Source organism: Mammaliicoccus lentus (assembly GCF_947036595.1).
Classification (GTDB): domain Bacteria; phylum Bacillota; class Bacilli; order Staphylococcales; family Staphylococcaceae; genus Mammaliicoccus; species Mammaliicoccus lentus.
In genome coordinates this window covers 346,030-403,700 of sequence record NZ_OX344834.1, presented here as the reverse complement: position 1 = coordinate 403,700, position 57,671 = coordinate 346,030, and the positions used below count along the sequence as shown (strand labels likewise).

57 protein-coding genes (2 of these 57 only partly in view) are annotated in these 57,671 nt (G+C 30.7%); 24 read left to right on the top strand and 33 right to left on the bottom strand.

The features are described 5' to 3' along the window. The 4 genes from ACNMOQ_RS01810 to ACNMOQ_RS01795 form a co-directional block, all read right to left on the bottom strand. On the bottom strand, positions 1-199 hold the start of the coding sequence (locus ACNMOQ_RS01810; RefSeq protein WP_070045182.1) for an epoxyqueuosine reductase QueH. Its footprint begins 521 nt before the window's first position; 199 of the gene's 720 nt are visible here — the first part of the coding sequence; the start codon lies at positions 197-199; its stop codon lies beyond the left edge, outside the window. Positions 200-351: 152 nt separating this feature from the next. Further along, positions 352-2,268 (bottom strand): PTS beta-glucoside transporter subunit IIBCA, encoded by a 1,917-nt coding sequence (locus ACNMOQ_RS01805; protein WP_416350183.1) that lies wholly within the window; start codon positions 2,266-2,268, stop codon positions 352-354. Positions 2,269-2,296: 28 nt separating this feature from the next. Continuing rightward, the gene (locus ACNMOQ_RS01800; RefSeq protein ID WP_369964416.1) at positions 2,297-3,976 is read right to left on the bottom strand and encodes an alpha-glucosidase; all 1,680 of its coding nucleotides are present in this window, start codon (positions 3,974-3,976) and stop codon (positions 2,297-2,299) included. 75 nt (positions 3,977-4,051) lie between these two features. Continuing rightward, a complete protein-coding gene (locus tag ACNMOQ_RS01795) occupies positions 4,052-5,053 on the bottom strand; it encodes a LacI family DNA-binding transcriptional regulator (protein ID WP_416350182.1) in 1,002 nt (333 codons plus the stop codon). Between the two features lie 380 nt (positions 5,054-5,433). On the opposite strand from ACNMOQ_RS01795, the gene ACNMOQ_RS01790 reads away from it, so the two are divergent. Both ACNMOQ_RS01790 and ACNMOQ_RS01785 read left to right on the top strand, forming a co-directional pair. Continuing rightward, positions 5,434-5,646 carry an EamA family transporter gene (locus ACNMOQ_RS01790; RefSeq protein ID WP_416350181.1) on the top strand — a complete coding sequence of 71 codons (213 nt, stop codon included), beginning with the start codon at positions 5,434-5,436 and terminating at the stop codon, positions 5,644-5,646. Further along, a complete protein-coding gene (locus ACNMOQ_RS01785) occupies positions 5,633-6,289 on the top strand; it encodes a DMT family transporter (RefSeq protein WP_416350180.1) in 657 nt (218 codons plus the stop codon). Before ACNMOQ_RS01790 ends, ACNMOQ_RS01785 begins: the two co-directional genes overlap by 14 nt. A gap of 68 nt (positions 6,290-6,357) precedes the next feature. Here the strand turns inward: ACNMOQ_RS01785 and ACNMOQ_RS01780 are convergent, their stop codons facing one another. The 8 genes from ACNMOQ_RS01780 to ACNMOQ_RS01745 form a co-directional block, all read right to left on the bottom strand. Beyond that, positions 6,358-6,717 carry a DUF2200 domain-containing protein gene (locus tag ACNMOQ_RS01780; protein ID WP_323710909.1) on the bottom strand — a complete coding sequence of 120 codons (360 nt, stop codon included), beginning with the start codon at positions 6,715-6,717 and terminating at the stop codon, positions 6,358-6,360. 19 nt (positions 6,718-6,736) lie between these two features. Further along, complete coding sequence (locus ACNMOQ_RS01775) at positions 6,737-7,909, bottom strand: YbfB/YjiJ family MFS transporter (protein WP_218688723.1); 1,173 nt, start codon at positions 7,907-7,909, stop codon at positions 6,737-6,739. A 150-nt stretch (positions 7,910-8,059) separates the two neighbouring features. Then, positions 8,060-10,648, bottom strand: a complete 2,589-nt coding sequence (locus ACNMOQ_RS01770; protein WP_416350179.1) for an NEAT domain-containing protein — start codon at positions 10,646-10,648, stop codon at positions 8,060-8,062. A 181-nt stretch (positions 10,649-10,829) separates the two neighbouring features. Continuing rightward, positions 10,830-11,903, bottom strand: coding sequence for a YkvI family membrane protein (locus ACNMOQ_RS01765; protein ID WP_064204622.1), 1,074 nt, complete (start codon positions 11,901-11,903; stop codon positions 10,830-10,832). 182 nt (positions 11,904-12,085) lie between these two features. Beyond that, entirely contained in the window at positions 12,086-13,405 is a 1,320-nt protein-coding gene (locus tag ACNMOQ_RS01760; RefSeq protein ID WP_070045187.1) for an Nramp family divalent metal transporter, read from the bottom strand. Between the two features lie 208 nt (positions 13,406-13,613). Beyond that, a complete protein-coding gene (locus ACNMOQ_RS01755; protein ID WP_064211778.1) occupies positions 13,614-14,882 on the bottom strand; it encodes an MFS transporter in 1,269 nt (422 codons plus the stop codon). Between the two features lie 247 nt (positions 14,883-15,129). Then, complete coding sequence (locus ACNMOQ_RS01750; protein ID WP_064211777.1) at positions 15,130-15,837, bottom strand: MerR family transcriptional regulator; 708 nt, start codon at positions 15,835-15,837, stop codon at positions 15,130-15,132. Between the two features lie 114 nt (positions 15,838-15,951). Next, complete coding sequence (locus ACNMOQ_RS01745; protein WP_017000192.1) at positions 15,952-16,635, bottom strand: RluA family pseudouridine synthase; 684 nt, start codon at positions 16,633-16,635, stop codon at positions 15,952-15,954. A gap of 308 nt (positions 16,636-16,943) precedes the next feature. Between ACNMOQ_RS01745 and ACNMOQ_RS01740 the strand changes: the two genes are divergently transcribed. From ACNMOQ_RS01740 to ACNMOQ_RS01710, 7 genes are all read left to right on the top strand, one after another. Then, positions 16,944-18,971 carry a BglG family transcription antiterminator gene (locus tag ACNMOQ_RS01740; RefSeq protein ID WP_017000191.1) on the top strand — a complete coding sequence of 676 codons (2,028 nt, stop codon included), beginning with the start codon at positions 16,944-16,946 and terminating at the stop codon, positions 18,969-18,971. Between the two features lie 19 nt (positions 18,972-18,990). Beyond that, complete coding sequence (locus ACNMOQ_RS01735) at positions 18,991-19,458, top strand: PTS sugar transporter subunit IIA (RefSeq protein WP_070045189.1); 468 nt, start codon at positions 18,991-18,993, stop codon at positions 19,456-19,458. A 64-nt stretch (positions 19,459-19,522) separates the two neighbouring features. Continuing rightward, a complete protein-coding gene (locus tag ACNMOQ_RS01730; protein ID WP_239724034.1) occupies positions 19,523-19,801 on the top strand; it encodes a PTS sugar transporter subunit IIB in 279 nt (92 codons plus the stop codon). A gap of 94 nt (positions 19,802-19,895) precedes the next feature. Continuing rightward, positions 19,896-21,155: a PTS galactitol transporter subunit IIC gene (locus ACNMOQ_RS01725; RefSeq protein WP_017000188.1), complete on the top strand. Its 1,260-nt coding sequence runs from the start codon at positions 19,896-19,898 to the stop codon at positions 21,153-21,155. 20 nt (positions 21,156-21,175) lie between these two features. Continuing rightward, positions 21,176-22,207, top strand: coding sequence for a zinc-binding dehydrogenase (locus ACNMOQ_RS01720; protein ID WP_017000187.1), 1,032 nt, complete (start codon positions 21,176-21,178; stop codon positions 22,205-22,207). Positions 22,208-22,230: 23 nt separating this feature from the next. Then, on the top strand, positions 22,231-22,386 hold the full coding sequence (locus tag ACNMOQ_RS01715) for a hypothetical protein (protein WP_017000186.1): 156 nt from the start codon (positions 22,231-22,233) through the stop codon (positions 22,384-22,386). Positions 22,387-22,415: 29 nt separating this feature from the next. Further along, entirely contained in the window at positions 22,416-23,453 is a 1,038-nt protein-coding gene (locus tag ACNMOQ_RS01710; RefSeq protein ID WP_017000185.1) for a galactitol-1-phosphate 5-dehydrogenase, read from the top strand. Between the two features lie 435 nt (positions 23,454-23,888). Here ACNMOQ_RS01710 and ACNMOQ_RS01705 read toward each other — a convergent pair whose 3' ends face one another. Beyond that, a complete protein-coding gene (locus ACNMOQ_RS01705; RefSeq protein WP_369917078.1) occupies positions 23,889-24,446 on the bottom strand; it encodes a helix-turn-helix domain-containing protein in 558 nt (185 codons plus the stop codon). 107 nt (positions 24,447-24,553) lie between these two features. Here ACNMOQ_RS01705 and ACNMOQ_RS01700 point away from each other — a divergent pair, with 107 nt between their 5' ends. Continuing rightward, on the top strand, positions 24,554-25,138 hold the full coding sequence (locus ACNMOQ_RS01700) for a LysE family transporter (RefSeq protein WP_416350178.1): 585 nt from the start codon (positions 24,554-24,556) through the stop codon (positions 25,136-25,138). A 39-nt stretch (positions 25,139-25,177) separates the two neighbouring features. Here ACNMOQ_RS01700 and ACNMOQ_RS01695 read toward each other — a convergent pair whose 3' ends face one another. After that, complete coding sequence (locus ACNMOQ_RS01695) at positions 25,178-26,821, bottom strand: alpha-keto acid decarboxylase family protein (RefSeq protein ID WP_231051432.1); 1,644 nt, start codon at positions 26,819-26,821, stop codon at positions 25,178-25,180. A 213-nt stretch (positions 26,822-27,034) separates the two neighbouring features. On the opposite strand from ACNMOQ_RS01695, the gene ACNMOQ_RS01690 reads away from it, so the two are divergent. Then, positions 27,035-27,484, top strand: coding sequence for a MarR family winged helix-turn-helix transcriptional regulator (locus ACNMOQ_RS01690; RefSeq protein ID WP_016999873.1), 450 nt, complete (start codon positions 27,035-27,037; stop codon positions 27,482-27,484). A gap of 99 nt (positions 27,485-27,583) precedes the next feature. Here ACNMOQ_RS01690 and ACNMOQ_RS01685 read toward each other — a convergent pair whose 3' ends face one another. Together ACNMOQ_RS01685 and ACNMOQ_RS01680 are read right to left on the bottom strand one after the other, a co-directional pair. Continuing rightward, complete coding sequence (locus ACNMOQ_RS01685) at positions 27,584-27,814, bottom strand: hypothetical protein (RefSeq protein ID WP_282862015.1); 231 nt, start codon at positions 27,812-27,814, stop codon at positions 27,584-27,586. 7 nt (positions 27,815-27,821) lie between these two features. Further along, positions 27,822-28,997 carry a DUF418 domain-containing protein gene (locus ACNMOQ_RS01680; protein WP_282862016.1) on the bottom strand — a complete coding sequence of 392 codons (1,176 nt, stop codon included), beginning with the start codon at positions 28,995-28,997 and terminating at the stop codon, positions 27,822-27,824. A gap of 140 nt (positions 28,998-29,137) precedes the next feature. Between ACNMOQ_RS01680 and ACNMOQ_RS01675 the strand changes: the two genes are divergently transcribed. The 3 genes from ACNMOQ_RS01675 to ACNMOQ_RS01665 are packed head-to-tail and all read left to right on the top strand — an operon-like array spanning position 29,138 to position 31,624. After that, positions 29,138-29,809: a response regulator transcription factor gene (locus tag ACNMOQ_RS01675; RefSeq protein ID WP_103269128.1), complete on the top strand. Its 672-nt coding sequence runs from the start codon at positions 29,138-29,140 to the stop codon at positions 29,807-29,809. Then, positions 29,802-31,265: a sensor histidine kinase gene (locus ACNMOQ_RS01670; RefSeq protein WP_416350177.1), complete on the top strand. Its 1,464-nt coding sequence runs from the start codon at positions 29,802-29,804 to the stop codon at positions 31,263-31,265. Before ACNMOQ_RS01675 ends, ACNMOQ_RS01670 begins: the two co-directional genes overlap by 8 nt. Positions 31,266-31,276: 11 nt before the next feature. Next, entirely contained in the window at positions 31,277-31,624 is a 348-nt protein-coding gene (locus tag ACNMOQ_RS01665; protein WP_416350176.1) for a hypothetical protein, read from the top strand. A 59-nt stretch (positions 31,625-31,683) separates the two neighbouring features. Here the strand turns inward: ACNMOQ_RS01665 and yidC are convergent, their stop codons facing one another. After that, positions 31,684-32,451 (bottom strand): membrane protein insertase YidC, encoded by a 768-nt coding sequence (yidC, locus tag ACNMOQ_RS01660; protein WP_070045193.1) that lies wholly within the window; start codon positions 32,449-32,451, stop codon positions 31,684-31,686. A gap of 35 nt (positions 32,452-32,486) precedes the next feature. Further along, complete coding sequence (locus ACNMOQ_RS01655; RefSeq protein ID WP_016999860.1) at positions 32,487-32,756, bottom strand: hypothetical protein; 270 nt, start codon at positions 32,754-32,756, stop codon at positions 32,487-32,489. Positions 32,757-32,920: 164 nt separating this feature from the next. Between ACNMOQ_RS01655 and ACNMOQ_RS01650 the strand changes: the two genes are divergently transcribed. Further along, positions 32,921-33,844 (top strand): ABC transporter substrate-binding protein, encoded by a 924-nt coding sequence (locus tag ACNMOQ_RS01650; protein WP_325890360.1) that lies wholly within the window; start codon positions 32,921-32,923, stop codon positions 33,842-33,844. A gap of 124 nt (positions 33,845-33,968) precedes the next feature. Here the strand turns inward: ACNMOQ_RS01650 and ACNMOQ_RS01645 are convergent, their stop codons facing one another. From ACNMOQ_RS01645 to ACNMOQ_RS01620, 6 genes are all read right to left on the bottom strand, one after another. Beyond that, positions 33,969-34,934 (bottom strand): FecCD family ABC transporter permease, encoded by a 966-nt coding sequence (locus ACNMOQ_RS01645; protein WP_369917073.1) that lies wholly within the window; start codon positions 34,932-34,934, stop codon positions 33,969-33,971. Next, entirely contained in the window at positions 34,934-35,917 is a 984-nt protein-coding gene (locus ACNMOQ_RS01640; protein ID WP_416350394.1) for a FecCD family ABC transporter permease, read from the bottom strand. Before ACNMOQ_RS01640 ends, ACNMOQ_RS01645 begins: the two co-directional genes overlap by 1 nt. 72 nt (positions 35,918-35,989) lie before the next feature. Beyond that, positions 35,990-36,946: an ABC transporter substrate-binding protein gene (locus tag ACNMOQ_RS01635; protein ID WP_416350175.1), complete on the bottom strand. Its 957-nt coding sequence runs from the start codon at positions 36,944-36,946 to the stop codon at positions 35,990-35,992. Positions 36,947-37,167: 221 nt separating this feature from the next. Further along, complete coding sequence (locus ACNMOQ_RS01630) at positions 37,168-37,551, bottom strand: hypothetical protein (protein WP_064205043.1); 384 nt, start codon at positions 37,549-37,551, stop codon at positions 37,168-37,170. Continuing rightward, positions 37,544-37,933, bottom strand: a complete 390-nt coding sequence (locus tag ACNMOQ_RS01625) for a hypothetical protein (protein ID WP_218708141.1) — start codon at positions 37,931-37,933, stop codon at positions 37,544-37,546. Before ACNMOQ_RS01625 ends, ACNMOQ_RS01630 begins: the two co-directional genes overlap by 8 nt. An 11-nt stretch (positions 37,934-37,944) precedes the next feature. Beyond that, positions 37,945-38,580, bottom strand: a complete 636-nt coding sequence (locus tag ACNMOQ_RS01620) for an NDxxF motif lipoprotein (RefSeq protein WP_416350174.1) — start codon at positions 38,578-38,580, stop codon at positions 37,945-37,947. A gap of 262 nt (positions 38,581-38,842) precedes the next feature. Here ACNMOQ_RS01620 and ACNMOQ_RS01615 point away from each other — a divergent pair, with 262 nt between their 5' ends. Next, on the top strand, positions 38,843-40,204 hold the full coding sequence (locus ACNMOQ_RS01615; RefSeq protein ID WP_070045196.1) for a CitMHS family transporter: 1,362 nt from the start codon (positions 38,843-38,845) through the stop codon (positions 40,202-40,204). Positions 40,205-40,423: 219 nt separating this feature from the next. Here ACNMOQ_RS01615 and ACNMOQ_RS01610 read toward each other — a convergent pair whose 3' ends face one another. The 3 genes from ACNMOQ_RS01610 to ACNMOQ_RS01600 all read right to left on the bottom strand — a co-directional run bounded on the left by ACNMOQ_RS01610 (position 40,424) and on the right by ACNMOQ_RS01600 (position 42,787). Next, positions 40,424-41,359 carry a mechanosensitive ion channel gene (locus ACNMOQ_RS01610; protein ID WP_016999842.1) on the bottom strand — a complete coding sequence of 312 codons (936 nt, stop codon included), beginning with the start codon at positions 41,357-41,359 and terminating at the stop codon, positions 40,424-40,426. 209 nt (positions 41,360-41,568) lie between these two features. Further along, positions 41,569-42,054 (bottom strand): GNAT family N-acetyltransferase, encoded by a 486-nt coding sequence (locus ACNMOQ_RS01605; protein ID WP_064205047.1) that lies wholly within the window; start codon positions 42,052-42,054, stop codon positions 41,569-41,571. A 19-nt stretch (positions 42,055-42,073) separates the two neighbouring features. After that, positions 42,074-42,787 (bottom strand): GntR family transcriptional regulator, encoded by a 714-nt coding sequence (locus ACNMOQ_RS01600; RefSeq protein WP_416350173.1) that lies wholly within the window; start codon positions 42,785-42,787, stop codon positions 42,074-42,076. Positions 42,788-42,921: 134 nt separating this feature from the next. On the opposite strand from ACNMOQ_RS01600, the gene ACNMOQ_RS01595 reads away from it, so the two are divergent. Genes ACNMOQ_RS01595 through ACNMOQ_RS01585 form a run of 3 tightly spaced genes read left to right on the top strand, consistent with a single transcriptional unit; the run spans position 42,922 to position 46,418 of the window. After that, complete coding sequence (locus tag ACNMOQ_RS01595) at positions 42,922-44,265, top strand: family 4 glycosyl hydrolase (RefSeq protein ID WP_416350172.1); 1,344 nt, start codon at positions 42,922-42,924, stop codon at positions 44,263-44,265. Beyond that, positions 44,262-44,993 (top strand): chitin disaccharide deacetylase, encoded by a 732-nt coding sequence (chbG, locus tag ACNMOQ_RS01590; protein WP_016999838.1) that lies wholly within the window; start codon positions 44,262-44,264, stop codon positions 44,991-44,993. Before ACNMOQ_RS01595 ends, chbG begins: the two co-directional genes overlap by 4 nt. 21 nt (positions 44,994-45,014) lie before the next feature. Further along, entirely contained in the window at positions 45,015-46,418 is a 1,404-nt protein-coding gene (locus tag ACNMOQ_RS01585; RefSeq protein WP_016999837.1) for a PTS transporter subunit EIIC, read from the top strand. Between the two features lie 53 nt (positions 46,419-46,471). Here the strand turns inward: ACNMOQ_RS01585 and ACNMOQ_RS01580 are convergent, their stop codons facing one another. Beyond that, positions 46,472-46,813 (bottom strand): DUF4889 domain-containing protein, encoded by a 342-nt coding sequence (locus ACNMOQ_RS01580; RefSeq protein WP_070045197.1) that lies wholly within the window; start codon positions 46,811-46,813, stop codon positions 46,472-46,474. A 193-nt stretch (positions 46,814-47,006) separates the two neighbouring features. Here ACNMOQ_RS01580 and ACNMOQ_RS01575 point away from each other — a divergent pair, with 193 nt between their 5' ends. From ACNMOQ_RS01575 to ACNMOQ_RS01560, 4 genes are all read left to right on the top strand, one after another. Beyond that, positions 47,007-47,897 (top strand): fructose bisphosphate aldolase, encoded by an 891-nt coding sequence (locus tag ACNMOQ_RS01575; RefSeq protein WP_064205050.1) that lies wholly within the window; start codon positions 47,007-47,009, stop codon positions 47,895-47,897. Positions 47,898-48,068: 171 nt separating this feature from the next. Continuing rightward, entirely contained in the window at positions 48,069-49,358 is a 1,290-nt protein-coding gene (locus ACNMOQ_RS01570) for an MFS transporter (protein ID WP_064205070.1), read from the top strand. A 5-nt stretch (positions 49,359-49,363) separates the two neighbouring features. Beyond that, positions 49,364-50,791: a glycoside hydrolase family 32 protein gene (locus ACNMOQ_RS01565; RefSeq protein WP_016999833.1), complete on the top strand. Its 1,428-nt coding sequence runs from the start codon at positions 49,364-49,366 to the stop codon at positions 50,789-50,791. Positions 50,792-50,977: 186 nt separating this feature from the next. Further along, positions 50,978-51,955, top strand: a complete 978-nt coding sequence (locus ACNMOQ_RS01560) for a LacI family DNA-binding transcriptional regulator (protein ID WP_103269111.1) — start codon at positions 50,978-50,980, stop codon at positions 51,953-51,955. A 73-nt stretch (positions 51,956-52,028) separates the two neighbouring features. Here ACNMOQ_RS01560 and ACNMOQ_RS01555 read toward each other — a convergent pair whose 3' ends face one another. The 4 genes from ACNMOQ_RS01555 to ACNMOQ_RS01540 form a co-directional block, all read right to left on the bottom strand. Beyond that, a complete protein-coding gene (locus ACNMOQ_RS01555) occupies positions 52,029-53,342 on the bottom strand; it encodes a YSIRK-type signal peptide-containing protein (protein WP_416350171.1) in 1,314 nt (437 codons plus the stop codon). 98 nt (positions 53,343-53,440) lie between these two features. Then, positions 53,441-53,875, bottom strand: a complete 435-nt coding sequence (locus ACNMOQ_RS01550; RefSeq protein ID WP_017000094.1) for a hypothetical protein — start codon at positions 53,873-53,875, stop codon at positions 53,441-53,443. Positions 53,876-54,000: 125 nt separating this feature from the next. Further along, positions 54,001-54,405, bottom strand: a complete 405-nt coding sequence (locus ACNMOQ_RS01545) for a universal stress protein (RefSeq protein WP_416350170.1) — start codon at positions 54,403-54,405, stop codon at positions 54,001-54,003. A 20-nt stretch (positions 54,406-54,425) separates the two neighbouring features. Further along, entirely contained in the window at positions 54,426-55,877 is a 1,452-nt protein-coding gene (locus tag ACNMOQ_RS01540) for a SulP family inorganic anion transporter (RefSeq protein ID WP_416350169.1), read from the bottom strand. A gap of 93 nt (positions 55,878-55,970) precedes the next feature. On the opposite strand from ACNMOQ_RS01540, the gene ACNMOQ_RS01535 reads away from it, so the two are divergent. Further along, positions 55,971-56,513 carry a recombinase family protein gene (locus tag ACNMOQ_RS01535; protein WP_416350168.1) on the top strand — a complete coding sequence of 181 codons (543 nt, stop codon included), beginning with the start codon at positions 55,971-55,973 and terminating at the stop codon, positions 56,511-56,513. A gap of 112 nt (positions 56,514-56,625) precedes the next feature. Here ACNMOQ_RS01535 and betA read toward each other — a convergent pair whose 3' ends face one another. Next, positions 56,626-57,671 carry the 3' portion of a choline dehydrogenase gene (gene betA / locus ACNMOQ_RS01530; protein ID WP_017000091.1) on the bottom strand. It continues 637 nt past the right edge of the window, so 1,046 of the gene's 1,683 nt are visible here — the last part of the coding sequence; the start codon falls outside the window, past its right edge — the gene reads right to left on this strand; its stop codon occupies positions 56,626-56,628.

The following is a 57,671-nucleotide window of genomic DNA, read 5'->3' as shown; positions in this document are numbered from 1 at the left end:
TCGCAAAATAAATCGCAACATCAGCATACTCCGTTAACAACTCTAACGTATAAGTACTACAAGGTGCACAACAACTATGAATTAAAATACTAGGTCTTTCCTCTTGACGCTCCCAATCACTTATCATTTTTCTCATTACTCTATCGTAATTAATCTTTTGATTTTTCATCTTATCAATAATGTTATTCGCAGCAATCAACCTCAACACTCCTTATGTTAAAAATTGTAAAATATATTTTATTTTATAACAATCAGTGATGAGAGGCAATTGTGTTAAGGTTGGATATGCGTGGGTATTAGCCGCAAAAAAGAGATTCTTTTATTATCTCAAGAACCTCTTTTTAAATATATTTATTTTAAATTAAGTTCTGCTATTCGCTCGTTATTATAGACCAATCCTTGTTTAAGTAATTTTAAATGGTTAACTTTATCAACACTATTAGTAACAACTGTGATAATAGTCGTTTCTTTATTTAATTCTATGATTCGATTTCTATCCATTTTAGCAATTAATTGACCTGGTTTAACAACTTGTCCTTCTTTAACATTAAGCTCGAATACATCTTCTTTAATTTCAACTGTGTCTATTCCCATGTGCACTAAAATTTCTAGTCCTTCTTCTGTTTCAAAGCCAATGGCATGTTTAGAATCTGAAATTAAAGTAACTCTACCTTTTATTGGACTGTATATCTCATCAATTTCTGGTATTGTACCAAAACCTTCACCCATCATTCGTTGAGAAAATACCGGGTCATTTACATCTGCTAAGGATATTATTTTTCCTTGTGTAACACTGTTTAACATTTCAGGAATTTTATTCTTGGTTTCTAACTCTTCATCATCTAATTCTGATTGATTTGTACTTTCAGTTACTACATTGGTAACTTTTGATACGCCAAATACATTTGTAATAATGAATCCTAATACAAATGTAGCAATACCAACAATTACATAAGTTAATAATTGGCTAAAATCATATATATACATAAGTGGTGATAGTATAACAGCTAATCCATAAGAGTTTGCTTGTATATTTAATAAAGCGAGAACTCCACCACCTAAAGCCGAACAAAGTAGCATAATACTTAATGGTCTAATTCCACTACGAAGTACAACACCAAACAACGCAGGCTCGCTTACACCTAATAATTGTGTAATTGTTGCACTTATACCTGCAGTTTTAAATGATGCTTTTTTACTTCTTAATGATAATGCAAGACATACACCAGCATTAGAAAAACCATACATAGCTGCCAAAGTGATAAGTGGATTAAATCCAGTTGAAGCTAATAACGAAGTTTCTACAATAATAAACATATGGTGCAATCCAGTCATAACAGCTAAAGGATATAAAAAGCCAATCAATAATCCACCAAATCCAAATGGTAAATGAATAAATGATTTAACTACTGTAATACCAAGTGATTCTATACCATGTACAATCGGTCCCATAATAAATAGTGAGAAAATCATCATTAATAATATAACGAAAAATGGTGTGAATATTAAATCTAATGCATTTGGCATTATCTTTCTTAGTCTTTTCTCAAGCTTTGCACCAATTATTCCTGAAAACAATGCAGTTAAAATACTTCCTTGATATCCTACGATAGGAATAAATCCACCAACCATTATAGGATCAGTATCTCCACTTGCTACATCATAAGCGTTTGGTAATGCCGGCGATACAAGCATAAGACCTATTAAGAAACCAATAATTGGGGTCCCACCAAAGGTCCTAAACGCACTCCAAGCTATAAATGCAGGCAGGAATGCAAATGCTGTATCAGTCAAAACAGTTATTAATGTTTGTATATAGTTGGGTATCATTTCAGGGCTGGCACCGAAAAACCCTAAAACTGACTCATTAAAGACGACTCCTTTAAGACCTAGGAATAAACCTGTAGCTCCCAACACTGGTATAATTGGTATGAATACATCCGCTAATAATCTAATTGCACGTTGAATACTTCCTTGATTCTCATTCTTCATTTCATCCTTCGATGTTTCCTCAAAATGGTTTGCTTTTGATATTTCTTCATACACATTATTAACTATACCTGTGCCTAAAATAATTTGATATTGACCACCAGTATAAAAAACACCTTTTACTTCTTCTATCTCTTCAATTGCTTCATCGTTTATACTTTTTCTATCTTTAACTGATAAGCGTAATCTTGTAGCACAATGTGTAACACTTTCAATATTATCTTCCCCAATTTCATTTACGATGCTATGAGCGATATTTTCATATTTATTGTTACTCATAATTTTCACCTCTTTCATAAATTTTTATTCACATGAGTTCTAAAGTTATTGCTTCATAAGGTTTAAGTGAAATTTCATTTAACTTAGTATTTACATCCTCATAGTTATTTAAAATAATTTTATATTTATCTGTACCTAACTTAATATGAGAATTTTCATTTGATAAGTTAACAATAACTTGAATAGTTTTACTATCTTTTTGTCGGTAATAACTAATAATGTTCTCATTAATATCATGAGTTATAGGTTGAAATTCTCCATTTATGAATACGTCTTTATATTCAGAGTTATTTCTTAAATCTATAAGTTTTTTATAAAAGTTAAATAAAGATTTATTACTATTTAATTGTTCCGCAGCATTAATTTGAGGGTATTCTTCAGTTAAAGGTAACCAAGGTAAGCCTTTTGTAAAGCCCCCATTTTTTGAATTATCCCATGGGAAAGGTGTGCGTGTATTATCTCTGCTACGCAAATTCACAAAATTTAATGCTTCCTCTTTACTAAATCCTTCATCAATGGAACGATAATAATTGTCTATGCTTGAAATATCATTAAATTCATCGATTGATTGTCTATTAAAATTAGTCATACCAAGTTCTTGCCCCTGATATATAAAAGGTGTACCTCTTAAGAAGAAATACATCATCGCCAAAGCACTTCCTCCAAAGAAGTTCTGATATTTTTCGTCTTTGATATATTTTGAAAGTGCTCTAGGTTGGTCATGATTTTCTATAAAGTTAGCACCCCATCCTACTTTTTGAATTGCGAGTTGACTATTGTATATTAATTTTTTAAATTCTTCCGTAGTCCAATTAGTTCGTTTAAACCAGTCACTTCCGGATTCAACATCTATGTCAGCGTATTTAAAGTCAAAAATCATAGAAAAATATCCATCTTCTCCTATAAAGTCAGATAGTTCGTCATATTTTACGCCCGGTGCTTCTCCTACAGTTACACAATCATATTTATCAAAAGTTTCACGTTTTAATTCATGTAAAAACTTTTCTATTCCAGGTTGATTTCTTGTTTTATATTTACAAGTAACTAAATTATCATTACCGTCAGCAGGTAAACTCTCAAAACCTTGATCTTTTTTTAAAAATGTAATGGAATCTATTCTAAACCCTGCAAGACCTTTATCTAGCCAAGTGGTAATCATTTTATAAATTGCTTGTCTAAGTTCTGGATTCTCAAAATTTAAATCAGGTTGCTTTTTATCGAATACATGTAAATAATATTTATCTTCATTTGGAAGTTTCGTCCACACGCTACCACCAAATATAGAGCGCCAATTATTCGGTGGGTTTCCATTTATCCCCTCTTTTATGATGTAATAATCTCTATAAGTGCTACTTGGATTTTTTAAAGCTTCTTGGAACCAATAATGCTCATCTGATGTATGATTGATAACAAGATCTAATATAACTTTAATACCTATTTCTTTCGCTTTACTTAATAATTCATTTAAATCCTCCATCGAGCCAAACTCATTGTTAACATCTAAGTAATCAGAAATATCATAACCGTTATCTACCATAGGTGATTTATAAATCGGACAAATCCAAATCATTGTTATGCCTAACTCTTTTAAATAATCTAGTTTTTGAGTTATACCCTTGATATCTCCAATTCCATCATTATTACTATCGTAAAAACTTCTAGGATAAATTTGATAAATTATTTCTTTTTGCCACCATTTTTGTTTCATTTTGTCTCTCTCCTTTATGGTATCGATACCATATTTATGTTTTAATCAAGCAACTTATATAAAGTTGCTTGTTTTTTATGTAGAACTTCTTACAATAATATCTAATTCTAGTGCTTCTTTATTTACAATATATTCACATTCGTTTAAATAACTCATTAATAAGTTTGTCGTTTCAATCCCTATTTCGTCTATAGGTTGAGAAACTGTGGATAGAGGGATACTGAGCATTTCAGATAAGGGTTGATTATCATATCCCATTATTGCTATCTCCTCTGGGATGTTTACCTCATTTTGGATAAATGTCTTAATCATACCTGCTGCTACTTCATCACTTCCAGCAAATATAGCTCTTGGCCATTTTTCTTTATCAAGATTCAAGATACTTTTAGCGATTTCTTCCCCATCATTAATAGTATGTATATTTTTATATATACGGTCAAAATTTAAAGGAATATTGTTGTCTTGCAATGCCTTAATATATCCTCTATTTCGTGAAGAACCATGTTTGGTTTCTTTAAACTCCCCACCCGTACAATATGCTATATCTGTATAACCTTTTTCTATTAGATATAAAATAGCTCTGTAAGTAGCGTTTTCTTGATTTGTTCCAACTACTGGTAACGTAGAAGACGATAAAGAGATATCACCGGTAATTACTATTGGTCCATATTGTTCATATTGTTCAATTACAGATAAATCATTTTCAATAGAAGCCATAATGATACCATCTATATGCTTTTGTTTTAGCATATTTAATAACCTTAATTCTTCATCTTTATTATCATATGTTTGCATTATTAATGTATGATAATTTGTTTTTTTCACAACTTTTTCGATAGAATCAATAAGGTATGCAAAAAAAGGATTCGTAATTCTTGAAACGATAATACCGATAGTAAAAGACTTATTTGATCTTAATTGAGTTGCAGCTGAGTTTGGAGAATAGTCTAATTCTTTCATAGCAAGCTTAATCTTTTCTTTCTTTTCCTCAGTTATATAAGGATGATGATTTAAATAACGAGACACAGTTGTGACCGATAGACCTGCATGCTTAGCTACATCCTTAATAGTTGCCATTTTTATACCGCCTTTATATGAAATCGATTTCATATAAAGGTTAAAACATTTAATAATATTTGTCAATCTATAATTACATAAATCCACCAAGTGTATCTTTCATATCATTACCCCTTACCATTTTATTTTCAAGCAGTTGTCTATCTTTATCATATAAGTCCCATATTTCCATATTGTTTCCCCCTTCTTTTGTAAATTATGAATTTCATTTTATTTTATAACAATCAGTGATGAGAGGCAATTGTGTTAAGGTTGGATTAAGTATGAAGTTCGTTAATTATATAAAAACTAAATTCACTTTGTTTAAATTCTTATATTTCTTCTGTAACATCATAATTGGAGTTTAATTTTAGTATAACTTTTAAGTAAGGAGGTTAATTATGAGAAAGTACACTTTATTATTTACTTTAAGTTTAATTTGGGGCTCTCAATTTTTATTCATTGCTCTGATTACACATGATGCTTCTTCTATTACGATTTCTTTTTATAAAGCATTACTTGCTACTTTATTTTTATTTATAATGACATTATTTATGCGCAAAACGCCCTATAAAAAACAATGGGGTCTTTACATATTAATTGCTATTTTTTGAAGTTGTTATTCCATTTATATTTATTGTGCAAGGTCAGCGTTATATTTCTAGTGGTATGGCTTCTATTATTATTGCATTAACACCTGTGTTCACATTGTTTATTTTAATTTTAATTAGACAACGTAAATTTAATTTAGTTGAGATTTTCGCTTTAATATTAGGTATTTTTGGTATTGTAATACTTTCTTGGAATCCTGAAAAGTTAGGTTTAGTAGAATATGTTTCACTAGGTCTATTATTAATTGCTTCATTAAGTTTTGCTATATCTTTAGTTCTTATGCAAAATTTACAAGATGACGTTCCAATCCATCATATGAGAAACGTTTTATCGATTGCGACCATTATTTTAATACCAATTACTATATTTTCTTCTAATACATTTACTTTACACTTTGATTCTTTACAGTGGTCTTCCTTGATCATACTTGGTTTAGTCCATTCTGCTTTAGCTTATGTTATTTATAACATTCTCGTTAGACAATACGATGCTGTGTTTGCTTCGTTATCAAATTATATTGTACCTGTCGTTGGGGTATTATTAGGCGTTTTAATATTACATGAGCATTTAACGCTTAACATTATAATTGGTAGCGCAGTTGTTTTATTATCATTGATTATTTCTCAACAAGTTAAAAGCGGCTAAAATATTTAAATTTCATAATAAAAAGTCTTGTTCTTAAATCAGAACAAGACTTTTTATACGTTATAATATTATTGTTTTTCTTTTCTAAATATATTCTCTTTCTTTTTTCCTTTTGCTAGTTCATCTATAAGCTTATCTAAGTATCTAATCTCTTGCATGATTGGTTCTTCTATATCTTCAACACGAATACCACAAATGACACCTTTAATTAATTTTCTATTTGGATTTAAATTTGGTGCTTCGTTAAAGAATGTTTCGAAGTCAGTTCCTACATCTAATATTTGTTCTAATTCCTTCTCATCATATCCTGTTAACCAAGTAATAGCTTCATCTACATCTTCTTTTGTTCTGCCTTTTTTCTCTACTTTTTTCACATAATGAGGATATACACTTGATACGCTCATTGAATATATTTTATGTTTTTCCATAATATCTCTCCTTTAAATTCTATATTCTTGTTTTCATTTTCACTTGGCTTAAACTACTTGCTATTAAACCTAATATAAGAAGTATAGATGCAAAAATTAAAGCATGGTTATAATTGTTCGTATCTCCAATTAATATACCGGCAAAGTAAGGTGCGATAACTTGTCCTAAACTATATATAAATGTAAGTATAGCTACAAAATTCATACCTTGAACAGCGCTTATAACTTGCCCTTTTGACATAAATAAAGTCGTTAAACCTAAAAATGTAGAACCAAATAAACAAGAACTAATAATAAGACTTATTACACTATGAGAAAATACAGGTAAAATTACGCCAATGATTTGTAACATAAACGCTAAATTGACAGCCTTTGCGTTTCCAATCTTATTACCTAATATCGACCATAATACACATGACGGGATTGCAGCTAAACCTACAAACATCCAACTTAAAGCAGCATATTCATGTAAATTTGGGATAGATTCCACGATTGCTACTAAAAATGTACCGGTAACAATATATCCAGCGCCTTCTAGTAAATATGCAATTGAGAAGAATACGAAAAACCATTTCGTATATGTCTCTTTATGAGGTACTTTTAAATCTTTCTGTTGCGTCTTTATAGGATCTTCAATCTCTTTCATTGAAAACACTACAATTGAGCCAATTATAAGTGATGAAACACCTAGTATTATCCAGGTTCCCGACCAATTTTGTGCACTGGTATAAAAATGTACAAATATACTGCTCGTAAAAATACCAATACCCACTCCACTATATAAGAAACCTGATAAATGTGATTTATTCCCTTTATTTAACGATTCTAATACTACATTTGAAGCCAATACAAAAACTGTACCACTCGTAATACCTGCTATAAATCTCAGTATATTCCATGTAATAAACTCACTTGTAAAGCCCATAAATAGTACGGAAATAATATTGATTAATAAATATAATTTTAAATCGATTACTTTACTTTTAAATATGTAAAACGTAGGTATCATTGCTCCTAATAAATATCCCAAATAATTAATTGTAGCTAATAATCCCGCATCTTGATTACTTAAATTCGTCGCTTTTTGCATAAATGGCAAAATAGGTGTATATGAAAAGCGACCTATCGCCATCACGATAAAAAGAGACAACATTCCGAGTAATAGTTGTTTATATGTTTTATTTACCGACAAAGTTGTACACCTCTTTCTAACTACTTAATATTATTATCTACTTCTTATCTATCATAAACAATATCAAATCTCATAAAATTCAATACAAAAACAGAGACAACTCTTGTCATTTTAAGAATCGCCTCTGTTTTTCATTTTATATTTTAATTATTATTTTTCTTCTTTTCTTTTTCTTTTACCAAATAAGAAGAACGCTCCAAATGCTGCTAGTAAAGATCCAAATAATGTTGTATTTACAATTTCTGATTCCCCAGTTTTAGGTAAAGCTTTTTTATTTTCTTTTTGTTTAGATTTCTCTTCTGCTTTTCCTTTATTATCTTTTTTCATCATTTCTTTACTATTTGTTTGTTTCATTGCCGACATATTAGATTGTTTTTCTGGCATACTTGATGACATACCAGTTGTGTTTTTAGCGTCTTTCATCGGCACGTCTTTCATTTTGTTAGTACATTCTTTTTCATCAGACTTCTCTTCTGATTTTGTCGCCATTGGTTTCTCTTCTGCTTTCATTGCTGGTTTTGTTGCCATCGGTTTCTCTTCTGCTTTCATTGCCGGTTTTGTTGCCATCGGTTTCTCTTCTGCTTTCATTGCTGGTTCTGATGGCATTGGTTTCTCTTCTGGCTTCATTACTGGTTTTGTTGCCATCGGTTTCTCTTCTGGCTTCGTTGCTGGTTCTGATGGCATCGGTTTCTCTTCTGGCTTCGTTGCTGGTTCTGATGGCATCGGTTTCTCTTCTGGCTTCGTTGCTGGTTCTGATGGCATCGGTTTCTCTTCTGGCTTCATCGCTGGTTTATCCATGTTTGTTCCTGAATCAACAACATCACCTAAATCATTAATTCTAACGTGATAAGAACCTTCATATTCAACTTCAGGTGTAACTAAATGTATTTTGATAATTGTGTTATAAATATCTTTACCTTCTTCTAGAGGGAACATAATTGTTCTTTCATCTTTTTCTTTATCTCTATTTATAGTAAGTGGTCGTTTATATCCATCTTTACCTTCAACTTGGAAATCTTTCCACATAGAATCATGAGATAATGTCACAAGAAGCATCTTTTTACCATTTTGTTCGATCACTTGTACCGGTCGTTTCACTTCAAAATCCATATGTGATTGTTCTGGTTTCGAGCTGTGTAAGATTGTGATTTTTCTTTCATTTGGATTATTTATATCAACTTTTGTAATCGGTGCATTCTCAAACTCAGTTACAGCAGATTTTAATTCTTTATCTAATTTATTTTCTAGATCTTGTAATTCTTTTGTATAACTTTCTTTTTCTTTGTCTTGTACTTTATTGATTAATTTTTTAAGTTCGCGTATTTTATCTTCTAAAGTTTTAGCATTATCATATTTTTCTCTATCTTTTTTCTTTTTATAATCAGATTGGCTATCATAATTATTTTTCTCATTTACGATTGGTTTTTCGAATACAATTTTACCTAATGGATATTCATTAACCATACCCAATGCTTTACCAGTACCTTTAATTTTAATTTCTTTTGTATTTTCTTTTACTTTAACCCTTACTGTTGCAACTTCATTTTCAGTATCGTAAGAAACAACTTCATAATCTAATTTATCTGTTCCATCAAATAAATCAAACTCTAACCATGTAGAAGGTCCATCCACCTTAAATTCTACAATTGGTTGCTTACCATCAAAAATAATATGAGCTGGATTTTTAATCATTAAACTGTAATAAGTTAATTTTTCATTTGTTTCATTATTGAAAATCGCATAATTAATTGGTCTCATTTCATCATTTAATTTTTTATCATGAATAGAAGGATTTTTAACATCTTCTCTTAATTTCGAAGTCTGTTCTTCTTTATTTGCTGACATATTATCATTTTTAGGTTCTTCTGCTGGTGTAGCTGGCTCTTTAACTGGTGGTGCTGGTACTTCATTATCGAAAAATAAACGAGTTGTATATTTATTATCATAGTTTATAAATGGCACAACAATATGTACTTTTGATGTTAATTCTTTTACACCAGGGTTTACTTCAGCTTGAACAGTACACTTGTCTTTGTCTTCTGATAAAGTTTCTATGTTTAATTTATTTGTTCCGTCATATAATTCGAACATTTTCCACCATGAAGGGTTTTTTAGAGTGAATTGTACATATGATTTATCATTCTCATGTTTAACTTTTGAAGGATGTTCTAAATAGTCATCCATAACTGATTTATCTTCCGTTTTTTCTTTTTTAACAACAAATCCTAAATCTTGTAATTGATTGTTTGCATTAGCTTTTTCATTAACGTTACTATTATCTGCCTGTGAAGGTTGAGTAGTTGGCTTATTTACTTCTGGTTGTACTTGTTCATTTGAGTTTTCAGCAGCTTTATCCGCTACTCGTGGTTGTTCTGCTGTATTCGTGTTGGGTTGAGCATTTCCATTCTGATTATTTTCTACTGTGCTATTTTCTTTATTTGGTTGAACTGTAGATGCTTCAGACCCTGTAGGTTCTTTATCTGTTTTCTTCTCAACTGTTGTGGCATCTGCAGGTTTACTGTTATCTGCAATATTTTGTGGCGCTTCTGTTCTTGCACTATTAAGGTCATTTACTGGAGTAGCTTGATCATCCATTGCATGAGCTTCATGGTTAATACCTAAAAATAAAGTAGCTCCTATCGCTATGGATGCCGCGCCGCATGTGAATTTTCTAATTGAGTAGTGGTGTCTTGTCTTTGGTTCAGTTTGCTTCGTGATGTGATTTCGATGTTTTGACATGCTTAATCTCTCCTTAAATAAATTACAATGATAATGATAATCGTTATCATTAATTGCTTGAAAATATTATAGCATCTCAATTCCAGTTTTGAAATAATTTTTTGGATAATTTTGTAAATTATTATTCAGTTAAAAAAAGACCGCTTCTTTTTACAAGAAACGATCTACTATAAATATATATTTAAACTAGTTTTTTCTTAGTGAATTTATTCATAATCCATCTAATAAATAGCGCAATTGATATGACTATACCTATATAACCAAATATCGGATAGAAGAAATTAACTAAGTCTACGAAACCTACGAAGCTTAATCCGTAGCCAAATAATAATCCGACAATGAGTAACATGAGATATTTTTTTGAATATGCTTTTGTAAAACGTGTTAAGAATGGATACATTAAACCAACAATTGTATTATATATTACAAGCATCATAATAATAGCCATACAAAATCCTAAAATAGGATGAATTTGTTCTGCCAGTAGTAATGTTGGCAAGCCATATTCGTTAGATTCTTTTAAGTTAACAAGCATACCAACGTTTATTAGAAGCATCAATACAATAATAATGATACCTCCTATTAAAGGACCTCTTCTTGCTACTTTATGCGAACTAGCGCCCGATCCTACGATTGTTAAAAAACTAAACACTGTTGCCATATCTAGCCCAGCATATGTAATTGCGTCCCACCACCATAATCCTGTTGGAGTACGATCTATTTGTCTATACTCATTCACTTCAGAAAAAGGAATCGTTGGATTGATAATATGGTACCCTGCAATAATTAAAACTAAAACAATTAAAAATGGTGTAATCGACCCTAATGCTTTCATAATGTTATCAAAGTTAAGCAATAAAGTTATAAATACTGCAATAGTCATAATCAAGGAACCTAGCCACGGCTCAATACCAAAACCATCTTGAAAGGCCGAACCCGCACCTGCAATCATAATGACAGAAAGACCGTACAAGAAGAAAATTAATATGTAATCAATTATGGTGCCTAGTTTGTTACCAAATATATTTACTAAGGAAACTTCATACGACTCTGTATCTAATCTGTATCCAACTTTTGAAACTTGTCGACCTACAAATATTACAATAATCGCAGTTAGTATAACGCCAGGGATGCTCCATAAGCCAAAATTCGTAAAGAATTGTAGAAGCTCTTGTCCTGTTGAAAAACCCGCACCTACAATTACGCCTGTATAAGCGAATGCTATTCCTATCGATTCTTTGTTGTGTGCTTTCACTTTAAAACTCTCCTTTAAATTTTCGCTATACAATTTTATCTTCCCTAATAAAATAAAATTATTCTAAAATTGTAAAATTATTTTGCACAACAGAAATAGTTGCTCATACTTCTTATAATCTCATCATATATAAAAAGCTGATAAAACACGTTTAGTTACGCATTCTATCAGCTTAATAAGTTTTATAAAAATTCTTGTATCGTTTCTATGATTAAATATATGTTTAAGATACTTAATACAACAGCTAAAATCCAAGATATGATGTTAATCCAAGTTTTATTAGTAAATTGTTCCCCCATTATTTTAGGATTATTCGTCGCCATAATTAACGGAATAATACTAAAAGGTAATGCTAAACTTAAAAATACTTGTGTAAATATTAACATATCTTCTATTTTTGATTCACTTGAACCATATAACCATAAACAAATGAACACTGGAATAACAGCTATCACACGAGTTACTAATCTACGTACCCATGGTTTTAATTTAATATTTAAGAATCCTTCCATAACAATTTGCCCAGATAATGTACCTGTGATGGTAGAATTCTGTCCAGATGCTAGTAATGCGATTGCGAATAATGTACTCATCACAGCGCCACCTACAGCACCGCCAACGTTTGAATGGCTTAGAGCATGGTATAAATCAAAGAATCTACCTAATGCTTCGTTACTGCCATAGAATAATGCGGCACCTAGTACTAATAATAAACAATTAATCACAAATGCAATTGTTAATTGAATATTAGAATCTATAATAGCGTATTTTATAGCACTTTTTTTACCTTGATTATTTCTTTTATAATTTCTAGATTGAACGATAGATGAATGTAAATATAAGTTGTGTGGCATAATCGTCGCGCCAATTATACCTAAAGCTATATATAACACACCCTTATTCGTTACAATTTCAGAACTAGGGATAAATCCAGCAAATAATGAACTCGCATCAGGGGATGATAAATATACTTCAAATACGAATATTACGAGAACTGTAAATATTAATACACCAACAATTGCTTCTATTTTTCTGAAACCTAATTTTATAATCATCAGTAATAAAAAGACATCTAACACTGTAATTGTGACGCCTAATGCTAAAGGAATATTAAATAATAAATTAAGAGCTATGGCACTACCGATTACTTCGGCGATATCTGTTGCCATAATAGCTAATTCTGCTAACACCCATGAAAAAATGCCAAGTGGTTTATTCGACATATACTTTGTAACTTGTGCTAAATCCATACCACTCGCAACACCTAAACGAGCACTCATACTTTGTAATAACATCGCTGCTAAACTTGATAATAAAATAATAAATAATAATATATATCCAAATTGTGCCCCGCCAGCCATAGATGTAATCCAGTTACCTGGATCCATGTATCCGACTGCTACTAGTAAGCCGGGTCCTAAATACATGAGAAATTTTCTAAAAGCATTTGCCTCAGAGTCAAAGGACACTGTACTATTAATTTCTTCTAAACTTCTGCCCATATCTAACACCTCTATATGAAGAGGATAAACCTATTAACTTGTTTTGTAAATATTTTTGTTAGGTATACCTAAACTTTTATACTAGTTTGAAATTGCATATATAATTAAAAACTCCTAATCCATTAGTTAAATATACTAGGATTAGGAGCTTTATTTTGATTTTGGGATTTACATCCCAAGATCATCTTTATAAATCATTAAACTAAACTTAAACGTTAGAATCTTTTACTAAAGGATTATCTGGTTTAATAAAGAACCACATAATGATTGCAAATACTACTGGTACCATCATTAATTGTAATGTCATTGTCCAACCAATTCTATCAGCTAGGAAACCTGCTAATAATGGACTGAGTAATGCACCGATGTTACCCCACAAGTTCATCCAACCTGAAACTGTACCTGCAAAGTTACGACCTAAATCAGTAGCTGTAGCCCAACTCATACCCATTGATAAACCTACACCACCTAAACAAAGTGATAACCAGAATATGTTCATAGCTAAACTATCTGTCGATAATGCAAAGTAAAGTGAGATACAGAATACAACAAATCCAGATATTGCGATTACGCCACGTGCCATAAATTTAGATTTACCGCTTGATAAAATTTTATCTGAAATAGTACCACCTAGCATAATCAATATAAACATTGCTAACCAAGGTGCACCTGCAATGAATCCCATTTTATTAAATTCTACATGATGTGTTTCGTGTATGTATGTAGGTAACCAAATTAAGAATAACGTGATAACAAACTGTACAACAAAGTATTGTGCTGCAATTGCGTAAAAACTGAATCTACTGAAAAATACTTTCCATGGAGCAGTAGTCTTATCAGTTTCTACTACATCACGCGTTTCCATAATATATCTTTGTTCAGCTTCGTTAACCATTTTATGTTGTTCAGGTAAGTCTTTCGCAATAATTGCCCAAAGTATAGCAATTACGATACCAACTAGACCGAATATATAAAACACTGCTTGCCAGCCAAAAGCGTTCATAATAGCAATTGTCACTATTGGTGCAATAACAGGTCCAAAATACGACCCTGCTAATAATGCAGAAGATGCTCTACCTTTTTCATTTTTATTAAACCAATAACTGTTAAATACTGCGTTAGAAGGGTACATTGGCGCTTCACCGACACCGAATAAGAAACGTACAAGATATAATAATCCGTGATTCTTAATAATACCTGTTAAAATTGTGAAAGCACTCCACCAAAGTAGTGCAATTGTTAACATTTTCTTAGGACCAAATTTCTCCGCTAAAACCCCTGAAGGTACTTGCATTAAAGCGTAACCTAATGAGAAGAATGACGCTAATAAACCAAATTGCGTCTTGTTCATATTTAAATCTTCCATCATTGGTCCTGCAATTATAGAAATATTCGAACGGTCCATATATGCGATTATACCGATAATGAAAAATGCAATTGCAAAAAACCATCTAATATTAGTTCTTTTTTCCTTCATATTTATCCAACTTTCATAATTAATTTATCCATAAATTCATGTGGTCATATGATGACTTATTTAATAAATTGAATATAGCATAATAAGGAAACGCTTACAACATAAATTTTTATATTTTAAATTAAATATAGTTTGTGATTAATTGCACATAAATTAGATTAACTAAAAATTCCTTTTATTTTTAATACTAAAAAAGCCACCCCATTGAATTTATTATCAATGGCTCGGCTTTTTATAATCTATTATTTTATTTATATGTCTCAAGACAATAACTCTCTACACCACATTTTGGACACTTTAATTTTCTAGTTTGATACGTATGATTTGAAGTAAACCACTCTGAAAATTTTGGTTTAAAATCCCTTTGACAATTTGGGCACACATATTGAACGACCTCATAATAACGCTTTGAAGCTATTACTGCATATAATATGATAAATGGATAAACAAGAATAATTGGTTTCCATTTCTTTTTTAATATAGCCATCAATATACTACTGTATTGTATAACTCCTACGCCTATTGATATTCCCATAAACTTTTTTCGAAAGTTTTGCATCTTTTGATGTTCTTCAGACTTATTTCTTAAATTTAAAATATTAGATACAGGATAATTACTTTCTTTACTAATACTCTCTTTTACAAACTTAATTTGTTTATGCTTTTGCTTATTATGCTCTATATTATCATCAAGTTGCAGTAACTTTTCATCTAACAACATATTGAGCGTTTTAATAGATTGCGTTGAATAAAGTAATTCTTTAATTTCTTTCAATGAAAAATTCATATCTTTCAATGTTGTAACAATTCGTAGTTGATTGAGTTCTTCTTCAGTATAAAATCTTCTATTATTTAAAATTACGCTCGGCTTAACTAAACCTTTCTTATCATAATACTGTACAGTTCTAACTGTGATATCACATAATTCTGCTACTTCACCTGTAGTCCACTTCATATTTTGCCTCCTCATTTTTATAACGATCACTATATTAGTGTTAGTTTAATTGTATCTTGTGACCTTACGTTATAAGCAAGAAGAAAATACTTTTTCCTTAATATTATGTACAGGTTAGACTGACGTATGTGTAAATTCAGCCCATGGATATTCTTTTGGTGGTTCTGATTCAACCGTAATCATTTCATCTTTAGTCGGGTGCTTAACACTTAAGCTAGATGCCCAAAGCGCAATTTGTTGCCCATGTTTATTTACGTGCTCCCCATATTTTTGATCACCATAAAGGGGTGTACCTTGATTAGCTAATTGAACTCTAATTTGATGAGATCTACCAGTTTTTAATTCTACTTCTAACATACTCAAATTATCTTTTTTACTTAACACTTTATATTCAAGTATCGCTTTTTTACCATCTTTATTCTTAGAACTAACGACACTCACAAGATTCTTCTTACGATCTTTGTATAAGTAATCCACTAATTCCCCTTGTTTATTAGGTAATGTTCCACGAATAATCGCTTTATATTTTCGATATATTTGTTGTTTCCTCAATTCATTAGACAAACGAGACGCTGCTTTAGATGTACGCGCAAATACCATCACGCCTCCTACTGGTCTATCAAGTCTATGTACAAGTCCTAGGTATACATCACCAGGCTTATTATATTTTTCTTTAATATAACTTTTTAGCATGTTCAATAAATCCATATCTTTTGATGCATCTTCTTGAACTGCAATATTGACTGGCTTCTCCACTATGAGTAAATGATTATCCTCATATAGTACATTAATATGCACTAAAATCACTCCTATATAAATAATTAAAAATTCTTATCAACTTTAAAATTTTTGGGTTTATAAAAATTTAATAACATTCAATATAACATTGAAATATAAAAAATCAATAATAGATAAATGGAATAAAAATACATCATTTATAAAAAATAAATACGCTTATTATGTACATAATCACAATGGTGTACATAAATATAAATAACATTTGTGATTAAAGGTTGTACAACTCTTTGATGTGCTGTGATAAATTGGATTTAACAACAAAGGAGGGAATCAATATACAGAAGGAAAACTTTAATATCATAACTGAAATGATCAAAAATCCAAAAATAAAAGGTAAAGATTTAGAATCGATGTTTAACATATCTCGCAGACAACTAGGATACAGAATTCAAAAGTTAAATGATTGGTTGAAAGAACAAGACTATCCACAAATAGAAAGAACTAGTCAAGGTTTCTTTATAGTTGATGATTCAATTAAAGATTTTCTTAATATTCCTAGTGAAACTCTCCATCAAGAAAGTGAGCAGGTTTATACAGCCTATCAGCGCGCGCACCTCATTTTGTTGATGTTGTTTAGAGAAGATGAAGTACTATCTTTGAATCACTTCTCAATCGATTTAGAAGTAAGTAAGAATACTGTGCTCAATGACATTAAACAATTAAAGGAATTAATAAGCTCGTACAATGTATCAATTAATTATTCACGCCAACAAGGATATTACTTATCTGGTAATGAGTTTGAAGTAAGACGCTTATTGATGAGATTAATTGATAAAGTATTCACTTTAAATATTTCAGAAAATGACGTAATCAATAGTTTAAATATAGAAGAAGACAAAATAATATTGATTAACAAACACATTAATAAAGTGGAACAATATTTAAATAATATGTTCATTGACGAAAGTACACTTACATTACCTTATAAACTTTACTTGATATTAAGGCGAATTAATCACGATAAGATAGTCGCACCATTTTCTATTGGTTATGATGATCTTTCAGATACTCAAGAATATCAAGCAACTGAAATTTTAACTTCAAATTATCAAGAAATACCTATGCAAGAAAAGTTGTTTATAACTTTGCAATTATTATCAACGAGTGTTCAATGGTCAGAATTACATGATGTTCAACATCTGCCAGAACTTCAATATGCACTTGAAGAAATGATTGAGCAATTTGAAAAACTAACATTTATTACTTTTAAAGATAAAGAATCGTTAATTCATCAGCTTATGCATCATATGAAGCCTGCATTTTATCGTATTCGTTATCAATTATCTGATGTTGATAGCTTAACAAATTCACTAAAAGAAGATTATAAAGAGCTCTTTCACTTAGTTAAATTATCTTCTAAACCTTTAGAAAAGTTTCTTAACCAAGAATTACCGGATAAAGAAACAGTTTATTTAACAATGTTAATAGGCGGAAGTTTACGGAGGCAAGATGAAGATATCGATCAAAAAGTAAAAGCCGTTGTTGTTTGTACACAAGGAACTTCTATTTCGAAATTAATGTTGCAAGAATTAAGAAGTGTATTTCCAGAATTTATTTTTCTAGATGCTTTGTCACTTCGCGAATTTAATCAATACGATTTAGATTTTGATATCGTATTTTCGCCAATGCACATTATGACGAATAAAAAATTGTACATTACAAAAACGATTTTGACTGCTCAAGAGAAACACGAGCTAAGGCAACATGTTTTTGGTCAATTAAATAACACTTTAGAAACAGATATCCAAGCCGAAAAAATGCTTTCAATTATACGTGAACATGCCACGGTTCATAACGAAGCTGAACTGTTCAATCAAATTAAAGATCAATTTGAAGATACGTATGCATATTCATCCATTAAAGCATCTACTTTGTCTATAAATAGCAATTTAGATTTACAAGATTTATTGCCTGTAAACCATATTCATTTCACAAAAAATGTTATGAATATCGAGGAAGCTATTCAATTAGCAGCTGAACCCCTTGTCAAAATGCGGTATATCGATAATCAGTATATAGACTTGATGAACAATGCTTTTGACGATACTTATATGGTAATCAATCAAAATATAGCGATACCTCATGCTGATGGCGAGGACACTGTTAACCGTACTTCAATGAGTATGTTGGTACTAGAAGAACCTCTTAAATTAAGTACAGGGTTAGACGTTTATATCTTTGTAGTCATTGCTGCAGCTGATAAATTTAAACATTTACGTCCCCTACTACAATTAAGAGATTTGTCTCAAGATACTCAAAATATTCAACGTATTTCACAAACTCAATCTAAAAGAGAAGTTTATGAAATTATTAAGCATTACTCAAAAATAGATTAAAACAAAGGGGTTGCGTTATATGCAAGATTTGAAAATCGATATCTCGAATGTCCTTATAGATTTAGAGGCATCGACAAATGAAGAAGCATTAAGTAAGTTATCTGACCAGATGTATCAAAACGGATATGTTAAAGAATCTTATAAAGATGCTGTAATAGAAAGAGAACGTTCATTTGCAACAGGTTTACCAACTGTGTATTGTTCTGTGGCAATCCCGCATACCGACATTCAGCACGTACAATCTAAAGCAATCGGTATCGCTACGCTCAAAGAAACAGTTCCATTTGTCATTATGGGAGAAGAAAAAGAAACAACAGATGTGAAGTTAATTTTTATGCTAGCAATGGATAAAGAGGAGGCTCAACTTTCATTACTTCAAAAATTAATGGGCATATTCCAAAATGATGAAATTTTAGAAACTATTGCAAACGCAACTGACAAAGAAACAATTGTAGAAACGATAGATAAAGAATTAAGCGAAGTTTAAAAAATTAAAATATAACAGGAAAAGAATTTAAATATTAAATTCTTAAAATTAGGAGGAAATAATTATGAAACAAGTATTAGTAGCATGTGGAGCAGGTATCGCAACATCAACAGTGGTAAATAACGCAATCGAGGAAATGGCTAAAGAACACAATATTAAAGTAGATTTAAAACAAATTAAAATTTCAGAAGTTGGCGCATATACGGATACAGCAGACCTTCTCGTTACAACAGCTATGACTCAAAAAGAATATGACTTCCCAGTAATTAATGCACGAAACTTCTTAACTGGTATTGGTGTAGAAGATACTAAAAAAGAAATCTTAGACGCTTTACAAAAATAATAAGTTTTTAAAATCAAAATAACTAGCATGTGGTTGAAATTCACAACTTTGATATTTCAACCTCATTCTTCTAAAAAAGAGGATGGTGTAGGGTATGAGTGGTTTCGTAGATTTTATTCAAGCTTTTCTAGACTTAGGTGCAACGGTTATTCTACCGATTGTTATATTTTTACTAGGTTTATTCTTTAGACAAAAAGTCGGTGCAGCATTCCGTTCAGGTTTAACAATCGGTGTTGCATTCGTAGGTATATTTTTAGTTATTGATTTACTTGTAAATAACTTAGGACCAGCAGCACAAGCAATGGTTAAAAACTTAGGTGTAAGTTTAAATGTTATTGATGTAGGTTGGCCAGCAACTTCTTCAATCGCTTGGGCTTCAGTTATTGCAGCTTTTATCATTCCATTAGGTATCGTTATTAACGTCATTATGTTATTAACAAAGACTACAAAAACAATGAACGTAGATATATGGAACTTCTGGCATTACACATTCATGGGTGCCATGGTTTATGCAATTTCAGGTAGTATTTGGCAAGCTTTAGTCGCTGCTGCACTATTCCAAATTGTTTGTCTGAAAGTAGCAGACTGGACAGCTCCAATGATGAGCGAGTTCTATGATCTACCAGGTGTTTCAATTGCAACTGGTAGTACAATTTCATATGTTCCTGGGATTTTCTTAGTAAAAGGACTTCAAAAAATTCCTGGCATTAACAAATTAAACGCTGATCCAGAAACAATTCAAAAACGTTTCGGCGCATTTGGTGAATCTATATTTGTTGGTTTAGTTCTAGGTTTGATTATCGGTATATTAGCAGGTTATAACGCTGGAGATGTTATTAATTTAGGTATGTCGATGGCAGCAGTAATGGTATTAATGCCTCGTATGGTTAAGATTTTAATGGAAGGTTTAATGCCAGTTTCTGAATCTGCACGTACTTGGTTAAATAAACGATTCGGTGATCGTGAAATTTACATTGGTCTAGACGCAGCAGTTGCACTTGGCCACCCAGCAGTTATTTCAACTGCATTAATTTTAGTACCAATTACAGTTTTATTAGCAGTTATTTTACCTGGTAACCAAGTCTTACCATTTGGTGACTTAGCAACAATACCATTTATTGTTGCATTTATAGTAGGTGCCGCACGTGGTAACATCATACATTCTGTAATTGTCGGTACAATTATGGTTGCTATTTCTTTATACATCGCAACAGATGTAGCACCTATCTTTACTAGTATGGCAGATGGAACAAACGTCAAAATGCCATCAGGCTCATCACAAATCTCAAGTCTTGACCAAGGTGGTAACATCTTAAACTATATTATCTTCAAGTTCTTTAGTTTGTTTAATTAATAATAAGGGGATGAAAGTTCATGAAAGCATTAGTAAAAACTGAACCTGGATTTGGTAATTTAGAAATATTAGAAAAGGAAATTCCCACACCTTCTGAAAATGAAGTGAAAATAAAAGTTCATTATGCTGGTATTTGCGGTACTGATGTACACACGTATGAGGGTCACTATAAAGTAAACTACCCTGTTACATTAGGTCATGAATTTTCAGGAGAAATTGTCGAAGTAGGCTCAAATGTTAATGATTTTAAAGTTGGCGACCGTGTGACTTCAGAAACAACTTATTATATATGTGGTGAATGTGAATATTGTAAAACTGGTGACTACAACCTTTGTAACCATAGAAAAGGTCTAGGAACACAGCAAAATGGTGGATTTACTAATTATTTAGTTGCTCGTGCTGCAAGCGTTCATAAATTACCTGATAACGTATCTTATAAAGCCGCTTCTATGACAGAACCATTAGCTTGTGCTTACCATGCTGTTTCTAAAATCGATATTTATCAAGACGACACGGTTGTAGTTATGGGGCCAGGTCCTATAGGATTATTAGTCGCTCAAGTTGTGAAAAGTAAAGGTGGAAAAGTCATTATTACTGGCTTAGACAACGATAAAGCACGTTTAAAAAAAGCAGAAGAACTGAACTTAGATCACGTTGTTAACATCCAACATACTGATTTGAAAGAATACGTTAATGGTTTAACAGATGGTTATGGCGCTGATGTAGTATTAGAATGTTCAGGTGCTGTACCAGCTGCAAAACAAGGTCTTGATTTATTACGTAAAAAAGGCCGATATGTTCAAGTTGGTATTTTTAAAGACCCTGAAATTCCTTTTGATTTAGAAAAAATCGTACAAAAAGAAATTAGAGTTGTTGGTAGTAGAAGTCAAAAACCTGCAGATTGGGAACCTTCATTACAACTATTAAGCACTGGAGAAGTTAACGCTGAGGCGCTCGTTACTACTGAATTAGATATAACACAATGGGACGAAGGATATAACCACATTAAAGGTGGAGAAGGTATTAAAGTATTACTCCGCCCTATCCAATAAATTATTAAAGGAGATTATTGAATATGGTAGAACCAATGTTAGATTTTATGCTTGGACCAATGAGAGGTATTACTGATTTTTACATGAATAACTTACTCGTTTGTAATAGTGCTGTTTTCTTAAGTTACTTTGGAGCAAAGTTATTCAAGAAGAAAGAAGTTTCTGCTGACCAGTCATAACAATTTATAATCAAGGGAGGGTGAAACATTTGAAATCATTAAATTTATACGGTGTTGAAGATTTGAGATTTGAAGATACATTAAATCCTACTATCCAAACACCTACTGATGTCATTATTAAAGTAAAAGCAACTGGCATATGTGGATCAGACACTTCACGCTATAAGAAACTTGGTCCTTACCGAGAAGGGATGACTTTCGGTCATGAATTCTCTGGTATAGTTGAAGAAATCGGAGATGAAGTTACACATGTTAAAGTCGGGGACTCGGTAACGGGTTGCCCTGCAATTGCATGTCACACTTGTCAGTATTGTGAAAAAGGTGAATACTCAAGATGTGAAAAACTCTATGTTATAGGTTCATATGTACCAGGTTGCTTTGCTGAATATGTCAAATTACCCTCACATAATGTGTTAAAATTACCTGATAACGTCGACTTTGATACAGCAGCTATGGTTGAGCCATCTGCTGTTGTATCACACGGTTTTTATCGTACCAATATGAAACCCGGTGCTACTGTAGCAGTGATGGGATGTGGTAGTATTGGCTTACTAGCTATCCAATGGGCAAAAATATTTGGCGCTACAACAATTATTGCTATCGATATAGATAGTCATAAATTAGAAATAGCTAAAGAACTCGGTGCAGACTATATCATTAACTCAAAAGATAAATCACTCGAAGACGCAATATCAGAAATCAATTGTAAAATAGATGTCGCTGTAGAATCTGCTGGATCACCTTTTACTATCGGACAAGTACTAACACTCCCTACTAAAGGTGGAGAGGTATTACTATTAGGCATACCTTATGCAGATATCGAATTAGAACGCACACATTTTGAAAAAATATTACGGAACGAATTAAACGTTTTAGGTTCATGGAATGGTCTATCTGCCCCATTTCCTGGGAAAGAATGGACTGCAACATTACATTATATGGCTACTGGAGAAATCCAAGTTGAACCTATCATTTCAGATAAGTTACCATTAAGTGAAGGTCCAGATACATTTTATAACTTAGTTAATAAGAAGAAACATTACGACAAAGTTATATTCCATCCATAATTTCAACATTGCCATATATCAATAATAAACAAAGGTAGCGGGATTGGGATTGAAAAAAGTTTGATAAATAATTCCTAACTCAAAATAAATAACATCTCATTGTACTGATTTATTCAGTTAGAAATGAGATGTTATTTTTATATAATCTACTACGATTTTGTTCGTGCATGCTTGTTTAGGTTATGAGTCTAGGATTCAATATCTCAGGCCTTTTGTTATATTGGCAGTAGCTGACTGGATTAGGACTATTCCCTAAAGCGTCAGTGCTTTACAAAATCGTGGGAAGTAATGTGCTAACGGGCTTGTTCACAACCACTTGCTCGTTAGAAAATGTAACGGGCTTGTCTTATATTTCTTGCACGTTAGAAGCTACTCACGCTGACACAACAAAAGTCCAAGACAATTGTTATGCCCCGGACCCGGTTTCATTGTTGTTTACAATGAAGCGTAATGTATTGTCATATTTATTTTAGTTGTATCATTACCTTTATTGCGGTAACTGTGCTGACAGTTTGCTTTGAATTTAATTGAATCATTCTTTTCTAGATAATAAGTTTGATTATTAACTACTAGTTCTAGTTCTCCTTCATATACAGTTAAATATTCTGTTGCACCGTTTGTATGTCGTTCACTTTCTAAAAATCCACCCGGTTCAATTTCAACCATATAGATTTCAAATTGTTTATCTTGTTCAAATGAGAAATATGGATAAACTTTATATTTATCACTATCCATCGTTATTTCGTGTAACTCTGATTTTTTAATGACTTCAATCTCTTCAGTTTGCTCTTCTATTAAAGAAGTAAAAGACAATTTTAATCCGTTAGATATTTTCCAAATAGTTGAGATGGATGGTATTGAATCCAATCTTTCAATTTGTCCAAGCATTGTTTTGCTAACGCCTGTCATTGTTGCTACTTTATCTAAAGTTAGCCCTTCATTTTTTCGATATTTTTTAAGATTTTCTGCTATTATTTCATGAATCTCTCTCATACAATTTCACCTTCTTATTTACAATATAACGCACTAAAGTTATAATATAAAGCACAACAACTATAACGAATATAAAAACGTTATAGCATATTTAGGGAGGTTTTTAAATGCTCGTTCTGTCTATGACCATTTACGCTGTAGTTTCTAGTTTCACGCCTGGCCCTAACAATATAATGTCTCTTTTTTATTCCAAACATAACGGCATGATTGGTTCTTTAAGATTTTGTATCGGTGTCGGTTTAGGTTTCTTTTTATTATTACTTATTTCAAACTTTTTTAGTTCATTTTTATATCAAGTATTCCCTAAAGTTCAATTATTTATGAAGATTTTTGGTGCTGTGTATTTATTATATTTAGCTTATAAAATTGCTACAAGTAAAAGTACAGATGAAAATGGTTTTAGCGAAAAATATAATAACATTAAATTTGGAATGGCTCTTCAATTCATCAATCCTAAAGGTACAATTTATGCATTGAGTGTTGTCGCAGCTTTTGTTACACCTAATTTTGAAGATCCATTATTGCAATTTATAATGCTTATTTATTTAGCTTTAATTGGTTTCTTAGGAACATTTAGTTGGAGCGTTTTTGGTAGCATCTTCAAAAAATTTATAAACCAATATGAATTAATGTTTAATCTTATAATGGCATTACTACTCGTTTATACTGCTATAAGCATCCTATATGTATAAAAAGAGGCATTATTTAAAAACAATGCCTCTTTTTTAATATTAACTATTTTGTTTAGAAAATGCTTTACCAATTGCGTCTAATTTTACTGGTGCGTCTGAAGCTGCCATTTTCACTTCGACAAAATGCATTTGATTTGGTTTTGAATTAATGTTTAATAATGTTTTTTCTAAGTCTTCAGATGTTTCTACATCATGTATAGCGACTTTATCTTTCCCACCGAACACTGCTGGTAGTAGTTTATAATCCCACATTTGAATGTCATTATATGGTTGGTTTTCACCATGAATTTTACGTTCAACAGTATAACCATCATTATTTATCACGAATATAACAGGTTTTAAATCTTCTCTAATCATCGTTGAAAGATCTTGTGCTGTTAATTGTAATGAACCATCACCTATTAATAAAATATTTCTTCTATATAAATCAGCAAGTTGTGTACCTAAAGTTGCTGGTAAAGTATATCCGATTGAACCCCATAAAGGTTGTCCTATAAATGTATTATCTTTGTATAAATTTAAGTCATAAGCGCCGAAGAATGACGTTCCTTGTTCAGCTAACACAACATCATCAATACCTATAAACTCTTGCATCATTTTAAAGTATGTTTCTTGCGTTAACGGTTCGTTATTCACTGTATAGTTGCCTTTTGCTGCACGTTTAAGCTTTGGATATGATGCTTTATTTTCATAATTCACATCAAGTAAACCATTTATAAGATTTGGCAATGTGATATCAAATATTTTTGTTTCATTTAATTTGAAATTGTAATGATTAATCATTACGACATCATCAATATCAAAACCAAATGAATACCCTGCCGTAGCTGAGTCTGTTAATTTTGCACCGATATTTAATATTGCATCACTATTATCTACATAATTTCTAATGTTTTCTTCAGCGATACTACCATCATAAATTCCCATATATAACGGACTTTCTTCATTAAATGCACCTTTACCTAAAGATAATTGTGCTACTGGTATTTGCGTTAATTGTGCAAATTCGTTTAATTGTTCATGCAGTTTAAAACTATTTATTTCATGTCCTGCGATAATAACAGGTTGTTTAGCAGATTGAAGTTTTTCTTGAACCATCTTAACAATATTAGAAACATCTTGTTGTTCCGGTTCAGCTAATTTAAATCCTTCTGTAATTTCAATTTCAGATTGTGCTACATCAATAGGTAAATGTATGTGTACTGGTCTCTTTTCAGATAGTGCAGCATTAATCAAGCGTGGAATTTCTTGTTGCGCATTCTCTGTTGTAATATACCCTTGAGCTGTTGTAATTTCTTCATACATTTTTCTATAGTTGTCGAATTGTCCTTCTCCTAAAGAATGGTGTACATATTTTCCTGCATTTTCAACTACAGTACTAGGTGCTCCAGTAATTTGAATGACAGGTACACGTTCAGCATATGAGCCTGCAATCCCGTTTACAGCACTTAATTCACCTACTCCAAAAGTCGTTACCATTGCAGCAATTCCATTCAATCTTGCATAACCGTCAGCTGCATAGCTTGCATTCAATTCATTCGTATTACCAACCCAATCTAAATTTTCATGGCTTATAATATCATCTAAAAATGCTAAGTTAAAATCACCAGGAACACCAAAAACTTTGTTTACCCCAGCTTCACTTAAACAATCCATTAAATATTCCCCAACACGTTTTTTCATGTCCATTCCACCTTTATATATATTGAATAACTATTTAGGTCAATTATATTGACCTATTAGTGTAAAAAAATATCTTTGGATATTTCTTATAGTTTCTTTAATCTATCTAACAATTACTATTGTATGCCTTTATACTAATTAAGTCAATTAACTTGACCTATAAATGCGTTTTATTCTTTTTTCTATTATAATGAACAAAAAGGAGACGACACTATGGATAATAAAAATAATTATGATCATATGCTTTTTTACTTCGCATACAAAACATTTATAAATACAGCAGACGACATCATTAAAGATCACGGAATGAGTAGACAACATCATAGATTTTTATTCTTTATTGATCAGCTACCTGGCATTACGATTAAAGACTTACTCGAAACATTAGAAATATCTAAACAAGCTTCGCATGCATCATTGAAAATGCTTAAAGAAAAAGGACTTATAAGAGATGCCGACTCACCAAACGATAAACGTGTAAAATGTCTATACCCAACTGAAGAAGGCAGTGCACTAGTAAACAAATTAAACCGTGCCCAAAATGAATTACTACAAGAAACATTTGGAGAAGCAGGAACAGACTGGCATGAAGTAATGGAGCAACTTGCGGACCATCGTTCAGGATTCAAAAATATAAAGTCACTTAAACCAAAAGATAAATAATCAATATAGGAATGTTGTATGTGGGCCCCGTCTTACAACATTCGGAAAAATATTAAAACAGGTTGGACAAAGAATTGTCTCAACCTGTTTTTATGTGAATTATCTATTCTTTTCTTTTTGTACATTTTCTTCTATAACACTATGAAAAACTGTACATATTATAAAAAGTACTGTTACAACTACAAAGCTATATGGGAGCTTCTCTAAATAAAACCAACTTATATGTGTATTGAATAAATTATTAGATGAATAAATAATAAATCTCGATAATAATAGTAGTAACAGTATGGAAGCTGTAGATTGTAGGACGTTGTCTATTAGTTTGATCATATTATAATCATCCTTTTGCCCTCACTTTAAATTTAAAGTAAGTAAACATTCTTAAAATATATTCTAAAGGTCCGTATCTCAAATTTTTTTGATACCAAGTTGCAAGTAACATTTGGCAGATATACACAATAATAAAAATTATTATAGTAAAAATTAAGATATCCTTACCAAATAACCCTAAACCATAACTATAAAAAATTAATGTTCCAATTACACTCTGTAATATATACATTGTCAAAGACATTTTTCCTAAATTTTTAAAACCTTGAAGTACAATATTTTCAGATTTTTTCTGATATAAATATTTAAATAAACACATCATACCAAACGCTAATGTCATACTAAATATACCGTGTAAACTTTCTGAGATATTCTCATTATCTATCCATAAATATGAACTTTTACCTAAAATAGATATAGGTATTAAATATATAAATAGTTTAGATGACCAGAAAAGCCGAGCATCTTTTTCAAACCATTTCGCTTTCGACAAATAAATTCCGAATACAAAAAATATTGCTTCCATTATAAATGCAAATAAAAATATTAATCCTACCGCATCACCGAGCTCATCTTTCATATATGCTAACGATGGATCTTTAATTGTCGAATCACTATTATGTATTTCTGTATACGTACCGTTACTAAACACATGTTGAACTTTTTCTACATAAGTCTCTTTCTCTTTATCACTAATATTTACCTCTTCATCATCTAATAGTCCTAAAACATTCATTGAAAATAATAGCACTAAACCAATAATTGCTATCCACTTAAAAAATCTTTTCCCTAATGATATAAATGGAATAATAATTAGCATTGATAATGAATAACCAAATAAGATATCGCCTTCCCAAATATATATTGAATGCACTAAACCAATAATCAATAAAAATATAGCTCGTCTAAATAATTTTAGTCTTGGCCTTTTTAATTCTTTTAATTTCATTGATTGATATAGTTTATCTAGTGAAAAACCAAACAATATTGCAAATATCGGCATAAAACTGTTTTCAAATATTGTTTTTATAAAATCATATACACCTTGATTTACTGAATTTAAGTGATAAAATTCTATAAATGTTTGTCCAGTTAAACCAAACTGGAATATTAATAAGTTTGCTATAAATATTCCAAATAAACTAAAACCTCTTAAGGCATCTGCCACTTCTATTCTCTTCATTTCTTTCACCTCAGTTATCATCCTAACAACTAAAGCTAAATTCTATCTTATCCTTTCCTTAAAAGTAACTTAATTTTACAATAATAGGTAGATGTATCTAGCAGAGACCTTTAAAATTAAAGATATCGAGGTGTATAGAAATGGCTGCAAAGATATTAATAGTGGAAGATGATATTGATATTCAATCTTTAATCAGAATTACGCTCTCCAACAAGCAATTAGGAGACCTTTATACAGCAAATGATATAAATGAAGCAACTAACTTACTTAAAAGTCATGTATTTGATGTCATGTTATTGGATTTAAACTTAAAGTCTGAAAACGGCTATGAACTTCTAAAATACATAAAAAATCAAAACACTAAATTATTAATTGTTACTGCCAAAGATTCTGAGATAGATACATATAGAGGATTTGAACTTGGTGCAGTTGATTACATTAAAAAACCGTTTGATCCAATTGAACTTGCTTATCGCGTTGGCGTGCATATAGACAAATCAAACGTTCATACAAATAATAGACTTGAAGTAAATTTAGACACGGCAGATGTTTCTTTTAAAAATAAGATTATTAACTTAACAACTAGAGAATACGATTTATTAATATATTTTATAAAAAATCAAAACCGAATTTTAACGAAGGATCAAATTTATGATAATGTATGGGGCTATTCAATAAGCGTAGATGATAATACTTTGATGGTTCATATTAGAACGTTACGCAAGAAAATAGAAGAAAATCCTAATAAACCTGAGCTAATACAAACAGTTAGAGGCAAAGGATATATCTATAGGAGCAATAATAATGAATAAACGCTTTACTTTAAAATTTATAAAATATATCTCAATATTCTTTATAGTCACAATGATACTAACGTGTATAGGTTTATATGTATTTTTTTCAAAAGCGATTAATTTAATGTATACAGACTTAGAAAACATTGATGAAACTTATATAGATTCTGCTATTTCAAAAAGTAAAAACACCTATGAGCTGAATAAAGATTTAACTCAAAAATTAAAAGAAAATAATGCTAAGCTGTATATTATCGATGATAAGGCAAATGTTTCTTATCCTAAAAATCATGAGAATTTAAAAAAGAAACTTATCGGAAATATAAATAATACTATGACTGTCCCTTATAGGAAACATTTACATGTCGCAATTGTATTCCCATCTAACTCAAATTTAACGATTAAAAACCAAGGCGACATTAATACAAAAAAACTAATCAATAGTAACTTTATAGAAGGATATAACCGTTATAATATAAAAATTGAAAATAATAATTTAAAGTTTATCGAAAAACCATTTCATAAAAAAGTTAGTTATGTTTCAGAATTCGGGGAAGCAGATAAAAAATTATTTATAAGCTCCCTACTCGTTACCTTATTATTATTCGCAATAAACTTAATATTTGTTATACTACTTGCTTTAATAATTTCTAAACGAATATCAAATCCATTATTTTTCTACACAGAATGGATTGAAAATCTTTCAAAAGGAAAATTATTTAAACCAAGTTCTAAACATCACAACAAGAAAAATAAAAAGTTATTTAAAGAATTAAATGATTCTGTTGAAACTCTGTCTGACCAATTAATGCAAAACAAAATTTATCATAACCAAATCAATTACTACAAAGAAAAATGGCTTAGTCAAATTTCTCATGATTTAAAATCACCATTAACAACTATATATGGATACTCAAGACTCCTTTCAAACGAATCAAATGAATCTACAAAGTATGCCATATTAATATCAGAAAAAGCAGCATATATGACAGAGTTAATTAACAGTTTAAATCAAAACTTCAAATATGAAACTGAACAAATGGGTATTAATAAAGAAGCTTTTGATGTTATTGAAACTACGAATCAACTCATCAATTCTTTCCAATATGATAAATTAACAATCATTAATAATCTTGAAAACCCGACGTTCTACGGGAACAAATTATACTTTGAAAGGATGATCATGAATTTAATCGATAACAGCATCGATCATAACAAAATTAATCCAAATATCGAGATTACAATTTCATATAAAAATGAAGTTCTCATCATTGATTATAGGGACGACGGAGTGGGAATAAGTAAGGCAATAGAAGAAAAAGCATTGCATTCAACACATACTAAGAAAGACAACGAAAAAGAACATGGTATAGGTTTTACCATTATAATGGACTCAATACACTTTCATAATGGAACATTCCAATCATTACCAACAGAAAAAGGTGTTCATTTCAGAATAAAACTGTACGAATAGGAGAACACACTATGTTAAGCAAAATCAAATATCTTATCTCATTAACACTTTTCATTATGTTTTGTGGCTGGGTAATATCAGATTCTATAGATTGGTTAGCTCTCATTTTTATAATATTCTTTATGACGATTTTCCTTTTTGTATTCCAAATACGGGATGAATCGTTTAGAACATTTAAAGTAAAAGATGCGTTAATTTATATACTTCCATTTATAATAGTATCTACAGTTATACACTTTTTAGTACCTATAGGCGCAACGAGGAATATCTTACTTGTTTCATTAGCGGTTATATTAGTAATAATACAACTGGTAATAAAAAAGCGTAAAAAGAATGCAACTTCAAAACCGACTAAATAAAAAGACCCCTCCAATCCTCTAGATTTAATCTCGGATTGGAAGGGTCTTTTTGTTTTATATTATGACGTACTTGTTTGTACTTCAATTTCTTCTTCGTGATAATTAAAGTATTTATTTGATATATACTGCTGAATAATTAAGACGATTGCACTAGCGCTCCAATATAATGGTAATGCTGCTGGCATATTCAAGCTCACAATAAATATCATAATTGGACTTATATACATAATATATTTCATTTGGTTATTAGATTCATCTGGTAAATAACGTGTTGATAAATATGCTTGTAATAAATATAATCCACCTGCAATCAGAGCCATGTATATATCTGGTGTGCCTAGATTAAACCAAGCAAAGTTATGACTTGCTAATGCATCATTATTATATATTGCAAAGTATAATGCCATTAATATTGGCATTTGTATCAACATCGGTAAACATCCCATATTTAAAGGATTTACATCATTATCTTTATATAAAGCCATCATTTCTTGACTGTATTGTGCTTTTTCAGTTTCATCTTTAGCTGATTTCATTTTCTTATTAATTTCGTCTATTTGTGGTTTAAGTTGTTTCATTTTAAATTGCATTTTCTTCTGCCCTTTAAAAGAACGTAACATGAAAGGCATTACAATCAATCGTACACATAGCGTTACAATGATGATACCTATTCCGTAACTATTACCGAAAAATGATGCAAAGAATTTAATAAGATGAACAAATGGTTCAACAAATGTTGAATGGAACATGCCACCTTCTTGTGGTGCACACCCTCCTAGTATTAATGATATTGCTAAAAATGCGATTACTGTGTATAGTTTTTTCAAAAAATTTTCCTCCAATATATTAAATAAAATATGATTTAATATATTGGCAACGCGTCTTCTTCATCGACTGTTTTCGACAGGCATTTTATTCTCCATCTTAATATAGGTACCATCCATACAAAGATATACTGATCTTGTACTTCAGTAGATGGTTGTACATGCCATGTCTCGTTCAATTTGATACTTGCTTGCATTTCTAAGTATACAAATAGAAGCGTTAATAATATTGGAATGAAGTAATGTATACTAAACGTTAAATAATTAAATAATATATCTTCTCCTAGTAACCCTATGAGCCATTCCATTATTATCTCACTCCTTTCAAGTATCGATTCTTTTTTAATTCTACTTGTTTTTACCTAATTCTTCAAATGTTTCCTACTTTAATTTTCCAAAAATTTATTGTAATGGTTTTAAAATTTGGTATAATTGAGAAGAATTATCATTTACAAAAAATAGGAGGACTATGATGAAAAAATTATCCATTTTTATGCTTGTTTTAGTTATGCTTTTAGCAGCTTGTGGGAATAGTAGCACTAAAGAAAATAGTAAAGAATCAGACGTCAGTAAATCTGATACCAAATCATTTACGAACGATTCTGGAGAAAAAGTTGAAGTTCCAAAAGACCCTAAACGTATCGTTGTATTACATCCAACATACGTGGGCGCATTAGTAAAATTTGGACATAAGCCAGTAGCTGTACCAGAATTTGTTAAGCAGAATAAAGTATTAAATGATGTTACAAAAGATGCTAAGAAGATTGATAACACAAACGTTGAACAAATTGCCAAAGCAAAACCGGATTTAATTATCGCAACATCTCAAGACAAAAATTTAAATAAACTTAAAAAAATAGCACCTACTGTTACTTTCGATAACATGAAATCTACATATGAAGACAATACAAAACTGCTAGCTGAATTAGTTGGAGAACAAGACAAAGCAGATAAATGGCTTAAAGAATGGAAAGCACAACTATCTAAAGATAAAAAAGAACTGGAACCATTAATAAAAGGAAAAACAGCCACTATTTTACAGCAAACACCTAAAGGGCTCATTGCATTTAACGATAAGATGGGCAGAGGTGGAGAAATTATATTTGATGGTTGGGGATTAAAATTACCTGATGAATTAAAATCAGCAACTAAAAAGACAAGCACACTCACTATCACTCCAGAACAATTTGATCAATATTTAGGAGACTATGTTATTATAGCTGCCAATGGCGACCAAAAAGCGCAATTTGAAGAAACAAATGTATGGAAAAATACAGATGCTATGAAGAACAATCATGTGGTGAAATTTGACGTTACAGAAACACAATATAATGACCCAATCTCATTAGAGAAACAAAGAGAAATATTCTACAAAGCATTTAAAGAAATGAAATAACTTTATAAAAAGACCTTTCCATCATATTTAGATAATGGAAAGGTCTTTTTGTAACTTTCGATTTATTTTTAGACTTCCTTCTGTCTGAAGCAAGACAACCCTCACACTCACCTTCTCTACATACTCATTTCTCTTTTTTAAGTAAGAATAAAAAGTATGGTGCACCAATTATTGAAGTAATAACCCCAGCTGGGATTTCTACAGGTGGTGCAATACCTTTACCAATAGCATCCGCTAAAAGTAAAAATATAGCCCCTATAATAGATGATACTGGTAAAAGTCTTATAGCTTTTCTTCCTACTAATAACCTTGCAATATGAGGAGATATTAAGCCGATAAAACCAATTGTACCTGTAACAGATACGACGGAACCAATACATATTGCTGACATGAATAAATAAGCACTTCTAATAATACTTACCTTTTCTCCTAAACTTATGGCCGCTTCATCACCTAAACTTAAAATATCCAATTTATTTGCGAATATAAATATCAATGGTAATATACATACACTCGGTATAAAATTCCACAAGTCATCAAAATCTCTACTCCATACACTACCCGACAGCCAAAGCAATGTAGTATTGATATTATCTGGATAGCGTATCATAAAGTACTGAATACCAGCTTGGCATATAGCACTTAAAGCTACACCAATTAAAGCTATCGTATAAGTTGTCGCTTGAAAAATCCTCCCCAAGAACATAATGATTATAATCATTATAACCGCACCTAGAAATGAAGAAATACCAAGATAATAGAATGGCAACGCTGGTAATAGTAATGACTGCGCAACGGCAAATAATCCTGCCCCTTTAGTAACACCTATAATATCAGGTGAAGCCAATGGATTTCTAAGTAATGTTTGTACAATAGCACCTGCTAATCCTAATAGTAAACCTGAAATTAAAGAAATGACCATTCTTGGTATTCTATATGTATATAATACAAATGCATAATCATCAGTTGTTCCAGCAACCGTGTTTAATGTATCTTTAAATGAAATAAATTGTGATCCGACTTGTACATGTAGCAAGATACTTATAATCAGAACAACTATCACAATGATAAGCTTCCATTTATACTTCATTATTTAAGACCACTCCTTCCATTTTTACAAAGATATAAGAAGAATGGTCCCCCGATTAGTGCTGTTACAATTCCAACTGGAGATTCATATGGGTAAGCAATGATATGTGATAACGTATCTGCATATACGAGAATAGCTGCGCCTGTTAATGCGGTGAAGTATAAGTTCTTCTCATACCCTCCACCTATTAATCTTCTTGAAATATGAGGTGCAATTAGACCTATAAATGCAATTGGTCCTGCTACAGCTACAGACGAACCAGCTAATATAATCACAATAAAACTAAAAATTAAATATTTTAGTTTCTTATGAAGACCTAAACTCGTTACAAACATATCCCCTAATGATAAAACGGTTAAGTCTTTAGCTAAAAATAAAGCAACAGATACACCTATTACAAACCAGGGTAATAAGATTTGTACACCATCCCAATCCTTACCATTTAATGAACCCGTTAACCAATACAAAACATCAGTAGAATTCTCATTAAGTATTATCAACACTTCAGTTATGGAAGATAATAATAAATGGATTGTCATACCTGCTAATGCTAATCGTACATGATTATTCTCGTGTCCATAAATAAACGTATATACTATCAACCCACCTACAATTGCACCTAAAAAAGCAATATAAGGATTAATTGTATCTGAATGGCCTGGTAAATATACAATTGAAGCAACAAGTAACAATGCTGCTCCTGCATTAATTCCAAATGTTTGAGGCGATGCCAAAGCATTTTTAGTCAAAGCTTGCATAATAGCACCACCTACAGCTAAACTTATTCCTACCATTATAGCAACGAATAATCTTGGCAAACGAATCGTATTAATAATCAGCGCATCTTTAGAGTGATCATCTGCTACAATGGCATTAAATATCGTCTTTAAACTCATAAACGTTGAACCTATGCTCAAATTCAATATCATACCTATCACTAATATGATAATCATGACCATTGTTATAATAGACTTTCTCTGCATCATTTCACCAACTAAATATTGAAATGATGGAACAATGAATGCATAAAACTACACACTCATTGTTCCATTCAATTATTTATTATTTTTCTCTACATCTTTCATGATGTATTCATTTGCTTTGAAACCTCTAAATCTAGTCCAATAATCTCTATCCACTTCTTGAATTTGACCCTTTTTATAAGCACTTAACTCTTTCCAAAGTTCTTTGTTTTTCCATTCATCAGTAATCGGTTTATCTTTATCAGAAGTAATAATTAATTTATCCGGATTTACTTTAGATAATGTTTCTAAGTTTACTTCTTCATACGCTTTATTAGATTCAATCGCATTTTTCATGCCCATTTTCTCTAATAGTTGGCCTACATAAGAATGCGAGGTATGTGCTTGGAATGCATCTTCACGCGCAACAGCAATCATAACTTTTTCATCTTTATTAGAAGCTTTTTCATTTTTTGATTTAGCTTCTTTTAATTTATCTTCTAAATCATCCAACATCTTTTTGCCTTCATCTTCTTTGCCCATTGCAGTTGCTACTTTTTCAAATGAAGCATTTACATCGTCAAAGCTCGCTTCTCTACTCTTTAATATCATCGTTGGTGCGATTTTCTTAAGATCTTCATAAATGCCTTTATGTCTTTGAACATCTGCAATAATTAAATCTGGTTTTAATGAACTAATCGATTCTAAGTTAGGTTGTTTACGTGTACCTACAGAAGTATATTTCACTTCTTCTCCATATAACTTCTTAATAATTTCTTTTTTATTGTCATCAGCGATACCAACAGGTGTCGAACCTAAATTTTTAACAGCATCAGCAAATGAATATTCTAATACAACTATATTTTTAGGTTTATCTTTAAGTTGAACCGTACCCAATTCATCTTTAATTTCTATTGATTTTTCTTGTTTAGGTTCCTCACCTTTCGCCTCTTTATCTTTATCATTTGATTTATTACTATCACTACAAGCTGTTAAAAATAACGTACTACCAACAAGTAACATAACTAATAACCTCTTAAAATCATTCATATTTTTCCTCCTTTTATAATTGATAACCGTTATCAATTATAAAATATATGGAAATAAATGTCTATATGTTTTGATATAAAATTCTGAAAATACTATCGTTTCAATTAAATATCAATATTTTTATTCAACAACATTACAAGAAGTTTATTTTTTCTATATAAAAATAAATAAAAAATACGCCTGCGTATGTATTACAAGCGTATTTTTATACAATTTATCTCTTATGAATTTGTTTCATTATTAGTATTTTTAATTAAATATTTCTTTTCAATATAACTGTGAACGAATCCAATGATAGTGTAAATAATAATATAAAAAATACTCAAATTACTATTAGACTTCCAAAATAGAATAAAATATGATAATGCGATACACATTATTATGATAGCTAGTCCCATTTTAAATAACATAAATTTTTTAATATTTTTAGCTACCTTTTTAGCTCTTAACCATTCGAAGAATAAATACGAAATTGTAGCGATAAAAATAATAATATAAGTACCTTTATCTAAACCAAATATTTTTATTACGCCTAGACTTATAAATATTACTATAAATATTGTAACTACCCTCATTAAATCTATATTATTTAGCATTCTATTCATTAACATACTCAAAACCTTGTATTTTATATATTTTTTTATTGAACATTATAAATATAACTAGTGCTACAATCCCATATATGAGAACACCAATAAAACTTTCCCAATAATTACTATAGTATACAATCACACCTAGTAATAAGAATATTATTGATTGAAATATTCTATATTTTACGGAAACCAATGGTTTACGTTGATATCTAGCCATCCTATAATCAGAAGCGATAAAAAATAATGGATATAAACATGTAAATAGCGTAATAACAATTGAATAAGCAAATTGTATATCAAACTTCGAACTTAAAATAAAATAAGTTAATAGAATGATAAATCCTAATACATGTCTACAGTCATCTATAAAAATTGCTAACTTCATTTTGTTCATTGGTAATTCATTCACCTTTCAAATGCTTTTGTTTTAATATCAATGCTTTTAAGAAACTTTTCTATTTTCTGTTGTTGTTTACCACTAACTTTATTGCTATCTGGTATTACATCTTTCACTTCTTTAATTGGTATTTCACCGTCATTAGCCTTTTTTTCCATTTGTTGAATACTATTATCAAGTTTACTTAAAGTATCATTATAAGCTGTAAAGTACTCACTTATTCTATATGTATCTTTTTTGTATTCGCTTGGTAATTCATTATTCTTTAAATAATTAGAGAAGTTTTGATCATTCTCGTCTAACAATTTACGAGCTTGTTCTAATTGCTTAGTTTCTTCATTTGTTAAATTTTGTTCATCCCATACTTTTTCTTCAATTTTTGAAGTCACATTATATACTGATTCATTTGTATTAAGATATTTTTGAATACTTTTCTTCACATCATCTTTAGTTAATGATTGATTGTTTTCATCTGATTGAAATACATCTTTAGGCAATTTTGCTTTTTCTTCTTGTTTTGATTTTACAATTTTACCTGAATCACTTTTCTCTGATGAATCCGTCTCTTTGTTGCTATCATTTGAGCATCCTATAAGCGTTAGAGTAATCATGATGCTAAATAATGCTATTATGTATTTATTCATTTTATATACCTCTTCAATATATTATTATATAATTAAAAACTTTATATATTTCTTTAATTACTTAAATTATAACATAATGTGAAAAATATCAAACCATGATTAAAAATTTTATAATATAAAAAACTAAAAATTCTTAAAATTCAGTACATTTTTACTTTCTATAATGATATACTAATTAAAGCTTTCTATAAGAGTTCATTTTGTATAGAAAGTTTTTGTTTAACATTATTTGTAAGCGCTTAATTAAAGAGGGGGATCATTCATGGAAGAAGCAAATACAATGTTAACAATTGTGGGGCTTATTATTATAATATCCATTGTCACAATGTTAATTTTTAAAAAGGTCAGTCCAGTAGTCGGTATGACAATAATACCTATTATTGGCGCATTAGTTCTTGGACATGGTTTCGGAGATATACGAAAATATGTAGATTCTGGTTTTGATCAAGTATTTAATGTAGCAGTAATGTTTATTTTCGCGATTATATACTTTGGAATTATTTCAGATAGCGGCTTATTTAGACCGTTAGTTAAAGGCATGATTAAATTAACACGTGGAAATATTATTATCGTAGCAATTGTCACAACCATTATTGGTACTTTTGCACAACTTGATGGTGCTGGTGCCACTACTTTCTTATTAGCGATTCCTGCTTTATTACCTTTATATAGAACACTTAAAATGAGTCCTTATTTATTAGTGTTACTACTTGCGCTAAGTGCCGCTATTATTAACATGGTGCCTTGGGGCGGACCAATGGCTCGTACTGCTTCAGTTCTAAAAGTAGATAATATTAATCAGCTTTGGTACAACATCATACCTATACAATTAATAGGCATCGTCTTAGCAATTCTATTTGCTATTTATTTAGGCTTAAGAGAAAAGAAACGTATTGCAAGAGAATTTCCTGATGAAGAAACAATTAAAGTAGACATGAATGAAATTATTGAAAATTATCAAAAAGATCAAGAAGAAAATGCTTCAATTAAAGGTGAAGCTAAAAAACATACTTATATTCTTTGGCTCAATCTTATACTTACAATTATTATAGTTGCAATGATGTTATTAGACATCGTTCCACCAGAATTAGCATTTATGATTGGTGTCGGTATTGCATTACCATTAAACTTCAGAGATGTTGACGAACAAATGGATCGCTTACGTGCACACGCACCTAATGCTTTAATGATGGCCGCGGTTATTTTAGCTGCTGGTGTATTTTTAGGTATTTTAAATGAAACAGGCATGTTAGAATCAATCGCGTTATCATTGATTGATATAATACCTACAGCAGTTGGACCTTATCTACATATTATAATTGGTATGCTAGGTGTTCCATTAGATTTATTAACTAGTACAGATGCATATTACTTTGCTGTGTTACCAATTGTAGAATCAACTGCAAGTCAATTTGGTGTACCTTCACTTTCAACAGCCTATTCATTAATGATAGGAAACATAATCGGTACATTCGTTAGTCCATTTTCACCTGCTCTTTGGTTAGCAGTCGGGCTAGCTGAAATTAATATGGGTAAATATATTAAATACGCATTCTTCTGGATTTGGGGATTTTCAATCGTTATGCTATTTATCGCAATTTTACTAGGTATTGTAACAATTTAAATATAAAACTCGTATTTAATAAATAATAACCACCTTGGGATATAAGTCCCTAAATCAAAATAATGCTCCTAACCCTTTAGTTAAATCTACTAAGGATTAGGAGCATTTATTTTGATATGTGATTTGTTTTATATTATGGATTTACTACGTTGTTAATTACATAATACAAGAGGCTGAGCAATTATTTTAGCCCAGCCTCTTTATTTGGATTCTTCAATATTATTTATCAGAGTCTGCTTTGTCTTCAACTTTTCTTAAAGTTTTTTCTGCGAATGACTTACCACCGATACCGAATGAAATAGCAAATGCTACTGCAACAGCACCTAAGATAAGTAAGAATGCTACGTTAACAATACTTTGAGCAAAGTTTAATTGATCTAGTGTCATAAATACTGAAACAACAATTACTAAATACTTAACAATCTCTGCTACAAGACCATTGCCTGTAGATTTTTTGATAAGTTTAGATAATAAGTTACCACCAACAAAACCGATTACTAAGATAATAGCTGCTGAGATAACTAATGGTAAGTAACCAATAATTGCTTCACCAATTGTATTTAACACTTGTAAGTTTACAGTGTGTAAAGCTTCAACAACAAAGAATAAACCAATTATTGTTGTAAGAATCCAGCCTGTAGCTGAAGGAATATCTATACTTTCTTTGTTTTCACCAAAATTAACATAATGGTTATAACGACTAACATTTAAATTAGTTAATAAGTTTTTAACTAATGTACCTAATACTTTAGCAATAAATAAACCAACTATTAGTATTATTACTGCTACTATAACTCTAGGTAAGAAGTTTAAAATACTATCCATCATATTTTTAATAGGTGTTGATACTGATGTCATATTTAATGCATCAAACACTGATGGCAAGAATAATAGGAAAATAATGAAGTAAGCTAGTTTACCGAATGTTTGAATTAAACCTTCTGATTCAGATTTACCACTACCTGCTTCAGTTAATCCTTTTTTCTCTAACCATTTTTCAAATCCAATAGCTCTTAAGCCTTTTACAATAATCGTTTTAACAATTACTGCAATAATCCAAGCTACGATTAATAAAATAATCGCACTAATTAAATTTGGAATAAATCCAATAATGCTATCTAATGCATTCATAAATGAATCTGTAATTTTACTCATATATATATCCTCCTTTTTTAGTATGTTACCCTAGTATTATATTAATAATCATATTTTTATTAATAATTCTAAAAAAACTTTAAAAAAATTTAATCTCGTTGTTTATTCTTAAATTCCAAAGAATTAATATTCTAATATATTAAAGTGTATGTAATCGATATATAAAATAAAAAACCATATTGCGATATTCATTTATCGCAATATGGTTTTTATAAATCTTTTATCATACGGGTTTCACGTAAAACAACACCATGTTCACTTAATTCTACTTTTCCATCTTTTTTAAATCCACACTTCTCATAAAAATTCACTGCTTGTAAATTATCTTCAATTACCCACAGACTTAATTGATCATATTCCTGTTTCATTTTCTTCTCAGCTTCTATCATTAATTGAGTACCTACACCTTGATTTTGATATGCTTCAAGTAAATAAATGACGAGTATTTCTCCACAATTTTCACTAGTATCATCATCTTTATCTTTAGCATACATTAAAAAACCTACTATTTTATTATCTATTTCAGCAACAATACAAGGTGCATTAAATTTATAATGATTTTCTATGTAAGACTCCAATGTAATTTCATCTAAATAACTCTCAGGAATAATTCCCTTATACGTTGAAAGCCATGACTCATAATGCACTTTAGCTAATTCTTCAATATCAGATTCTTTCTTCTCTCGTAATAACATAATAATATCCCCCTTTTTGTTATCTTGATAATTCTAATTTAAATTTATATTTTTTAGGATGATACAATACCTCAGAATATTCAAATATTTCATCATTACTTAATATAGAATATGCTCTTAATTCTAATAAAGGAGTATTAGATTTTATATTAAAAATTTCCATTGTATCTTCACTTGGTAACCTAGGTATAAACTCTTCTACCCTTTTTTTTATAACATATCCCTTTTCTTTTAAATAACCATATTTTGATTTAGTCATCGCTTCAACAGAAAGATCAGGAAATAGTTCAAACGGTATATAAGCATTTTCTATAATTAAAACTTCACCGTTCAATTTTCTAATCCTTTTTATGTTATATACTTTTTCTTCTTTGTTGAGATTAAGTATTTCTTGTATTTCTTCATTTGGTTTTATAAGTCTAAATTCTATCACTTTGTTTTTAATAGAATCATGATAAGGTTGCATTTCTTCAGTAAATCCTTGTAACTTAAATAAATTATGTTCAAATTTTGGGAAAGCTACATAAGTTCCGCTCCCTTTAATACTGTATAATATTTCTTTTTCTATTAGTCTTGAAATAGCTTTTCTAATAGTTACCCTACTTACTTGATATTTTTCTGATAAAGCCTTTTCAGTAGGTATAACATCTCCATGCTCTAGCCCTTGATTTTTAATATAATCTTGAATATTTTTCATGATTTTTTGATATAAAGGCATTTTCTTATCGCTCATAAAAACCCCTCACCTTCATAGTTTATTTTAACACTTCAAACTCAAAAAGCATACATATTTAAAATATGTATTATATTTGTATTGATTTTTACAATACATATTATATAATGTTACTTGAAAGGGGTTACAAAATAATGAAAAAGAGTAAATTAACAATAGTTGGTGGCGGAAGTACATATACGCTAGGTATATTAATGAGTTTAATTGAAGAATCGAATCATTTACCACTAAGTCATATTACGCTATACGATACAGATACTTCGCGACAAGAAAAGATAGGACGTGCTGCTTCTATATTATTGAAAGAACATTACCCTTCATTAGAAAATTTTAAATACACTTCTAATAAAAAAGAAGCCTTTAAAGATACTGATATTATATTCGTCCAAATTCGTACTGGCGGTCTAACTATGAGAGAAAAAGATGAACAAATACCTATTAAACACGGATTAGTAGGACAAGAAACATGCGGCGCTGGAGGCATGGCTTATGGGTTACGATCAATACCTGATATGATTCAACTTGTCGATGATATTCGTTCATTAAATTCAGATGCTTGGATTTTGAACTATACAAATCCTGCTGCAATTGTTGGCCTAGCATTAGATAAAATCTTCCCTGACGATAAACGATTATTAAATATATGTGATATGCCTATAGCAATTATGAAAAGCTATTCAGACATATTGGAAGAAGATATATGGAATTTAGAAGCTGATTATTTTGGTTTAAACCATTTTGGATGGTTTACGAGTATACGAAATAAGCAGGGTTATGATTATACATCTCAGCTCAAACAACTTATTCTGGATAATGATTTTAAACCTACAGATAAATTAATTGCCAATGACCCTTCCTGGCAAGCTACTTTTAAACAAGCTAAACAAATGATACAAGACTTTAATGAATATCTACCTAACACGTATTTACAATATTATCTTTATCCTAATGAATTATCTAAAAAGGAACCTATGGACAATACTCGAGCTAGACAAGTTATAAATGGACGAGAAAAAGAGGTTTTCACTGACTGCGACGTTATCATTAATCAAAATAGTACTCAGAATATTGATATTTCTGGTGATATACATGGTATATACATGATTCGTATTGCCGCTTCGCTTGTTCATCACTTAAAAGAACGCTTTATTATAATGACAAGGAATGAAGGAATTATTTCTAATCTACCTTATGACGCCCTTGTAGAAGTTCCCGCTTTACTTGGTAACGAAGGTGTAGAGCCTTTTAAAATAGGTGAAATATCTACATTTTATAAAGGATTACTAGAAAATCAATACGCGTATGAAAAATTAATAATCGAAGCTTACTTTGATAATGATTATGAAAAGTTATTGCAAGCCCTTATTTTAAATAGAACTGTCATAGACACGAATAAAGCGAAAGAAGTCTTAAAAGATTTATTTGAAGCGAATACAGACCATTGGCCCGTTTTAAATAAAAGGGAGGAAACATTATGAAGCTTATCATAAATGCAGATGATTTCGGTTATTCAAATGGGGTAAATTACGGAATTATCGATGCTTTTAAAAATGGCATACTTACTTCAACGACTTGCTTAACAAATATGCCAGGTTTTAACCATGCAATCCAACTTGCGAAAGAAAACCCGAATCTAGGCATTGGCATTCACCTAACTTTAACTTGTGGGAAACCATTAACACATAATTTATATACTTTAGTAGATAGTGATGGAAATTTTAGAGATTTATCTCATTACGAACAAAAATTTTATATAGACACAAATGAACTATACAACGAATGGAAAGAACAAATCGAAAAATTTTTAGAGACTGGAATTACACCTACTCATATGGATACTCATCATCATGTAAATAATTTAGACATAATAGAACCAGTATTTTTAAAATTAGCATCTGAATATCAACTGCCTATTCGAAATAATTTAGGAGATAAAAAGAATTATCCTAATTATAAAATGGTTGATTACTTTGAGTATCACCCTGAAACAATTTTAAACCCTATCGAAATCATCAGAGAGAAATATCAATTATATAAAACTGTAGAAATAATGTGCCATCCAGCATATATAGATAAATTTTTAAGAGATCATTCATCTTTTGTCATGCCAAGAATTGAAGAATTAGATTTATTAACAAGCGAACATGCAAAATCTACTTTTAATAAAGCGAATGGGATAACATTAATCAATTATTCACAATTGTAATGTCAAAGGGGGACATTTGTTATGATGAGATTCTTACAAAAGCTTGGTAAATCAATGCTGATTCCAATAGTAGCTTTACCTGCAGCTGGTATACTTTTTAGAATTAGTTCAGAAGATTTACTGGACTGGAAACTATTTCAAGCATCCGGAGCAATATTTAATAATATTGATATCCTTATAGCAATAGGTATAGCGATGGGGTTATCAAAAACTAAAGATAGAGGAATCCCTGCACTAGCTGGTTTTATTGCAATATCTATACTAAAAGAAGGACTTAATTTACTTGATTCTGATTTAAACATGAGTGTATTTGGAGGACTCATTTCAGGGCTTCTTGCAGCTTGGGTCTACAATAAATTTAAAGATGTAGAACTACCAAAAGTCTTTTCATTTTTCTCTGGAGAGAATTTTCCCATAACTGTAATTATAGTACTTATGTTACCCGTAACAGGTATATGTTTTTTAATTTGGCCTTATGCTCAGTCTTCAATTGATTGGCTAGCTCAATCACTAGTAACTTTAGGAGGACTAGGAGTATTTATAAATGGATTTTTAAATAGATTTTTACTTCCATTTGGATTACACCATGTGTTAAATACTTATATTTATTTTGGTCTGGGAGACTTTAAAACATCAGGAGGAGAAGTTGTTCATGGAGAAGTTACAAGATTTTTAAACGGAGATCCTACAGCAGGTTATTTCCTAAGTGGATATTTTGTCTCAATAATGTTCGGTGTACCTGCCATTGCCCTTGCCATATCCAAAGCAGCGAAATACAATAAACAAAATACAAAAGCTTTAATGGGTTCTGGTAGTTTTACAGCTATAGTCGCAGGTATAACAGAACCTATTGAATTTACATTTCTATTTACCTCGCCATTTTTATACTTTATACATTCTGTATATACTGGATTAGCAGGAATGACCTTATACTACTTGCACATTAGGGAAGGATTCTCTTGGGGTGGCAGCATCATTGACTATGTATTGAACCTAAGTTTATCAGATAAAGGCTGGATGATAATTCCAGTAGGCATAGGATTTTTCATACTTTATTTTATTACTTTTTACTTCTATATTATTAAGCGAAAAGTTTCAATAATCGGCCAAATTGAAGACAATAATTTTGATGAAGAAAAGTCCGAAGAAGAAAAAGATTTATCTTTATCGCATAACCAATATCAATATATGTCCAAGAAAATATTAGAAAATATAGGTACTAAAGAAAATGTGATAGAATATGAAAACTGTATCACTAGATTAAGATTAGAACTTAAAGATACCTCACTGATAAACAAAGAAAAAATAATGCAAACTGGCGCTCACGGTGTTGTAATCATTGATAAACATAATGCTCAAATAATTATCGGACCAGAAGTAACTAAACTTGTTAAGGAATTTAATAAAGAAATGGATAACACCTAATTAACATTATTTTATAAAAAAACGCCAAAATCATTTAGATTTTGGCGTTTTTATTACATGTCCATGTCCATATCCATTTCATGTATTTTCATCATAAGACCATGTGGAATATCGTCATGATCTACTATATCTTTTTTATAATAAGTTTTACCGTCATCATTAGAAATAAGTTTTACAAAGTCACCTTTTTTAGGTTTAAAGTCTTCTGTATTCTTAATTTTAACATTTTCTGTTACTTTATTATCTTTTTCACTTACTACTTTTTCAGCTGTAGTGCTATTTTCCATGTAACCATAATAAGTAGATTTTTGTGTTGAAGACATCAACAATACGGCTACAGCGATTGCTACGAGAGCTAAACCAGAAATAAGTGCAATTGCGTATTTTTTATTCATTGAGAAACCTCCCTATCCTCTATAATAAAGCGTTAGTCTAATTTATGAAATGACATAGCCTTAAACTTCTTAAATTCGACATAATTGCAGAAACTAATTTATACATAATATTTTTTCATAAAACTTAAATACTTGCGATAACTTTTATTATTCATCATACTGTACATGTAGAAAATCATAAGGAGTGGAAAAAATGAGCCAAGAACAATTTGATAAAATTAAAAACGGTAAAGGTTTTATAGCAGCACTAGATCAAAGTGGTGGTAGTACTCCAAAAGCATTGAAAGACTACGGTATTGATGAAGATCAATATAATAGTGAAGATGAAATGTTTACACTTGTTCACGAAATGAGAACACGTATCATAACATCTCCAGCATTTAACGCTGATAAAATTTTAGGTGCTATATTATTCGAGCAAACGATGGATCGTGAAGTAGAAGGTAAATATACATCTAATTATTTAGCTGATAAAGGTATTGTACCATTCTTAAAAGTAGACAAAGGTCTAGCTGATGAAGAAAATGGTGTTCAGTTAATGAAACCAATAGAAGGTTTAGACGAACTATTAAAACGTGCTAAAGATCGCAATGTTTTCGGTACTAAAATGCGTTCAAATATTTTAGAAGCTAATAAAGAAGCTATTACTAAAGTAGTACAACAGCAATTTGAAATTGGAAAACAAATTATCGAAGCAGGTTTAGTTCCAATTATTGAACCAGAAGTTAATATCAACGCTAAAGATAAAGAAGAAATTGAAGATATTTTAACTGAGGAAATTGCTAAAGAATTAGATAAATTAAACGATGATCAATTCGTAATGTTGAAATTAACAATTCCAACAAAACCTAATCAATATAAATCATTAATAGAACATCCAAATGTAATTCGTGTTGTTGCCTTATCTGGCGGTTATTCAAGAGATAAAGCAAACGAATTATTAAAAGAAAATGAAGGCTTAATCGCTAGTTTCTCACGCGCATTAGTTACAGACTTATTCGCAGGACAATCAAAAGAAGAATTCGATAAAGGCCTAGCAGACGCTGTAGAATCAATCTACGACGCTTCAGTTAATAAAAATTAATAAATATAAAACTCATATTTAATTTAGTATCAATCATTTTGAATTCCATAAAAATGATTGATACTATTTTTTTAATTTTATATGTTAACCGGTTGACATATTGGTTATTTAAATATACACTTCTTTATAGGAAAGCCCTTTCAAGGTTCAGGAGGTATTATTTAATTGCAAATGTTTCAAACTTTTAAGAACAAGTCTTACTTGCAGTCTTCATTTACTTTATTAATATTTTTCGCGTCATGGTCCATTTGGTGGTCATTCTTTCAAATTTGGCTTACCTCAGAAAAAAATGGTCTAGGTTTATCTGGTAGTGAAGTTGGTACGATATATTCAGCCAACTCATTCGTAACTTTAATTCTAATGTTCGCATATGGTATTCTTCAGGATAAATTAGTATTGAAGAGAAGTTTACTTATTTTCTGTGCTACGATGTCAACGTTAGTAGGTCCATTTTTCATATGGATTTATGCACCACTCATTCAAAATCACTTTACGATTGGAATAATAGTTGGTTCACTATTTCTATCTGCTGGCTTCCTTTCAGCCGCTGGTATTTACGAAGCTGTTTCTGAACGTTTTAGTCGTTATTTTGATTTTAAATATGGTCAAGCGAGAGCATGGGGTTCGTTTGGTTACGCTATATCAGCTTTAGTTGCAGGATTTTTATTTGTTAAAAACCCAGAGTACAATTTCTGGATAGGTTCAATTTTAGGTTTATTTTTATTATTAAATTTAATATTTTGGAAACCTAAACAAGAAGATAAAGCTAAAGATGAAATTCGCGATGAGGATGTTGATAGTTCTATTCCGAGTTTCAAAGAGATGCTCGATTTACTTAAGTTACCCCACTTATGGGTAATCGTTATTTTTATTATGTTCTCATGGTCGTTCTATACAATTTATGACCAACAAATGTTCCCGGATTTTTACACACAATTATTCAGTTCACCTGAAACCGGCCAACAAATGTATGGTACGTTAAATTCTATTCAAGTATTTTTCGAAGCTTTAATGATGGGTGTTGTGCCTATCATCATGTATAAATTAGGTGTTAGAAATACTTTATTGCTTGGTGTCTGTGTAATGGTTGCTAGAATCGGACTCAGTGGTGTATTAACTACGCCATTTACGATTTCAATTATTAAAATGATGCATGCTATTGAAGTACCATTATTTATGCTTCCAATGTTTAGATATATTACGCTACATTTTAATCCTAAGTTGTCAGCCACTTTATATATGATTGGGTTCCAAATAGCTGCCCAAATTGGACAAGTTATATTATCAACACCTTTAGGAACGCTAAGAGATAACATAGGATACAGCAACACATTTTTAGTGATTTCAGGAATTGCTTTAATATCAGGAATTTTTGCGATATTCGCATTTAAAAAGGATGACGAAGATGTTTATGGTGATCCATTTATTCGTCAAAATCAAATAAAAAGGAAAGAGGTATAATTGACATGACAAATGAACAAATACAATTAACAGATGATAGATATAGGTTAGGCTACCACGTGATGGCCAAATCTGGTTGGATTAATGATCCTAATGGATTTTGTTATTTTAATGGCTATTATCATATTTTTTATCAACATTATCCATATAGTGCAGAATGGGGTCCAATGCATTGGGGACACGCAAGAAGTAAGGATTTAGTACACTGGGAAGACTTACCGATAGCACTTGCTCCGGGTTCTCCAGAAGATAAAGATGGTTGCTTCTCAGGAAGTGCTATTGTTAAAGATGATACTTTATACTTATTCTATACAGGTCATCACTATTATGGCGATGGTGACCCAGATAACTTCTGGCAAAACCAAAACATGGCTTACAGTAAAGATGGTATAAACTTTACTAAATACGAAAATAATCCAGTAATTGCTTCTGAGCCAGAAGATAATACTCATCACTTTAGAGACCCTAAAGTTTGGAAAGAAAATGATAAATATTATATGGTACTAGGAAGCCAAGAAAAAGATGGTCTAGGTAGAATTATTCTTTATAAATCTGACGATTTATTAAATTGGGAATACATTGGTGCACCAAGTAAATCTAAAGGATTAAAAACAGAAGGCTTTATGTGGGAGTGCCCTGATGTATTTAGATTAGATGGCAAAGATATTTTATTATGTTCACCTCAAGGTATAGACAAAGAAGAGAAAAAATATTTAAACTTATTCCAAAATGGTTATTTTGCTGGTCAATTCAATGACGACAACACAGAGTTTAACAGAGGTAATTTCCAAGAATTAGATTTTGGACATGATTTCTATGCAGCTCAAACAACTCAAGCGCCTGATGGTCGTAGAATCCTCATTGCTTGGATGGCGATGTGGGAAAGCGACATGCCTGAAAAAGAAGATGGCTGGGCTGGAGCATTAACTTTACCAAGACAACTACACATTAAAAACGAAAAAATATATATGAAACCTGTTGAAGAATTGAAATCACTAAGAAATGAAAAACTAAATTCAGACAGCACAGAATTAAAAGATGACCTTTTATTAATAGACGATTCTTCTCATGTAGAAATTAATTTAGAACACAAATTCACATCAGAACAAAATGCTGAAACATCATTTTATTTAACTGATAAAAATGGCAATAGCATTTTAAACTTGAAATATAATTCTAACACTAATGAATTTGAGTTATATCGCAAAGATACAGATGATACAAGATATGCCAACATTCTTAGCGATGACAAAGTTAACTTGCGCATATTTATCGATACAAGTTCTATAGAGATATTCATTAATGACGGAGAAGCTGTGTTCACAGAAAGATATTATTTAGAAGAAAATCCACAAGTTTGGATAAATGCTTCAGAATCAGTTTCAACGAACTACGAAATTTATGAACTAAATAATCAAGCAATCAAATTCTAATATACGTATTTACAAAACCATCAAAGTTTTCACTTTTAGTGTCTACTTTGATGGTTTTTTCGTTTATATAACACACCATGTTTATAATCCAGTATGATTTTCATTTAGTATTTAACGATACAAATACTAAATGTTTGATATAATGATGAATAATGAATTTCAATACTATGGCGAAAGGATTAAAATATGAAACCTAAATTAGATGATGTTGCTAAATTAGCCAATGTATCAAAAACTACAGTATCTAGAGTATTAAATAAACGTGGCTATTTAAGTCAAGAAACAATCGATAAAGTATACGATGCTATGGAAAAATTAAACTATCAACCTAACACTGTCGCACGTCAGCTTTATAATAAAAAGACTAATATTATAGGCCTATTATTCCCTGCAGTAAGTAATCCTTTCTTTGGAGAACTTGTAGAAGAATTAGAGAAAAAGCTATATTCCCAAGGTTATAAAGTTATAATTGGGAACTCAATGAATGATCCTGAAAAAGAGAAAAACTATTTAAATCAACTTTTATCAAATCAAGTCGACGGTTTAATCGTTGGTACACATAACCAAAATATTCAACAGTATCAAAATGAAAACCTTCCTATAGTAGCAATCGATAGAATTATGAACCAAGACATACCAGTAATCGAATCTGATAATTACTCAGGCGGTAAACAAGCTACAGAAAGATTAATTCAAAAAGGTGCTAAAAAAATCATACATACAACAGGTCCAGATACTTTAGATACACCTGCAAACAGAAGACGAGAAGCATATGAAGAAACAATGACATATCATGGACTTCAACCTATTCACTATTCTGTAGATTTTAATATCTCTTACACAGAGAAAACTGGAATCTTCAACCAAATATTTATAGATCACCCAGATGTAGATGGTGTATTCGCTTCAAACGATGTAGACGCGTTACTTATCATGCAAATTGCTAAAAAGTTCAATAAAAACATTCCTGAAGATTTACTTATTGTCGGATATGATGGTTCTAAAATTATGCGTAATATGTTTCCAAACTTAACAACAATAGTCCAACCTATTGAAGAAATAGCCAATAAAGCACTTGAAGTCTTAAATCTAAGGCTTGAAAAACAAGAAACACTATCTGAATATATACTTCCTGTTTCAATTTGGAATGGAAGTACATGTTAATAGAAGAAAAAATCTAAAGCTCCTTTCATTAGAACGTTTTCTAGTGAAAGGAGCTTTAGATTTGAACTATTTATTAACTTTGTCGTTTTCTACTTCTCAATAGAACTGGTATGCTACAAATAGCTATGATTGCACTTATCCATGTTATATCTTTAACAACTTCCCCTGATTTCGGGAGTTCTTTTTTAGATGCATCTTTTTTATCTTCGGTTTTTTTAGCTTCTTTAGGCATAGTTTTTTGATTATCTTGTAATTGATTAGACTTATTATTATCTTCTTTCTTCACTTGCTTTTGTTCTTTATTAGATATTATTGCTTCTTTTTTAGGTACCGTTACAACTTTTTGTCTATCTTCAGCCTTTTTAACTTCTTTAGACGTAGTTTTTTGATTATCTTGCTTTTTATCTTTATCCTCTTTATTTGATAAAGTTGCTTTATTGTCCGCTTCAACTTTAAATCCTATTTTAGATAATTCCGGTTGTTTTGTAACGCCTTCTACAAGTGCGACTGAATTACCAAATTCATCTACGGCACTGACATGTGCAAATTGATATGATGTATTAATATTATCTTTTGGTATTTGTAATTGTAGTGGCACTATCCATTTACCTTCTTTATCACGTGTCGCTTTAGTCACATCTGCAAATTTAGATATTCCTGCTTTACCATCGAAAGGTTCTTTACCAAAGCTTAATGATACTTCTCGTAATTTACTTATATCTTCCAACATTACTGTAGCATTTACAGTTTCGCCTGATTTATATACATTTTTATCTACTGAAACATTCTTAATTTGTGGTGCGACTGTATCTATTTTATCTTGGTTTACTTTATTTTTAACGCTAAATTTAAGAGCTTGCACATTTAAAGTTGTTGGTCCTAATTGTGGAGCAATTGTATCACCTCCACCATTCACATTATCTACAGTAGCAGTTGAAAAACTAAATGAAGTGTCCCCTATCTTTTTAGGTATCTCAACGTCCACATTGACTGTCCAAACACCATCAGCTGATTGTATTGCAGAAGGATTATCTAAAGATTCAGCTAGTGTTGTTTCACCTACTGCTGTATCGTTTGAAAATCCAATTGAAACATTTTCCAACTTATTAATATCTTTAATTTTAAATTGGACTTTAACTACTTCTCCTGGAGCGTATTCATGTTTATCTAAAGTAATAGATAAAATTTCGGGGTTTGATTCTTTTTCATTCTTCTCTATCTGATTATTTGCTGACATTGTATTTTCTTGATGATTAGTATCCCCTTCTGATGCAAATGCGATATCACTTGTATTACTTAAAAATAAAACACTTCCTATGCAAACTGACATAACACCAAGTGTACATTTTTTAATACTAAATTTATTAAACTTTTGTTGACTGTTCATCGTTGACCTCCATCAATATTTGATAAATTATATCTATATTGTAAATATATTCCAATTTATTTTGGCAGTCAACTTCGATTATTAATTTTTCGTATTCATCAAACCTGATAAATGATTTCTTTTAAATGTTGCCAAACATCATATAATTGTAGCCACATCGCAACGTGCAACATGATGACTAATATACAAGCGATAATATGAATAATAGCGTATTTTTCTTTTATATTTATTATTTTTTCAATTATAATCACGAGTGCGCATATCATGATAACGATAGATAAATATGGTGCTATGATATAAATCATATCTAAAGCTGTATTATATAAACTTACTTTCCATGTGTTGAACCTAAAGAAATAAGCCATACCAAAAAATATAACTAAACAAGCTATAATCACTATAATAGTAGCTAATGTCGCCTTTCTCTTTACATGAACCATTTCGCCCATTGCTAACTTTAATGGATGATATACAACAACATGTACAAATGGATATACAGAAATTATAAGTAAACATAACCATAACCAGTTCACTACCACACCCCCAAAAGTGTATATGTACAATTAACTGTATATAAATGCGATATATAAAGCAATACCAAAAAGAGCTTAAGAAATAAATCCTAAGCTCAAAATAATTATTCTAAACCCTTTGATATTTACTTTACAATTAAAACTGGTATTTTTGATCGTTTGGCTACTTTATGAGAAACACTGCCCATCATCATTTCTTGAAAATTATTCAAGCCCCTTGTCCCTAGTACTATAATTTCATGTGGATGACGATTTGCTTCATTAATGACGGTTTGTGCTGGTTCTCCATGTTTTATTTCGATTTTATGTTTTATATGATTTTCTTCTAGAAATTGAGTAATCTGTGAAAGTTTTTCTTTTTGTTGCTGATTTGAATTTGCCCCATGTAAAATCACTGTTTTTGATTCGTCTATTTCTACTACATTTAATACTGTTACGTGAGCTTCTGATTCTGCAATATTTAATATTTGTTGAGCTGCTCTATAACTATTTTCTGATCCATCGGCAGCTAATAAAATAGATTTATACATGTTACTCTCTCCTTTGTATATTAGTTTAAATGTCTTTCATTTAATTGACTAAGTTCAGAGATGATTTTTCTACTATCAGCATTTAATTGTTTAACGTATACACTATTTTGTTTATCTTCAAACTTTTTAACGATGGTATCAATTGCATCAACTGCTGAATCATCCCATAAATGTGCATCTGTAAAATCTAATTCAATATGACTGTTTTCGATTGTAAAATCTAATTGCTCCATCATTGAATCTATCGAAACAAAAAATATTTGTCCTTTAAAAAAATATAAATAACTTTTATCTTGTTGGTTTAATTCTACTCTAACGTTAGAAATTTTTGTAGCAAAGAACAATGCACTGAAAATAACACCAACAACGACACCAATTGCAAGATTATTTGTGAATAAAACGATAATAACTGTGAGTAACATGACTACTGCATCAGATTTTGGTGCTTGTTTAATATATTTAAATGATTGCCAATCAAATGTACCAACCGATACCATTATCATAATACTTGCTAGTATAGGCATTGGAATTTGCACGACGATATCTCCTAATACAATAATAAGGAAAATAAGGACGATGCCTGCTGTAAACGTTGATAAACGGCTGTTAGCACCAGATCTAACATTTATTATAGATTGTCCAATCATAGCACAACCACCCATACCACCAAATAAACCTGTAATCACGTTTGCTATACCTTGTCCACGTGACTCTTTATTTTTATTACTATAACTATCAGTAGCATCATCTACTATTTTTGCTGTTAACAAGCTTTCAACTAGCCCAACAACAGCCATTGATAATGAAAATGGGAAAATAATTTTAAAAGTTTCTACATTAAATGGAACATCTGGTATAAGAAAATGAGGAAAAGCTCTCGTTATAGAACCTAAATCTCCTACTGTTCTTACATTTGCTCCGGTATACATATAAAGAGCGGTTAAAATGATGATTGCAATTAAAGGTGCTGGAATAGTTTTGAAGAATTTTGGAACAATATATACGATTAATAAAGTAATAATGAGATACATATAAGTACTAATTGATATACCGAATATATGTTCAAGCTGAGACATAAATATTAAAATAGCTAAAGCATTCACGAAACCAATCATTACTGATCTAGGTATAAATTTCATAAGCCTACCGATTTTGAGAATCCCTAATATTAACTGTATAATACCCATAAGTATTGTTGCAGCAAATAAATATTCAACGCCATGATCTCGAACTAGTGGTGTAACAATAAGAGCCACTGCACCAGCAGCACCTGAAATCATAGCAGGACGACCACCTACTATAGATGTAGTAGTCGCAATAATAAATGCTGCATAAAGCCCCACCATAGGGTCTACACCTGCTATAATTGAAAAAGCTATTGCTTCAGGTATAAGTGCTAAAGCCACTACAATACCTGCTAGAATGTTTTTACTAGGATTTGAAAACCATTCTATTTTTAAATTTTCAAACATAATCTAAACTCCTATTTTTATATTTTTAATAAAGTCATTATAAACAAAAGAGTTTCAAATGTATACCTTTTTGGAACTATCGAGGTGAAATATATGAAGTATGGTTATACAAGACCAGTAGAAATTTATGATTCTTTAGAACAACAAAAATTAAAATTATCCAATCAAGTTGATAAATTAATTGAAGAATCGCATTCCAACACAGAAAACCGTAAAGAATTAAATTCTTTATTTTATAGTAAGTTAAACGATGGCGACCATTTATACATTACCGATTTATGTATTCTAGCTGATTCAGTTTCACAACTTGAAGAACTTATACAAATTTCCCAAGAAATAAATGTTACTATTTCTGTTGAGAACATTAACCTTACAATTAGCCCGGATTATCATACGACTTTTATCGAATCGCTCAGCAAAGTGATTCAATTTCAAAATGATATCATCAAATTTAGAACAAAAGTTGGTATGGAGAAGGCCAAGACGAGTGGTAAACGCATTGGTCGACCTCAACGAGATGACATTAATTTAAAAAATGCGATAGAAATGTACCACTCTAAAAAATATACACTAGAAGAAATTAAAGCAGAAACGAACATTAGTAGAGCCACTCTATATAGACATTTAAATAAATAATATAGTTTTTCATAAATAAATGAGGCTGAGCTCTAATTCATCAGTATTCTTACTGAATGATTTTTGGCTCAGCCTCATTTTATTTTTTGGTTTTTATGATTTATATTTTCTTTTATTTTATTACGCCAGCATCTTTAGGATGTACGCCATGTATATAGTAATCTATTTCTTCTGGTTCTAATGGTTTTCTTCCTCTTATGATGTCTGCTGCTTTTTCTGCTAACATTAACACTGGTGAATGTATATTTCCGTTAGTTGTACGCGGCATTGCTGATGCGTCTACTACACGTAAGTTTTCCATTCCATGTACTTTCATTGTTAATGGGTCTACAACTGCCATAGGATCTGAAGCAGGTCCCATTTTCGCACTACATGATGGGTGTAGTGCTGTTTCAGCATCTTTTTTAACCCAATCTAGGATTTCTTCATCTGTTTGTACAGATGGTCCTGGTGATATTTCACCATCATTGAAAGGTTTAAGTGCTGGTTGTGCTAATATTTTTCTTGCTATTCTTATTGCTTCAATCCATTCTTGTTCGTCTTCTTTTGTCGATAAGTAATTGAAGACAACTTTTGGTTTTTCAAATGGATCTTTAGATTTAATTTTCAAACTACCTCTTGAATTTGAATACATTGGCCCTATATGTACTTGGAAGCCGTGTTCAGTATCTGCTTTTTGCCCATCATAGCGTACTGCTAAAGGCAAGAAGTGGAACATTAAGTTAGGATATTCTACTTTATCGTTAGATCTTACAAATCCTCCACCCTCAAAATGGTTACTAGAAGCTGGACCTGTACGACCAAATATCCATTGTAAGCCAATGAAAGGCATCTTAAGTTTATTTAAACTTGGTTGTTGTGAAACAGGTTTAGAAGATGCATGTTGTACATATACTTCTAAGTGGTCTTCGAAGTTTTCACCTACACCAGGTAAATGAACGCGTGTTTCAATACCTAATGAATTTAAGTGTTCTGAATCACCTATACCTGATAACTGTAATAATTGTGGCGTATTGAAAGCACCACCACATAATATAACTTCTCCAGCTCCTACTGTATGTTTCTTACCATTTTTCTTATAAGTCACACCAGTAGCTTTTCTACCTTCATAGTTAATTTCTGTAACGAACGCACGTGTTTGAACAGTTAAATTTTTTC

Coding starts and splice junctions, on each gene's coding strand:
- ACNMOQ_RS01805 (WP_416350183.1), bottom strand. CDS start 2,268: ATGAGTAACAATAAATATGAAAATATCGCTCATAGCATCGTAAATGAA.
- ACNMOQ_RS01800 (WP_369964416.1), bottom strand. CDS start 3,976: ATGAAACAAAAATGGTGGCAAAAAGAAATAATTTATCAAATTTATCCT.
- ACNMOQ_RS01795 (WP_416350182.1), bottom strand. CDS start 5,053: ATGGCAACTATTAAGGATGTAGCTAAGCATGCAGGTCTATCGGTCACA.
- ACNMOQ_RS01790 (WP_416350181.1), top strand. CDS start 5,434: ATGAGAAAGTACACTTTATTATTTACTTTAAGTTTAATTTGGGGCTCT.
- ACNMOQ_RS01780 (WP_323710909.1), bottom strand. CDS start 6,717: ATGGAAAAACATAAAATATATTCAATGAGCGTATCAAGTGTATATCCT.
- ACNMOQ_RS01770 (WP_416350179.1), bottom strand. CDS start 10,648: ATGTCAAAACATCGAAATCACATCACGAAGCAAACTGAACCAAAGACA.
- ACNMOQ_RS01760 (WP_070045187.1), bottom strand. CDS start 13,405: ATGGGCAGAAGTTTAGAAGAAATTAATAGTACAGTGTCCTTTGACTCT.
- ACNMOQ_RS01755 (WP_064211778.1), bottom strand. CDS start 14,882: ATGAAGGAAAAAAGAACTAATATTAGATGGTTTTTTGCAATTGCATTT.
- ACNMOQ_RS01750 (WP_064211777.1), bottom strand. CDS start 15,837: ATGAAGTGGACTACAGGTGAAGTAGCAGAATTATGTGATATCACAGTT.
- ACNMOQ_RS01740 (WP_017000191.1), top strand. CDS start 16,944: ATGATCAAAAATCCAAAAATAAAAGGTAAAGATTTAGAATCGATGTTT.
- ACNMOQ_RS01735 (WP_070045189.1), top strand. CDS start 18,991: ATGCAAGATTTGAAAATCGATATCTCGAATGTCCTTATAGATTTAGAG.
- ACNMOQ_RS01730 (WP_239724034.1), top strand. CDS start 19,523: ATGAAACAAGTATTAGTAGCATGTGGAGCAGGTATCGCAACATCAACA.
- ACNMOQ_RS01725 (WP_017000188.1), top strand. CDS start 19,896: ATGAGTGGTTTCGTAGATTTTATTCAAGCTTTTCTAGACTTAGGTGCA.
- ACNMOQ_RS01720 (WP_017000187.1), top strand. CDS start 21,176: ATGAAAGCATTAGTAAAAACTGAACCTGGATTTGGTAATTTAGAAATA.
- ACNMOQ_RS01715 (WP_017000186.1), top strand. CDS start 22,231: ATGGTAGAACCAATGTTAGATTTTATGCTTGGACCAATGAGAGGTATT.
- ACNMOQ_RS01705 (WP_369917078.1), bottom strand. CDS start 24,446: ATGAGAGAGATTCATGAAATAATAGCAGAAAATCTTAAAAAATATCGA.
- ACNMOQ_RS01700 (WP_416350178.1), top strand. CDS start 24,554: ATGCTCGTTCTGTCTATGACCATTTACGCTGTAGTTTCTAGTTTCACG.
- ACNMOQ_RS01695 (WP_231051432.1), bottom strand. CDS start 26,821: ATGAAAAAACGTGTTGGGGAATATTTAATGGATTGTTTAAGTGAAGCT.
- ACNMOQ_RS01690 (WP_016999873.1), top strand. CDS start 27,035: ATGGATAATAAAAATAATTATGATCATATGCTTTTTTACTTCGCATAC.
- ACNMOQ_RS01685 (WP_282862015.1), bottom strand. CDS start 27,814: ATGATCAAACTAATAGACAACGTCCTACAATCTACAGCTTCCATACTG.
- ACNMOQ_RS01680 (WP_282862016.1), bottom strand. CDS start 28,997: ATGAAGAGAATAGAAGTGGCAGATGCCTTAAGAGGTTTTAGTTTATTT.
- ACNMOQ_RS01675 (WP_103269128.1), top strand. CDS start 29,138: ATGGCTGCAAAGATATTAATAGTGGAAGATGATATTGATATTCAATCT.
- ACNMOQ_RS01670 (WP_416350177.1), top strand. CDS start 29,802: ATGAATAAACGCTTTACTTTAAAATTTATAAAATATATCTCAATATTC.
- ACNMOQ_RS01665 (WP_416350176.1), top strand. CDS start 31,277: ATGTTAAGCAAAATCAAATATCTTATCTCATTAACACTTTTCATTATG.
- ACNMOQ_RS01655 (WP_016999860.1), bottom strand. CDS start 32,756: ATGGAATGGCTCATAGGGTTACTAGGAGAAGATATATTATTTAATTAT.
- ACNMOQ_RS01650 (WP_325890360.1), top strand. CDS start 32,921: ATGAAAAAATTATCCATTTTTATGCTTGTTTTAGTTATGCTTTTAGCA.
- ACNMOQ_RS01645 (WP_369917073.1), bottom strand. CDS start 34,934: ATGAAGTATAAATGGAAGCTTATCATTGTGATAGTTGTTCTGATTATA.
- ACNMOQ_RS01640 (WP_416350394.1), bottom strand. CDS start 35,917: ATGCAGAGAAAGTCTATTATAACAATGGTCATGATTATCATATTAGTG.
- ACNMOQ_RS01635 (WP_416350175.1), bottom strand. CDS start 36,946: ATGAATGATTTTAAGAGGTTATTAGTTATGTTACTTGTTGGTAGTACG.
- ACNMOQ_RS01630 (WP_064205043.1), bottom strand. CDS start 37,551: ATGAATAGAATGCTAAATAATATAGATTTAATGAGGGTAGTTACAATA.
- ACNMOQ_RS01625 (WP_218708141.1), bottom strand. CDS start 37,933: ATGAACAAAATGAAGTTAGCAATTTTTATAGATGACTGTAGACATGTA.
- ACNMOQ_RS01620 (WP_416350174.1), bottom strand. CDS start 38,580: ATGAATAAATACATAATAGCATTATTTAGCATCATGATTACTCTAACG.
- ACNMOQ_RS01615 (WP_070045196.1), top strand. CDS start 38,843: ATGGAAGAAGCAAATACAATGTTAACAATTGTGGGGCTTATTATTATA.
- ACNMOQ_RS01610 (WP_016999842.1), bottom strand. CDS start 41,359: ATGAGTAAAATTACAGATTCATTTATGAATGCATTAGATAGCATTATT.
- ACNMOQ_RS01605 (WP_064205047.1), bottom strand. CDS start 42,054: ATGTTATTACGAGAGAAGAAAGAATCTGATATTGAAGAATTAGCTAAA.
- ACNMOQ_RS01600 (WP_416350173.1), bottom strand. CDS start 42,787: ATGAGCGATAAGAAAATGCCTTTATATCAAAAAATCATGAAAAATATT.
- ACNMOQ_RS01595 (WP_416350172.1), top strand. CDS start 42,922: ATGAAAAAGAGTAAATTAACAATAGTTGGTGGCGGAAGTACATATACG.
- chbG (WP_016999838.1), top strand. CDS start 44,262: ATGAAGCTTATCATAAATGCAGATGATTTCGGTTATTCAAATGGGGTA.
- ACNMOQ_RS01585 (WP_016999837.1), top strand. CDS start 45,015: ATGATGAGATTCTTACAAAAGCTTGGTAAATCAATGCTGATTCCAATA.
- ACNMOQ_RS01580 (WP_070045197.1), bottom strand. CDS start 46,813: ATGAATAAAAAATACGCAATTGCACTTATTTCTGGTTTAGCTCTCGTA.
- ACNMOQ_RS01575 (WP_064205050.1), top strand. CDS start 47,007: ATGAGCCAAGAACAATTTGATAAAATTAAAAACGGTAAAGGTTTTATA.
- ACNMOQ_RS01570 (WP_064205070.1), top strand. CDS start 48,069: ATGTTTCAAACTTTTAAGAACAAGTCTTACTTGCAGTCTTCATTTACT.
- ACNMOQ_RS01565 (WP_016999833.1), top strand. CDS start 49,364: ATGACAAATGAACAAATACAATTAACAGATGATAGATATAGGTTAGGC.
- ACNMOQ_RS01560 (WP_103269111.1), top strand. CDS start 50,978: ATGAAACCTAAATTAGATGATGTTGCTAAATTAGCCAATGTATCAAAA.
- ACNMOQ_RS01555 (WP_416350171.1), bottom strand. CDS start 53,342: ATGAACAGTCAACAAAAGTTTAATAAATTTAGTATTAAAAAATGTACA.
- ACNMOQ_RS01545 (WP_416350170.1), bottom strand. CDS start 54,405: ATGTATAAATCTATTTTATTAGCTGCCGATGGATCAGAAAATAGTTAT.
- ACNMOQ_RS01540 (WP_416350169.1), bottom strand. CDS start 55,877: ATGTTTGAAAATTTAAAAATAGAATGGTTTTCAAATCCTAGTAAAAAC.
- ACNMOQ_RS01535 (WP_416350168.1), top strand. CDS start 55,971: ATGAAGTATGGTTATACAAGACCAGTAGAAATTTATGATTCTTTAGAA.